The organism is Trinickia sp., from assembly GCF_051961175.1.
Taxonomy (GTDB): Bacteria; Pseudomonadota; Gammaproteobacteria; order Burkholderiales; family Burkholderiaceae; genus Trinickia.
The window spans coordinates 1-48,335 of sequence record NZ_JBQCDN010000185.1 but is presented as its reverse complement, the minus strand read 5'-3'; the positions used below and the strand labels follow the sequence as shown (position 1 = coordinate 48,335).

The window sequence follows — 48,335 nt, the reverse complement described above, 5'->3', positions numbered from 1 at the left end:
GTCACGCCGCCCGAGACAGCCACGGCTCCCGATAATTCGATCGGGGAATTTGACAACTTCGACTTCAAGCGCTTCGGCGTGCGGGTGCCGGCTCTTTTGATATCGCCGCGCATCGCGGCGGGCACCGTGTACCGCGCATCGAGCGGTACCATCGATCACACCAGCGTGCTCAAAACCATCGAGGAACGTTGGAACATTCCTCCGTTGACGCGGCGCGATGCCGCCGCGCCGAGCCTCGGCGATGCGCTCTCCCTGAGCCAGCCGCGCACGGACGATCCACTCGCCGGTGTGCTCGCCCCTCAATCCATGGCGAACCAGCCCAACCGAGCGACGCCGAGCACGCTGGAGCGTCTGCATGCATGGCGCGTGTCGAAGCTGCCGATCCCGGATGAGAACGGTCGATTCGACCATGTTCAGCCGCAATTGAATTCCAGTGCGGAGATCGGGGAGTACATCCGTGATCGCATGGCTGCGTGGGATAGCCACTTGCGTAAGCTTAGGGGTTGACGGCAGTCATTCGGGCGAAGCTGACCAGGCAACGCACGGCGCCCTCAGCGCCGGCGTTCGTCGACGTAGCTCCGCGCCGCCTCGACCGCATCCCCCGCCGCCGCGCTGTTGTGGCGGCCGCGATGCAGCAGCGTGAGCGGCGCGCGAATCGCATCGAGCTGCGCAGAGCAGATAGTCGACCTGCCCCGCCAGCACGCTGCGCTCTTCCGCCACCGTCACGAAATAGCGCAACAGGCGAAGGTCGACGATCTCGCTCATATTCAACCGATACGGAAAAACAATAATCCATATGTTTTACATACGGCTTCGAAGCGCGTTAAATGGCGCGATCGAATCGACGGGAGGGAGACCATGAACGACGCTCGGCGCAATCTGATCGGCGCGGCGCTGGCGGGCGGACTGGCCGCGCTAGTGCCCACCGCGCGGGCGGAGGATGCCGGACCCGGCGCGCGGTGGGCAGCGCCGCCATCCGGTTCGGCCGACGAGACGATCGACCTGTGGCCGGCGGCCCCGCCCGATCCGTCGCCTGACGGCGGGCCGGAGGTCGAGCGGCCCGGCAAGCACGGCAGCGTGTCGCGCGTGATGCGGCCGCGGCTCAACGTCTACCGGCCCGAACGGCCGAACGGCAGCGCGGCGCTCGTGATCGCGGGCGGCGGCTACGACCATATCGAGCTGGGCAACGAGAGCACGCCGGCGTGCAGGTGGCTGAAATCGCTCGGCGTCACCGCGTTCGAACTGGTGTATCGGCTGCCCGAACAGGGCTGGTCGCGGCTCGCACCACTGCAGGACGGCCAGCGCGCGATGCGGGTGATCCGTGCGCGGGCCCACCGCGAGCGGCTCGATGCCGCGCGGATTGCCGTGCTCGGTTTTTCCGCGGGCGGGCATCTCGCAGGCATGACTGCCGTCGCGCCGGACGCGGCGCGCTACGCGCCCGTCGACGCCGACGACCGCGAATCCGCCCGCCCCGACCTGGCGGGCCTGATCTATCCGGTGCTGACGCTGATGCCCCCGTTCGACCACACGCGCACGCGGCTGCACATCGTCGGCGCGCATGCGACCGAAGCGGACAGCGCCGCGATGTCGGTCAACCTGCAAGTCGATACGAGCACGCCGCCCGTGTTTCTCGCGCAGGCGCTCGACGATCCGGTCTCGCCCATCGACAACAGCCTGCTGATGCTGAACGCGATGCGCGGCGCACGGGTGCCGGCGGAACTGCATGTATTCCAGAGCGGCGGACACGGCTGGGGGCTCGGCGCAACGGACAGCGAAGTGCGAGCGTGGCCGGACCTGTTCGCGACCTGGGCGCGGCTGAACCGGTGGTTCGCGTAGGCAGGCCCCGACATGCGCGGGCTACGGCCGGAACAGGGAAGACAAGGACCGGCGGCCGATATGCACGAAGGCCGCTCGGCTCGTCGCTGTGATCAAAGCGCGCACTTTTTCGGCTTGTCGAACACCACGCCGAGCGGCGTCTTTCTCGCGAGAATGTAGCTTCGGATAGTCGCTTGTCTACCGGCAGCGCCGTCGGGCATATTAGGCATTGGATGCTCACGCCGGTCCAAGGATAAAGAGGCGCCGCGGCAGCCACGGGGCCGAGGACCATTCCAGAGCATGCTCATTCCGGACAGATCCACTCATTTTTGCTTGGATCTCTATAGTTAGTAATAATTTCGTGAAGCGGTTGCTTATATATAGCCGAAAATCTCTCCCCCACGATCCGGAGCTTGTCCACCTCTTTCATGGCTCCGCTTTGCTCCGTTGCAATGCCGTGGACATATAACCATACAACATCATGTATCTTGGGATTGGCCACGATTTCCGGATTGCATATATCGACACATGGGCTGCGCTCCGAAAACAGCATGCCGGGCCCGGCATTACTGATTCCGACTCGTCCAGTAACAACAAACTCCGCATGCTCTTCGTTCGGGTCGTTGAAGCCTACAGTCAGTAGGCCACCATCAGGAAGAAATGCACCGAGGTTGCGTTTATAATCCTTGATCGCTTCACGCGCGGCATTACCGCCGTTATACCATTGATCGCATAGCCACTCGCTTATCCCTTGGCCGATGCCGGGAATCGAAGATATCCCCCCTCGGTGGTGTCGACGATTTGCCAGCCCCATCGGATCGACCCATCCGGTAGCGTTAGCCGCATAGGCATACAAGTTCATGCCGCCCAGCAATCGTATCGGATCTTCACTGATGAACTGTCCCAGCGCGGAGTCATAATACCTATGACGGCTGTAATACAGCCCCGTCTCTTCGTCCTCGTATTGCCCCTGCAATCGAAGCGGTTGAGCGAAGTTCAGGTGCGCAGGCGCGGGCTTTGCCTTCCCCCATGCCGAATAGGTGGCCCGCCATATCGACCGCCCTTGCGTATCCGTCACGTCGCACGGCGCGCCATTGATGTCGTTGTGAAAGAAGAAAAGATCGCTTATCCAGTTGAACGGCGCGGATTCTTGCGGAGTCCGGCAGCGCATCGCCAACGGACGAAACGTATTCGGATGGTAGACAAATGTACGTCCGACCATCGCGTCTCTGCGCTCCGAAGAACCGGCGCGGCGTTCACCGGGAGACGATGACGTTACGTGCCATTCTGCGGCTAGCGTGTTGCCGTCCCAGAAGAAACGGGTACGCGCCGGCTGAGACAAGTCACAAACATTGATGCTTTCGGTGGTTGTACAGCCATCACTCAATCGTTCGGAGATCTTCCCTACTCGCCGGCGAAACGCGTCATACGTGTAGCGAGTCCGAATGCTTGCCATATCGGGCGATTGCCCTTTGGCTCCAGCCGTATGGCGTAAGGTCAGCGTCTCAATCAGCTGTCCGTCGCCGTCCCACCGCAACATCAGGTCTTGTCGTGCATCGAGCCTGCGCACCAGATTGCCGGCGCGGTCGAATCCGCAGTAGTGGCCATCATATTCGCCCTCCCGGATCCACGTTTCAGTCGTCGCGCCCTGCCCGGACATACCCGTCTTGCTGCCCTGGCGAATGCGTGTCTTTAGCAGGTCGCCCGCGGGGTCGTACGGGAAGCGATGCAGCTTCCCGGCCGGGTCGAGGTGCTCAGTCAGCCTGCCCACAGGATCGTATCGGTAGCGCTCGTCGCCAAATCGCGAATCGCGCTTTTCCGTCAGTTCGCCATTGCTGTCGTATGCGTATTCGCTTGTGAAGAGGCTGCCTGTACCGGAAAACAATGCTTGCTTCGCCAATAACCCCTCGGGCGTGTATGCCAATTCTCGTCGCAGCTCGGTGCCGAGATGTTCTATGCGGATCTGGCCCAGCGCGTTACGCTCGAATATGACGGGCTCAGCATCGTCAATCTGGACCGTGCTCAGCACGTTAAGCGCGTCATAGCCGTAACGAACGGTATGCGTCGCGCTGTCGCCATCCAAAAAGAGTTCGGTACGGCGCTCGATTCGATTGCCCTCCGCGTCATAGGCGTGCATGATCACGAAATCGTCGTCCTGCCTTTCCTCTACGAGGCGACCGACTGCGTCGTACCTCATCACCACCCGGCTATCCGGATTCTCGGCGATCGTCAGGTCGCCATTTCGATCGTACGTGAAGGTTTCGATGCGGATCCCGTCGGGCTGCCGCGGATCGGGCACACGCCTGAGCACCACGCGGCCGAGCTTATCCGTTTCGTAACCGATCGCCTGACCCAGCGGATCAACGCTGCGAAGCAACTGGCCCGTCGCACCGTACTCGTAACGGCGTGACTGCCCCCAGTAATCGATTTCTTCGACAACCCGGCCTAACCCGTCGCGCTTGAGTTCATAGCATTCGCGCCGTTCGTTCACCACACCGACGAGTTGGCCTTCGGTGTCGTAGCGGTATTCGATGACGTTTCCGTCCGCGGATTGCCGCCTGCTGACTTGCCCGAGGCCCGAATATTCAAGTTCCGTGACCTTGCCATCCGGATCGCGATAGCGCACCAGGTTGCCGCTGGCGTCATAGCTGCAAAAGATCTGCCGCCCGCCGGGCTCGATCGCCCGCACCAGGTTACCGTTACCGTCGTATTCGTAACGGCTCACCTGCCCGGATGCGTCAACGATCTGAATAAGGTTTGCCCGTGCATCGTATGTGTACCGAGTGCAACGGCCAAGCACATCTGTGATGCTTTCAAGATTTCCGTCGCGATCATAGTCAAAGCATGTCACCGCGCCGCGGGGTCCCGTATGGCTTACCAATTTCCCATGCCGGTCGTACTGATAGCGCACCGTGGTCTGCGTGGGTGTGATTTGCTCAAGCAGATTGCCGAACTCATCCCATACATACTTCCAGCACTTGTCACCCGGTGCACTCGCCCTTACCGGCCTATGATTTTCATCGTAATCGCCACGCGCAACGCTACCGTCCGGCAGCGTTTGAGCCAGCAGGTTCCCATATACGTCGTACGCCCAGGTGGTGGTGAGCCCGGCAGGACCGATCTCGGCGCTCGTGCGCCCCTGCTCGTCGTAGCGGTAACTCGTCACGCACCCTAGCGGATCGGTTCGCGCCACTGGCATTCCACGTTCGTTTGCCTGAAGAAGTGTCGTGTGCCCCAGGGAATTTGTGCTCCGCGTCTCGCGATGTTCGAGATCGTAGAAAAAGCGGTAATCGAGCACGCCCTCATCTCCCCACGCGTGATCGACACGCCACTCACCGTCGTCATGGCGAAGGTAACTGTAATAGAAAGACATCCCGCGAGCACTCGTGTGGCGCACCATCCTATGCCCATCGTCATACACAAAATAGTGCGGCTGGTTCATCGCATCCAGCGCGGCAACGAGACGCCCATTCCGGTCATGTTCATATCCGACGAGTGGATGGGCACGACCGCACGAATCGATCAGCTTTAGCGCAGTGACCTGAGTCGCATGGCCTTCTGCCTGGTCGCCCGTGCGCGCCACACACTCAATCATGCGGCCGGTCATCTCCTCGTGCTTCCACTCGATCAGGCGCGCCAGATTACCGTCGGATCCGCGCTCGAACACCCACGCGTTGCCGTTGAGATCGGCCATCCGTCCGACGAACAGCGTCAACGTGGCGTCGTCGGCAAGCCGCTCCAGCGCGTACTGCCAGCGTGCGGGCAACGCAAATTCATATTCGGTTCCTGCACGCGTGCGCAGGACCAAACGCTCGTCCCGCCGATAAAGCGCATATCCGTGCTGCCAGTCGTATACGCGCGCCGGCCACGCGTCGGCGTGCGGTATGGTATCGAACGCCGTCGCGTGATCCGGGAAGTACGCAGCCACACCCACTCCACCCTCGTGCCGCATCACCTCCAGCCGGATATCAGCCGGCGTCTGCCAGCCCACGCCAACCGCTCCCAGCCGCGTATCGCGACTGGAGTAATGCCGATTCCACACGAGCGGCAGCCGCCCCGACACCGTAAAGTCGTGCTGCTGCATCACGACTTCACCGGTGATCATATTGACCGGATCGGCTCCCAGCACGGTGCAGCGCAAGAAGCCCGGTTTGAGATTCAGCTTGTCGGCCAGCGCCCTCGCCCACTTGCTTCCGCGAAAGGCCTTGAACAGCGACGAAGCCAGTGCGGCCATATTCATAACCGGCGGTCCGCCCACCAGCACCGGCCGCCCCACCGGAATCGGCAGCATCACCGAAGTCGGCATCGACAATGCGGTTCTCGCCGTGTGCGCGCCGTTATGCGGCGGCGGCTCCAGCCCCACCGACCAACAACTCGCCGCCGGTAGCGCCATGAACGACAGCGGATCATTGTTGGCCAGGACCGTCCGGCTGCCCATGTAGGACTCGGCGTCATTCGACGGCAGTTCGGCCGCCGGCGGCGGGGCGAACGACTCGCCCAATGGAAAGTGCAGGCCCGGTACATGAAACGAATGGGTACCCGCCGTTGCCCGCAAAAAACCATTCACGAAGATGGGGCGGCCCGCGATGCTTCCCATGCCGATACCGGCGCCGGCAGCGTCGGCGAGTTCACCTGCCAGACCGGCGACACCGCCGACAACCGACGCCGCCATCTTGCCGACTCCAACGCCCCCGGCAACCAGCGGATCGCTCATCAATTTCGCGCTCGCCTGCTGCAGGTCTGTCGCCGCGGATTCGAGCGCATGGTCCAGATCGTTTGCGACGTCGGGGTTGGCGTTAAAGTAATCGATCACCTCTTCGTCGACGAACGTGAACGCGATGCTGCCGATCACCCCGAGCGCGGCGTCGACGTATTCGCGCAGGTCCAGTACGAAGCCGACATAGGGATGTGGCAAATAGACAGGCGCCGGCGCCGGCGCCACGCTCACGGCGGGGGCGGCCACGCCGACCACCGGGTCAAAATGCTTTACCGCAGCAAGTGCCATCGTCCTTTTCCCATTCAACGCCCGCTGCGCAGCGCGGCGACCTTGTCGCTGAGCTCGCCTCGGCGTTTGTCGAATGCGCCTACTTGTTTAACCATCCACTCGACGACGAACTGCAGATTGCTGTGCAGCCTCATCGATTCGTCGATCAGCAGTCCCGCATCCAGCGCGTTGAACCCGGCTTCCAGCGCATGCTCGCGCTCTCCCGCCCTCTCCCAGCACACCGCGCTCATGCGCCACGCCTCGACAGTCAGCAGTGCGTCCGCCGCGGCTGCGGTGGATGCCGCCGCGCGTTCATAGCAGTACGCCGCGTGCGCGAAGTCCTTTTGAGTCAGGTGTACGCTCGCTTCGCCGAACAGACCGTTCGCAATGAGCTTGTGTCCGGCCGGATGTCCCGCCTCGACCGCGCGCGCACCGTTCTCGGCGGCGCTTCGATACGCACCGAGCGCTCGCTCCCGATCACGCCACTTCAGGTACGCCGAGCCCGCGATCAGATGCACGACGACACATTGATCGAACCACTGCTCGCGCTCCGCCACCGTCAGCGCCGCCGCACGCAATGGCTCGAGCCGCATCGCGCTCCCACCCTCGATCGTTTCGTTCAAGGCGACGAACAATCGCCGAAACTCACCGCTGGCCCCCCGCTCGCCGGATTCCGCCAGTAATTCACGCGGCAAGCTCGCCATCGAATATCGTCCATGCACGAGGCGCACCGCTTGTTGATGGCGTTGCGACAGCGATGCCAACGACGAGACATCCGTACGCGGCACTACGAAGCGCACGCGTTCGCCGAAGTTTGGCGATGCGGCAACGATCGCCAGCAACGCCTCCAGCCATCGACACCAGGCCGTCTCGTCTCGCACATGCGCCGGCTCCAGTACAAAAACCATGGCGGGAAAGATGTCCGGGTGGTGCCGCATCAGGCTGTCGGCGACCGTCAGCAGACGCAGCATCGAATTCGACGTTCCGGTCAGCGGCGCTTGCCAGTCGGCGCGCAAACCTCGGGCATTCGATACCTCGCGTCGGCTGTCGTAGAACGCGACGAGTTCGTCGATCAACGCCTGCGCGTAACGTGCCTCGTCCACGAACGCCGCCCGCATTGTCCGCACCGCGCATGATGTCTCGTCCTGCACCTGGAAATAGAGCTGCACGAGCTGCGCGTCCCTCTCGTCGGTCTGCCAGATCATCAATCGCGCAGCACGATCCTTCGCAAAGCGCATCCAGTCCATATGCGCATTCATGAACCTGCGCACCACGGGATTCGTCGGTTGCCAGTTCTGCATGCGTTCGCCCCGTCACGGATTGAGCTTAAGCACGGCCCCTTCGACCGTATGCTCGCCCGCCGCCGACGACGTCACCTTCGTGCCGCGCACGCTATGGCTATCGGTACCGATCGATTCAACGTTGACGCCTTGAATCTGGATCGTGCCGTCGCTCTTCATCACGATGCTCGATAGCCCGCAGACGAGCGAAATCTGATCGCCGGCATTGACGATGACTTGATGTTGCACACTTGTCGTATGGCTCGCGCCGACACTGACTGTGTGTTCACCGCCAACCGTGAGCGTGTGCGCGTGGGCAATCGTCGACGTACGCGCGCCGATCTCTTCGATATGCGACGACGCAACCAGTGTCTTCATGTCCTGCGACGTCGTGTGATAAAGCTGCCCAACGCTCAGCGTTTTGCCTTCCACGATCGTTTCGGTCTTGCTTTGTGCGACCGTTTCTCTGTGATTGCCGCCGATCGTCGCGTCACGGTGCGCAGCAATCGTCACGGTTTCGTTCTGCCCGACCGTTCGCGTCCGGTTGCCGATCACCCCATGGGTCTCGTTCCCGCCAATCTGCGCCACGCGATGCTGCCCGATGTTCACCGTCTCGTTCTGCCCGACACTGCGTTGCCGATTGTTCTGTACGTGCATCGTCTCGTCGTTGCCGACCGTATGCGTATGGTCGTTACCGATCGACAGCGAGTGATCGCGTTCCGTCTCTCCATCGAAATTGCGTTCCGCATGCAGCCACAATTGCTCGGCGCCTTTGCGATCCTCGAATCGCAGCGCATTCGCGTGCGCCGTCGTGCCGCCCGGTGAGGAGCGCGACAAAATTCCGCTCTGTGTCGCCGTGGCGGGCAACCCCCACGGCGGCATCCGCTCGCCGTTGTACACCCGTCCTGTCACGATCGGATAATCGGGATCGCCATTCACAAAATCGACGACTACTTCGTCGCCCACGCGCGGAATCTGTACCCCGCCGAAACCGCTGCCCGCCCACGGGCTCGACACGCGCACCCAGCAGGACGCGTTCTCATCGGCGCGTCCATATCGGTCCCAGCGGAACTGCAGCTTGACGCGTCCGTACTGGTCGGTCCAGATTTCCTCGCCGGGAGGCCCGACAACCGTCGCCGTCTGCGGCCCGTGCGTCCGCGGCCGAGGCGTGTCGCGGGCAGAGCGGTACGGCAAGCTCGACGGCTGCAGCACCGCGTTTGTGTCAAACAGCACGTCGTCATCGCCATTGCTGCTGGCGTAGGGATTTTCTTGAAACCGGTACTGGCAGCGCACGATCAGATATTCGCGGTTCTGGTCCGCGCGCGGGCAGTTCGTCAGCGTGAACAAGTAGCCCGGCGCCATTGCGCGCACGTCGGTACTGGCGTCCGCCCGCTCATGCTGCGCCTGAAGTTCTTCGAGCCGCACGCGACTGTAATGCGCGCCCGGCGCATCGTCGCGATAGCCGCCCGGCCACTCGAATGCCGCATAACCGTCGTGATCGTGACCGCGCGGGTCAACCCGCTGCGAGAGCAAATCCGCGCCAGGTTTCGTGTAGTCGTAATCGTTCGACTGGTGGGTGCCGACACTCACTTCCTGCGCAGGCTGCCATGATGCGATGTGTTCTTCGTCGGCGATCGTCACCCTGTCGGGTGCGATGAACGGAATGCTCGCGTAACCCGGCAGCGTGTCATGCGAGGCCATTGCATCGCACAGCACGAGCGTGTGGCTCGCTTCGCCATGCTTGAAGTAGTAATAGATACCTTCCGTTTCCATCAGCCGCGAGACGAATGCCGCATCGGTCTCGTTGTACTGCACACAGTATTCGCGCGGCGTATAGGTTTCGGTGAGCCGGTTTTCAAGCGGACAGCCGTACGGCGCAAGTACCTGCCGGATGATCTCCGGGACGGTCCGGTTTTGGAAAATCCGGCAGTCCGCGCGACGCGTGGCGAGCCACAACCACGGCCGCACGACGAGCCTATAGCCGTAGTGGCGCGATGCGCGCCGGCCCGAAAGCTGTGCACGCGCGACGAGCCCGTTCAGGTAGCGAAAGGCGTTGCCCTGCTGTTCGATGCGAATAGTCAACGGCTTGCCGAGCAGATCGGTGAGGGACAGGCTGTGGCTGTCGCCAAGTGCATCGATGCGATATTCGAAGCATCGGCCGAGCATCTCCTCGCCTTCAAGGCGATGAAATTTCAATGCGTCGCCCAATGGGCCTTCGAGTGTAAAAATTCGGGGCATGTAGCGTTTCTCTGTCGGTGACTGCTCTCTTGCCGCTGGGTTGCCGCTGGGTTGCCGCGTCGAAAGCATCGCGATTCGAATCAGACTTGTGGTTCCGCGGTTGGCACGTAGTGCGCCCATGCAACAGCCCACAGCGTTTGCTGCCCGTTCAATACCGTCGTATTCTGGTTCTGTGCATCCCACGGAGGAAGGCACGGCCGGCAACCGTGATGCGTCGTATGCCAGAACTGAACGCGCTCCGCCACCTCGGGCCGCCTGCGGTTACGGTAGAGCCAACGCAGCTCCGAATGCGTGATGGTGCGCTCCTTGTCACTGATCAGCACAAGGCTGACCGGAGGCGGTGCTTTTCCCTGTGGGCGGTCACGGGCGAGAATTTCCGCGGGGTTCTGTGGATTCGTGAACATGTGCGTCTTCGTGACCACCGCCGCCATGTCGATCTGGTCGAGCAAAAAATGAATATGACCGCGACGATTGTCGATGGTCCAGCTCATGCCGAACTTGGATTTCGCACGCCAGACCGAGTTCGTCTGCACGTCGCTACTGCGGCTCGCGAACTTTTCCTCGTCGTTGTCGTGAGCACGTATCGCCTGCGCGAAGCGGTTGTATTTCTTGTCGGTCTCGTTCTTTTGGATAAAGTTCTTGAATGCTTCCGGCTCGGCCATTCCCTTCTTGTATTGATCCACGGTAACGGGTCCCGTTGCCGACGAATTGGCAGCAAAGTGCAGCGCCAGCGTCCTGCGCATAGGCGCCAGGCCGTATATCAGATCGCCGTCGGTAAAATCGAATTTGAATGGCTGGGTAAAAGGCATCGAAAAATCTCCCGTTCAATTGGCAACATGACAAGACGGCTGCGATTCAGGGTCGTCGGTCCCTTTCTCTTCGAACCGGTACACGAATTCACCGTCTTCCGCGCTCACGTCGATAGCGGCGAGTGCGCGGCCTTCGAGCGTCGCGGTCAGCACTTCGCGGCTGATGCGAGTCAGCAGCGTGTGGTTCAGGATTGCGTCGACCATCCGCCCTCCGGACTCGACTGTGCGGCAGCGGTCGACGACGAGCGCAACCGCCGACTCGGCGCAGCGCAGTGCGATCCGGTGGTGGTCTTCGATGCGGCGCGCGATGCGGCGCAACTGCATCGCGACGATGCGGGCAAGCATCGCGTCGGTCAGCGGGTAGTACGGCACGACCGACAATCTGCCGAGCAGCGCCGCCGGAAACACATCGAGAAGCGGGCCGCGTAGTGCGTCGGCAAGGGTCGCGGCATCAGGCAGGTGCTCGGGGTCGCGGCACAACTGCATCACGCGCTCCGTGCCGACGTTCGACGTGAGGATGAGGATCGTGTTGCGAAAGTCGATCAAGCGCCCTTCGCCGTCTTCCATCCAGCCTTTGTCGAACACCTGGAAGAAGATTTCGTGCACGTCGCGGTGCGCTTTCTCGATTTCGTCCAGCAACACCACGCTGTACGGGCGCCGCCGCACCGCCTCGGTCAGGACTCCGCCCTGACCATAGCCGACGTATCCCGGCGGCGCACCCTTCAACGTCGATACGGTATGCGCCTCCTGAAACTCGCTCATGTTGATCGTGACGACGTTGTGCTCGCCGCCGTATAGCGTCTCGGCAAGCGCAAGCGCTGTCTCCGTCTTGCCGACGCCGGAAGGCCCGCACAGCAGGAATACCCCGTGCGGTTTGACCGGATCGTCAAGCCGCGCACGCGCGATGTGGATGCGCTCAGCGATGGTCTCCACCGCGTGGCGCTGTCCGATCACCCGTTCGCCGAGCGTATCGGCGAGACGCAGCACGGCCTGCATTTCGTTGCGGACCATCCGGCCAAGCGGGATGCCGGTCCAATCCGCGACGACAGCGGCGACCGCATGGGTATCGACGGCAGGCAGCACGAGCGGCGTTTCGCCTTGCAACGAGGCCAAATCGCGTAATTCGGCGTCGAGTTTGGCTTGGATCGCGCTGTGGGATAAATCGTGTTCGTGCGGCTCGTTCGACACCGCGTCGCCAAGCAATTGGCCGCGCCACGCGACGATGCGCGCCAGGGCTTCGCGTTCAGCCTGCCAGCGTCCCTCCAGCGTAACGAGACCGGCCGATTCGCGTTCGATCGACGCATCGATCGCGGCGAGCCGGGACTCATCGCTCAGCCCCAGCGTGCGTTCGCGCTCCACCAGCGCACGCTCGACTCGCAGGCTATCGATCCTGCGCCGCACATCCTCTACCGCCGCCGGCACGCTGTGTTGGCTCACGGCAACGCGCGCGCAAGCAGTGTCGAGCAGGCTGATCGCCTTATCGGGTAACTGCCGCGCCGGGATATAACGGCGCGACAGCGTCACCGCGGCCTGCAGTGCCTCGTCGAGCACAAGCACGCGATGGTGCTGCTCCAGCTTCGCGGCGAGCCCGCGCAGCATCGCCAGTGCGGGCGCTTCCTCCGGCTCTTCAACCTGAACCGCCTGGAAGCGCCGCGTCAGCGCCGGGTCTTTCTCTATGTACTGCTTGTACTCCGACCATGTGGTCGCGCCGATCGTGCGCAGATGCCCACGCGCCAGCGCAGGCTTCAGCAGGTTCGCAGCATCGCCGGTGCCGGCGGTACCGCCCGCCCCGACGAGCGTATGCACTTCGTCGACGAATAGAATGACGCTGCGCTCGCTGGACGTCGCTTCGTCGATCACATCGCGCAGCCGGCTTTCGAACTCGCCCTTCACGCTCGCGCCAGCCTGCAGCAGCCCGATATCGAGCAAATGGAGTTCGACGTCGCGCAACGGCGGCGGCACATCGCCGGCCGCGATGCGCAACGCGAACCCTTCGGCGACGGCTGTCTTGCCGACGCCCGCCTCGCCCACCAACAGTGGATTGTTCTGCCTGCGTCGCAGCAGGATGTCGATGATCTGGCGGATTTCACCTTCGCGGCCGACGACCGGGTCGATCTCACCGGCCCGCGCTTTAGCGGTCAGGTCGATGCCGTAGCGCGCAAGCGCGGTCTCGTCGCCACGGGGCGTGGGAGGCTGGCCAGCGGACCCTGCGCGTGCGGAGGCCTCGGGCGAACCGTCCACGATCGACTCAAGTTCGTCGGCCAACACGTCGGGCACAATTCGCTCGAATTCGCGCGCGATGGCATACAACACGTTGCGCAACTGGGGCGTCTTCACCATGCCGAGCAGCAATACCGCGCTGCGAATACTTGCCGCGTCGTACTTCAGCGTCGCATAGACCCAGGCGCGCTCGACGGCGTCGTCAATATGCGCGGACAGATCCGACACCGACCCGGCGCCGCGTGGCAGACGTTCAAGTACGGCCGTCATGCCGCGCTCGACAACCGCTACGTCGATGTCGAAGCGGCGCAGCACACGATGCAAGTCGCTGTCCTGTTGCTGGAGAATCTGATGGAGCCAGTGCGCAAGCTCCACGTAGGGATTGCCGCGCAGCCGGCACGCCCCGGTCGCCTGCTCGAGCGTTCGATACAAAAAGGGATTCAATTTCCCGAACAGGGCCACGCGGCCAATCTCGGACATAGGGTTTCCGTTCAAGCAGATCAAGCGGGTTGAGAGGGGGACGTGCGGCGCTCACGCACCGCATAGTCGAGCACGAGGTCGCACGCGGGTTCGGGGTTCAGCCGCTGCCCTATCCACATGCTCAGGCCGAGTCGTTCGCGATTGCCGAGCGCCAGCGCAGGCACTTCGCCGGGTGCGAGTTCCAGCTGCACGTCCCAGTCGAATTCAATGCCCACGTATTCGCGCACCCATTGGGCAAGCGCGAGCGCCGCGGCGCCGCCCGGCAGGAAGCGCCGGTAGTCCGCACAGGTGAGCGGACCGAGCACGATCTTGATGCGCGACTGCGCGTCCCTCACTGCGCAGCCGAGCGCGGCGCTGCCAAGCGGCGTCGTCCCGCGCCGGCCATCACCGAGGGCACAACGCTGCGAGCGGCCGAGAGGCAGCCATTGCCCGACATGCTCGACAATGCGCACCGGCACGCCGAAATAGCCCCGTAGAATCTGTGCGAGCCCTTCGGGGTTGCGCGTGTGCCGCACGAGATGACCGGCGTGGAAATACTGCGCATGGGGGGCAATGTCATGACGTGGGCGGCAGGCGGTTTTCGGCTTGGCCGGGGCTTGCGTTTCCGCTGGCGGTTGCGGCTTCGTCTGTCGTCCGATCAAACTCGCCAGATAGCGATCGAAACGCGCGCGCCCCGGACGGTCAAGGCTGACCACGGGCTGCGCATCGGCCCAGGCTCGGTAGAACAACAGGATCAACCGGTGATGGAACAAGTCGGCGAACGCGGCGAAGGTCGGATCGTCGCACTGCGTGGCGCGTTCGTGCGCGTATTCGGTCAGATGCAACGGCAGCGGCCCGTTCGGGCCGAACAGGCCGAATCCGCGGATCGCCAGATGCGGACGGGTACCGCCTTCGCGCACGCGGGACAGCATCGCCGGGGCGAACGCAAGCGACGGTTCCTCGCCAAGCCGCACCGGTTCCTCGTTCGGGCGCGCAGCATGACCGAGTGGCGCGGTATCACGCGACAGCGCGTCCAGCCAGCGCAGCGCATCGAACAGATCGTGCTCGTGCGGCGCACCGCGCAGACGCAGCCACCATGCTTCGAGCCGAACCGTATCGACATGAACATCGACATCGACATCCGCAGCGGCAGAATCGCGCGTACTCATATCGCGGGCCGCCTGCCGATGCGCGCGGGCCAGCGTGCGAGCGTGCCGCGCTGCACGCTCCCAAGCACACATTCGGCGAACGAATTGATCGACACGTGCCGTGCGAAAAACTGTTCGAGCACGGCCCCGAGAAGATAGGGACTATCGCCGGAAAACGCATGATCGTCGACGGTCAGTTCGACCTCGATACCACGCCCGAACATCACGGGCCCCGCCCCAGGCAGGCGGCGGACCACTGGCCTGAACGCGACGCGCCGCAAGCCGTCGATCTGCCGACGCGTTGCCGCATCCGCCGGATCCGCGTGCAGTTCGAGCAAATCGCGCAGCCGTTCGCCGCCTTCCTCATCGTCGACATCGGTCAACGTTTGCCGCGCGAGGCCCAGGTGGCTGATCAAACGCCAATCGCTTTGTTCGTCACCGATCGGTGCGCGCGGGCGCGACGGCCCGCGCAGCACGACAATCCGCTCGACTGGCGCGGAAACCCGCAACGTGAATGCAGCGCCTGAAGGCAACATCAACGGCAAATCCCGATTGGTGCAGAGCGTGTCGACAGCGAGGAAGCGCGTCGCTTCGTCGAACGGTGCGCACTGTGTGTCCACGAGCGATACATACATTTCACTGCCGGCATAGCCGGTGCGCGTACCATGCGAACGCGCATGCGCCGAGATCAGCCGTGGCTCGCGTCGCGTCGTGAAGTAAGCCGGGAAGTTGCCATCATCGCCACCGAACGTCGCATGGAACGGACGAAACTCCCGGCCCTGGCTCTGCTCGCGTCCCTCTTGATCCTGGTTGTAATCTGTATTGCGGCGCTCGCCAGTGAGCCGCTCGACCGCGTAGACCTCGTAATCGAGCGGACGAGTTCGGTCCACCACCACATGGTGTTCGCGCGCGCCCGCCATCACCGGAATCCGGTCGCCGCGGCGGGCGAACAGGTTGATCGCCGGCGTGCAATAAAGCGCGAGATGGCGAGTGTCGACTACCGTTTCCAGCGTGGCATCGGGCTGGTCCAGCAGGATCGTCAGATCGAATTCGCCGCCGCGTGCGTGCGCAAGTGCCGGCCGCAACCCGTCGATGCTGAAGAACAGAAAGCGCGCCGGGAAAGCGAAATACTCGCGCAGCAACCGATAGCCATGAAAACTGCGGCCGTCATCGGGCAGCAGCGCTTCATCGGCCGCGAAGCCGCGCTGCGTTAGCGCATCGGCGGCCAACGCATGCTGCCAACGCGGTGGGCTGGAAGTGTCGTGGCAAATCACCCCGAGCGTATGGTTGGCGACCAGCTCGAGTAGCCGCAATGCATCGCGCTCGGGGCCAGCCAAATGGAATGTCAACCGGTCGAGCGGCAAGCCTGCGAGATCGACGCCGCCATGCGCCTTCAGCCGGATCCGCAGCGCCCCCCGCACCGCGCCGCGCACGGCGGCGCTCATGCTTGCGCCCGCAAGCGGCAGGTCGGTTGGCGCCCCCGTCAGGCTCACTCGCGCAAGTTCGAGCGGCCACAGCATCACTTCGTGCGCCGTGCGAAATTCGCATGCGGTCTGCTCGCCGTCGGCGAGCTTCGCGTGTAGCGCTGTGCCGGCCGGCAGGCGGTAGCCCTGGGCAAGACTGCCCTCGTTCATGCGCGGCGTGACGTGCACGATGGCCATCGACGGCAGCGGCGCCGTATAGCCGGGGTACACGGCATCGAGCAGCCCTTGCGTAAAGCGCGGAAACTCGGCGTCGAGCTTCATCTGCACCCGCGCGGTAAGAAAACTGAAGCCTTCGAGCAGGCGCTCGACGTAGGGATCGGGCGGTCCCGCGTCGTCCATTTTCAGACGAGCCGCCACCTTGGGAAATTGCGTGGCGAACTCGGCCCCCAGCTCGCGCAGATAGGCGAGCTCGCGATTGTAGTAATCGAGCAGACGGGTATCCATATCCTCAGCCGCCCGTGAGCGCGTGCAGCGAAACCGCGCCGGTCTCGAGATCCACGTCCGACCGCAGCACGAGTTCGACCGGATACGGCGAGCGCCACAGCATTCCCTTGATTTCGAACGCGAGCACGTTTTGGCGCTGCGCATCGGCCCCACGACGCGTAGCCGGCTCCGACAGGTTCCGGACTTCGACGCTGTCAGCCAGGATGCGTGGCTCGAAACGCAGGATTGCATCGCGGATCGAAGACTCGATCTCCGTGCGCTCGAGCCCTGCCATCTGCCGCCCCGCGAGCGGCCGCATCCCATAGTTGACGACCGACGCACGCGCCGCTTCAAACGCGGACCAATCGACGTGCCCGTCCTCCGCGTTCGCGGTATTGAGCAGCCACGCGAGATCGCGCAGCACCGCCGCGCGCAGGCGCTCGCCGTCGATCGCCTGCGCGTCGGGCGCCTCCGCGCGTTGGTGCGGAGCGGAGTCGGTCAGGCGGTCGAGCAACGCCGGCTGCAGACGATCGCGAGCGTGGCCGGTGCCGCCTGGCACGCGCCCGGTACGTAGCGAAGGGGACGCGGGCGAGGATGATGCGGGGCGCCCCGCGCCGCGCGGCAGTATCTTGTGTTCCATCGATCGGCTCCGCCGTGCTTACATCTCGGTGTTTTCCTTGATGTTCCAGCCAACCGACACTTCGGCGCCCTTGCCGCCGTTGTCGTTCTGCTGCCAGTACTGCTTCTTGACTTTGGCCGCCTGGAAGTTGTAGTTCATCAGCAACCGGTCCGCCGCATCGCCCGGATCGACGCCGGTAATCTGCGCCGACGTCACGAGCACTTCCTGTAGCGTGATGCTCATGAACTCGATCTGAGTGCCGCCCGTCTTGCATGCCGAGACCTGGACCGAGGGCAGATGTTTGCCGGTCACGCAGTTCTTGAGGATGGCCGCCGTCCCCTTGTCCATATAGGCGACCACGGCGAGATCGTTGAAGCTCGCGCGCCCGGCGTTGCCGCCGCTGCCGCTCGCCATCGCGCCCGCCTGGCTCGCGCCCCACGAGATCGATTGGATATCGGTCCAACCCTTATGCTGTGCGTCTTCCGATTCGCCAGTGACGCCGTCCACCTTCATAAACATTGCTACGCCCATTGCCTGCTCCGTGATGAGTGAATCGATCAGAATGACTTCAGATTCAAAGTCATGCGCTTCTAGTGCTTATGCATTGGCCGACTTCGCCGATGGCAGCTTCGACACGAGCCGCAGCGAGACGGTGAGCCCTTCGAGTTGATAGTGCGGGCGCAGGAAGAACTTCGATGCGTAGTAGCCCGGGTTATCCTCGATCTCCTCGACAACCACGTTCGCCGCCGCGAGCGGCTTGCGGGCCTTGGTTTCCTGCGACGAGTTGAGCGGGTCGCCGTCGACGTAATGCATGATCCAGTCGTTCAGCCAGCGCTCCATGTCGGCACGCTCCTGGAACGAGCCGATCTTGTCGCGCACGATGCACTTGAGGTAGTGCGCGAAGCGGCAGCAAGCGAACAAGTACGGCAGGCGGCCGGACAGGCGCGCGTTGGCCGTCGCATCGGGGTCGTGGTATTCGACCGATTGCAGTAGCGACTGCGCACCGATGAACGCGGCAAAGTCAGAATTCTTGCGGTGCACGAGCGGCATAAAGCCGTTCTTTGCGAGTTCGGCCTCACGCCGGTCGCTGATGGCGATCTCAGTCGGGCACTTCTGATCGACCCCTCCGTCATCCGTCGGGAACGTATGGCAGGGCAACCCTTCCACCGCCCCGCCCGATTCCACGCCGCGGATCGACGAGCACCAGCCATACTGCTTGAACGAGCGGTTAATGTTGGCTGCCATCGCGTACGCGGAGTTGGCCCACGTATACCGGTCGTGGCTCGCGGAGTCGGTCTGCTCTTCGAAATCGAACTCGTCGACCGGATTCGTGCGCGCACCATAGGGCAGCCGTGCCAGAAAGCGAGGGAGCGCGAGGCCGAGGTAACGCGAATCGTCAGACTGGCGCAAGCTGCGCCATGCAGCGTATTCGGTGTTCTGAAAGATCTTCGTGAGATCGCGCGGATTGGCGAGTTCCTGCCACGAATCCATCTGCATCAATTCGGGCGAAGCTCCGCCGATAAACGGCGCATGCGCAGCTGCCGCGATCTTCGACAGTTCACCCAGCATCTCGACGTCGGGCGGACTGTGATTGAAGTGGAAATCGCCGACGAGGCAGCCGAACGGCTCGCCGCCGAACTGGCCGTATTCCTCTTCGTAGACTTTCCGGAACAGCGGGCTCTGATCCCACGCCACCCCCTTGTACCGCTTGAGCGTGCGTGCCAGTTCATTGCGCGCGATGGGCAGCACCTTGATTTTCAGCAGTTCGTCCGTTTCCGTGTTGTTCACGAGATAGTGCAGTCCGCGCCACGCGCCTTCCAACGTCTGGAACGATTCGTGATGGAGGATCTCGTTGATCTGCTCGGTCAGTTTGCGATCGATCTCGGCAATGATCTGCTTGACCGTGCCATACGCATCGGTCGTTACGCCGACCGTGTTTTCAAGCGCCTGCTGTGCGAGGGTGCGCACAGCATGCTCGACCGACTCGCGCGCCTGCTCGGTCTTCGGCTTGAACTCCTTTTGCAGCAGCGCGGCGAATTCCGCCTGCGCGGCTTGCTGCGCGACGGCGGGGGCCGTACCCGTACTGCTGCGCGCCGCACTGGACGACAGGGGCTCAGTCATGGCGACCCTCCGGCTGTGGCTCGACGCGCGACATCGCAGTGGCGCCTTCGGTTTCGCCCTTCCCGTCCATGCCGTCATGGGTGGCATGCCGCGCGAGCGACTTCAAAAGCGCCGGGTCGTTGATCGCGTTTTCGATCAGTTGCTCCGCGCCGTGCTTGCCGTCCATGTACGACAGCAGATTCGACAGTTCGGTGCGAGCTTCCAGCAGGCGCCGCAACGCGTCGACGTTGCGCGCGATCGCCGCCGGCGAAAAGTCGTCCATGCGCTCGAATGTCATATCGACATTCATGAGGCCCTCGCCGGTCAACGTATTCGGCACCTGGAACGCGACGCGCGGTGCAATCGACTTCATGCGTTCGTCGAAGTTATCGACGTCGATTTCGAGAAACTTGCGCTCCGCGAGGTCCGGCAGCGGCTCGGCGCGCTTGCCTGCGAGGTCTGCCAGTACGCCCATCACGAACGGCAACTGCACGCTGCGTTCGGAGCCGTACGCCTCGACGTCGTACTCGATCTGCACGCGGGGCGCGCGGTTGCGGGCGATGAACTTCTGCCCGCTCGATGTCGCTGTCCTCTGTTTGTCCGTCTTCATAAGCTCCTCTATCTGGCTTGCGCCGTTGAATGCCGCTGAAAATGCCGCCGGTGCCGAGCCGGGCGTGGGGCCGTCACTCGCTGCGCTGGCCGCTCAGCACGTCGATACGCGGCAGGCTTTCCGGTGCGAGATCGCGGATAATTTCGTAGAAATCGAGCGTCAGCAGCCGCTGCGTGCGACGCAGCAGGATCGGCGCCGGATGGCTCGGCTCGTGAACTTCGAAGTAACGGCAGATTTTTTCGAGACCGATCCGCACGTCGTCGCGGTTCGTCACCTCCGCGGCGTGCCATAGACGGCCGGAATCGACGGTGCCGATCGCGCTGCCGTCCGCTGTGCCGGTCATGCCGTCCGGGCCCGCGGCTGCAGCGAGGCCAGCGGAAGTTGCATCCGGCTGTTCCGCGACAGGGGGCAACACCTCGTTCCGGATACGGCACAACGTCTTCTCGAAGTCGCTGATGTCGAGCCGCCCTGCATCGCCAAGCCGCGCCGACACCGATGCGCGAATCGCCTCGATGGCGTCGAGCGCGGCGAGGCCGGCCAGGAGCGCGGGGTGTCCTGCGGCGCGCGCTCGCAGCAGATCGGCCTCGAACCGTCCGCGCCCGCCCGGATAATGTTCGAGTTCCGCGCCTTGGCCGTCGAGCACGCGCGCGGCATCGCGCACGCTCAGTCCGTCGATCAAGGCCTGCGCGCGAGCCGCCTGCGCACAGCGATGCGCGCCTGCCACCTCGGCGAGTGCGTTCATCCGTTGGGTCGAATCGAGCTCGCCGTCCATATCGAGCCGCGGATACACCTCATCCCACCATTGCTCGACGAGCCCGGCTACGACGTGCAGGCCATCCGCATAGCCGGCAAGTCCGCGCAGCGCGATCCAGCTGCGCGTCAAGAGCCCGGCGACACGCAGGTCCTTCGTTCGAGTGAGGAGGCGTAGCGCAAGGCGCTCGACGGCGGCCCAGTCGGGCTCTTCAGCCGGAATGACGGTGTCGCCGTATTGCTGCTCAGGCTTGCCCACCGCGTTCTGTTCGAGCGCGATGTAATCCGCGTCGTACTCGAGATTCGGGCCGCACAGCGCGTCAGGCTCGACACCGGTGAGTAACGCTTCGATCTGTTCTGCTCTGTCCATGGTTTGCACGTCGTGTCATTCGAATACGTAGTCAATGGTGATCGGCCTGCTGCCCACATCGATCGCCAGCATGCGGCGCAGCGGAGGCAGCGCGCCGTTACGAATTTCAATCTGATAGACGCCAGGGGTGAGCGGCAGCGAGCGGAGCGGCGGGCTCGCGCCGCGTCTGACGCCATTCACATAGATGTCGCCCCACGGCAGCACATGGAAGCGCACGAGCACGGTGCCGGCAGGCTTGGGTTCCTGTTGCGGTCGAGCTTCCTGGCGTGGCTGCGGCTCAGCCGCTGCGGGTGCGGATGCGGCGCTCGCAGACAGGGAGACGGCGGGCGCGGGCTCGGATGCTGCCGTCACGGGCGCGGATTCTGCGGTCACGGGGGTGGATTCCGCGGCCACGGGCGCGGACCCTCCGGTAACGGGCGTCGATCCTGCGGTCGCGGACGCGGATACGGCGGGCACGGTCGCGGTCACATGCGCATCCGGAACGGATGGCGTCTCGGCGACGACCGCTTCCGATGCATCGAGGCTTGCCGCCGGGGCGTCGCGATTCACGCCGGGCTGTGCTTGCGGTACGGACGTGCTGTTCGAGTTCGCAGCGATGCTCGGCGCGGATTGCATGTGCGATTTCGCGGATGAATGCGCGACTGCCAGTACCGCCGTCGGCTCCGGCGTCGTCTTCCCCGATCGGAAAAAGTGCACGGCGGTCATGCCACCGATGAGCACGACAAGCAGTGCTGCCCCGCCATAAAGCATCGTCGGACGCAACAATATCGACGGCATCGACAGACGGCTTTCGCGGCCCGGAACCCGTGTCGCCCGCGCCGGATGTTCGGACCGCGTTGCCTGAGTTGCCTGAGTTGCCTGAGTTGCCTGAGTTGCCGTTGTTGACTGTGTTGACCGTGATGACTGTTCCGCCTGCGTAATTTGCGTCTGTTCACGCTCAATCGGGCCCGCATCGCCGGGCTGGCGCGTCACTTCCCGGAGCGCGTCCGGCTCATTTTTCTCCGGCATTGACTCGGGTGTCTGCTGTGACACCCCCCCTGCTATCACCGCGGACTTCGCCTCATTGGCCGGCGCCCGAGCTTCCGCCTCGAACCCCTGCACCCCCAGCTCCGCTGCGAATTGCGCGACGGACTCCGGCCGTTCGGCGATACGCAACTGCAACGCATGATCGATCGCGGCGAGAAACGGCTGGCTGTAGCGATCCCGCTCCGTCAACCTTCGCGACGCGAGCGGCTGGTAGCTGTCCTGAATGCTGCGCACCACGGCCGCAGGCGGTAACTCGCCAGACACCATCGCATGCATCACCGCGCCCAGCGCGTATAGATCGGTCCAAGGCCCCTGACTGAATGCAGGGTCATCGGTGTATTGCTCGATCGGCGCGTAGCCCGGCTTCAGCATCATCGCGCTGTCGTCGACGAGATCGCCGATCTGCTTGCGTGCGGCACCAAAGTCGAGCAGGACAGGCTTGCCATCCGGGCGGATCAGGATATTGTCGAGCGAGATGTCACGGTGAAAGCACTGCGCGCGATGCAGCGTTTCGAGCGCACCGAGCAATGCGGCCGTGATCTCGCGCAACTGTGCCTCGCTCATTTGCATGCCGCTTTCGAGCAGTTGCTTGAGCGTGCTTCCCTCGTAGAACGGCGTCACCATGTAGGCGGTGCCATGACTCGAACCGAAGTGCAGCACCTTGACCAGGCCCGGGTGGTCGAATTGCGCGAGCAACCGCGCTTCGTTCAAAAATGCGCTTCTGCCCGCGTCGAATGCCTGCGCGAAGCGCTCCGAGCGCAGCGAGACGGTCTGGTCGCCATGACGCACCGCCAGCATCGACGGCATATACTCCTTGATCGCCACCACGCGCTGCAACGCGATATCGAACGCACGGTAGACGATGCCGAAGCCACCGCCGCCCAGCATCGCCTCGATTTGTAATTCGCCGATCCGATGGCCGACCGGCAATGGCCGCACCGGCTGGCCAGCCACTGTGGCCACGCCCGCGCCGGCATCCTGCTCGCTTTCTCTCGATAGTTGTTCCGTCATCTGCAACCTCTAGCTACGCTCGTCCCTGGTCCGCATCCGAAGCATCCATCCAGCGGTGCAGGCCCTTGCATGACATCCATCCCACGCGTGTCGTACCGCTGTCGCGGGCTCGTCAACTGCTCTGCGGCGCACCGAACAGCCGGACGAACAGCCGCGCGTCGGGCGTGCCGGTGTGTGCGTGAGTCCGCAGCGGTGATCCGTCGATGCGATTGGTCCACCAAAAGCTCGTCGCCCCGTAGGGGTCGAAATACTGCGAAAGCCCCGGCCACGCCGCCATCGGAGCCGCGTCTTGCCGATGCGACCGCGGCGGCTCGTGTGACCGGCCCGAACCGCCGGCAGCCGCGACTGCGCACCCCGGCAACAGTCGCGCATGCGCGAGCGCCTGTTCGAGGTGTCCGGGCGACTGCGCGTACCGGATCGCATTGAGCAGCGCGCTGCCGATCAGCCGGTAGAACGGATCGGCGGCATCGGGCAGTCCGCTCCAGTAATCCACTGCCCGAATCGGCTGCGTGACGACCAGCGGGTAATAGCGCCCGACGCGATCGCAACTCGGGGCGAGACACCCGGCCTGCACGCACGCCGCGCCCGCACCGGCCGGAATCAGGAAGTTCCACACCGGCGCGACCGTGTAGTAGCGCTCGATGTCGTCGGCGCCGTGCTGCCGCATCGTGCTCATCCCCTGCTGCACCCAACGCTCCCACCAGCGGGCCAGCTCGTGCGGTAACCGCCGGTTGACGAAGTCACCCGCGCCGGGAATCTTTCCGTACCATGCCGGCGACGTGCCTTCGCCCGTGCACTCATCCGATAGCGACACCGCGCTCATGACTTCGCCGGACACGTGAACGACTCCATCTGCGGCAGGCGGAACGGATTACGGATGCTGCCCGTTGTCACTTGGAACGACAGTGGCTTACCGTCGACCGTGAAGCGCGCGACCATCTGCCCGGACTCGCCCCCTGCCGATACCGCCGCACGATCGAACAGCCGATGCATCGCCCACGGCCCTTCGGTGACGAAGCCGCTGGCCGCACCGTTTTGCCCGAATACCTGCAGGCGCACCTGGTTGCTGCCGCCCGGCCCCGGCCACTGCACCGTCGCGGGCACCTGCGGCCCGTGCGCATAGCGGATGACCTGGCCGTCGACGTCGAGCACCATTTCCGTGATCGACGGGTCCATGTCGAGCGGCTTGATCTCGACCTTCAGTTGCGCGTCGTGGCTGCCCGGTGCGAAATAGGTGTCGCGGATGGCGGTTGCTTTCTGAAACGGCGCGAGCAGCGTCGCGTCCGTGCCGTTGGTGCCGGCCGGATGGTTGTTGAAGCGCCACGGGTCCGACGATGTATTCACGAGCGATTGCAAGTGCTTCTGGAAGAAGTCGTCCATCAGCCCTCCCGGCGCGAACATCTGCGCGAAGTCCGCCGGCGCGACGTTGCGTGCCGAGCCGCGCGCGAATGGATAGCGCCCCGCGATCGCCTGCCGGCAAAAATCACCGACGCTGGCGCCGGCGCTCAACGCGACATTCTGTTGTTCGACCGACGCGACGTTGCCGTTCGCTGCATTCGAGAGGTCGTCGAGCATTTCGCGCACGGGCGTCGGTAAGCGGCCGGCCTGTGCGCGCACCTGATCGGGCACGCCGGAAGGCGGCGCAGTGGAGCCGCTGCGCAACGCATCGTCGGTCGCGACCAAATAGGTATAGAGCGCGTCGATCTGCTTGAGCGTCGGATCGAGCGGCCCGGCGCCCGCGTCGCGCTTGCTGCCCGATGACGGCGCCAACGCGCGCAAGCCGGCAAAATGGCTGTCGACGATGTCCTCCGGCTGGGCCGGCGATGGGGCTGCGCCCGCGTCGCCCGAGGACGGCCCGGTGAAAATTTGCGCAAGCGAACTGCGCGCTTCGTCGACCTTGCTCTCCGCCTGCGCCGTGAGCGCGTGCCGGCCGCCCCCTTCGCCGAGCGCCGTCTCATGCGCCAGCGCGCCGACCAGCCGCACGAGCGGCGAATCCTGCGCCGACAGCGTGCGTGCGATCTGGATGCTTTGCGTGAGCGTCGCACCGTGCCGCACCGCGAGATCGGCCAGATAGTCGTCCCAGGTCTTGATGTAGTCGTTCAGATAAAGCTGCCGCACATTGCGCGCCCACGTCGCCGCGTTGCTCCCATTCAGCACCTCGGATGCCGCCAGATTCAATACCCACACTTCCTCGCGGCCAGCAGCGTCGATCTCGCCGGCCAGCCGTTGGTCGAACACACGCCAGTAGCCGCTCGGCGTATAAAGACCCTGCACGCCATCGGCGAGCCCCTTGCCGCTGCGCCGCCGAAAGACCAGCGACGCATCCGGGCCCACGGCCTGTTCGACGCTGAAGTCCCAGGACGCCGTGCTCGCACGCAAGGTGTGCCTCAATTGGCCATAGAGCCGTTGCGCAAATGGAATCTGCCGCAGACGGTCCCGCACATCGGCAACCAGGCGCTCGTTCATCGGAAACGGCGAAACCGCGATCCGGTCGCCGAATAGCGCGGCCAGATGCGCCCGCAGCGACACGCGTTGCGCAGACGGGAAGTCAGCCGGCAGCGAGCGCTCCATTTCGAGATCCACCACGGCCTGCACATACGACGGGTCGAAATGAGTGCGGTCGTACAGCATCAGATAGGCTTTGAGCGCCGCATAGGCGTATTCGTCATCACCGTTGCGGGCGTCGAGCAGCGACGCTTCCATCCGCCGCGCCGCAATCGGCAGGAGCACGTTGTCGAGCGCGCGGCGATAGATCACAGCCGCCGCCTCGTCGATCTTCTCGCCCTGGAACAAGCCCCAGCGATACGCCAGTGGCGGGTTTCGCAGATCGAACCGCGCGGATGCCGGCAGCGCGCGCAACGCGTCGAGTGCAGGCAACAAGCGGGCGATGTCGTCGGAGTCGGTCAGTTTCGCGTGACTCACCTGAGCATCGACCACCGGTACACGCGCGGCCACCTCGTCCAGATAGGCAAGATTGCGCGCGTAGCTGCGCAGCCACATGCCGAGCGCCACGCAGAGCAACAGGGCAAGCGCAGCGTAGCTCGCGATCCGCAGCGCGTGCCGTCGCCGATGCCAGCGCATGTTGCTGCCGGCCAGCGCCGCCTCTCGAAAAATGTGCTCCTGCAGCAGGTTCTTCAGAAAAAAGCTGCGCCCCGTAGAGCCCACCTGTGTCGCCAGCGGCGCACCTTCGATCTTCAGATAGCGCTTGATGCCGCCCATCACGCGATCGAACGCCGTGCCCTCCTGCGTGCCGCTGGTGAAATAGAGGCCGCGCAGCGTCGGCATGGGTCCGAGCGTCGATGCCGAGAATACTTCGGCGACAAACTGGTTCAGCACGTCCTGCAGATCGGCAAACTGCTGCGGCAGCAGATAGGCCATCTCGCGATGACGCGCATCGCTTTGCGCTGCCAGCAACTCGGGCAGTGCATCGTTAAGCCGTTGATGCAGCAACTGATACTCGCGGTCGAACGCAGTGCGCAACTCGAAACCGGGCGCGCTGCTTTCGCGCAGTGCGAACGTGAACCCCCAAACCTGCGCGCGTTCGTTCCTCCCGAGCGCACCGAAATATTCGGTGAAGCCAGCCAGAAGATCGGCCTTCGTCACGAGCAGGTAGACGGGAAACTGGATGCCCAACTGCGTGCGCAACTCTTGTAAGCGGCGACGCAAAACCATCGCGTGCTGGGTACGTTCCGCCTCCGACGCGCCGAGCAGATCGGCCACGCTGATCGTCAGCATGGCCCCATTGAGCGGCTGGCGCGTACGGTACTTTTTCAGCAGTTCTACGAAGCCGTTCCACTCGCTCTCATCGAGCGCGCGGTTACTTTCATGCGTCGTGTAGCGGCCGGCTGTGTCGATTAACACCGCGTCGTTCGTGAACCACCAATCGCAGTGGCGCGTGCCGCCCACGCCGCGAATCGCTGCCCGGCCGAACTGCTCCGCGAGCGGAAAGCTAAGCCCCGAATTCACGAGCGCCGTCGTTTTGCCTGACCCCGGTGCACCGATGAAGACATACCACGGCAACTGATACAGATACTGGCGCGACATGCGCCCGAACCAGTGCGCGAACGCATTGCCCGCACCCTGGCCGTCGCGCGCGCGCGCGGCGGCCCCGAAGCTGACCCGCTTGAGCAGCGTGGCGGCTTCGTCGAAACGGTTGCGCAACGCTTCGAGATGCGGTTGCGTCGTCTCCTGTTGCGAGGGACGCGATGGTGCACCCGCGCGCAACTGATTCAACATTTGTGCGTTCAGTTGTGCCGCGCGCCAGCGATGCCATGCGATCCGCCCTGCCCAAATCGCGATCAGCGCGACGATGAGAAGCAGACGCGCCCACGCGCTATCGAGCGGTCGATAGTCTGCGAATGCGAGCAGCGGGCCTGCAACCCATATCAGCCCCGCAAGTACGACAAGGCCCGCGAAGGTCATCACTTCGCGACGCCGCAGCGGTCGTGCGATGCGCTCAAAAACGGCGTTCATGCTCAGTGCGTCTCCATGACTTTCGGGCCCGAGGCCGGGGCTGAGAGCGGACCCGGCAGGGTGCCGGCTGGGGCGTTGCCCGCCGAGCCGCCCGACGTCGGCGCGAGCATCAGCGTGATCTCGACTCGCCGGTTGCGCGCGCGGTCGGCCGGGTTGTCGTTCGGTACGATCGGATCGAGCGAGCCCCGCCCTTCCGCCGCGAGGCGACGCGGCTCGTTGAGCCGAGCCGCAAGCAAGCTGCGCACGGCCTCGGCGCGCTCCCGCGACAGGTCCCAATTCGATGCGAAGCGCACCGTATGCACGGGCACATCGTCGGTATAGCCCGTCACGCGCACATTGCCGTGCACGCCGTTAAGCGCGTCGGCGACGCGCATCAATACGGGCACATAGCGGTCGATGACATCGACCGAACCCGATGCGAACAGACCATCGCCACGCAGGACCACGACACTGCGATCGGCCTCATCGCGCACGGTGACGAGGCCAGCCTGGATTTCGGGTTGGAGGAAGCGGGCGAGCCGCGGTGACGGGGCCGGAGCCGGCGGGCCTTGAGCCGGCTGCAGTTGCGGCAGATGCAGCGCATCGATCGATGCGAACAACTGATCCGAATGATTCGCGAGCATGATTCGCAACGTGACGAACACGCCGACGCCGACGAGCAGCGCGAGCACGGCGTAGACCCACAGGGGCGCCACGGGACGCTTTACCGCATCGTTTGTCTGCACGTCGCGCCAATGCGGCGACAGCGCTGCGTCGTATTCGCCGCGCATCGAGCGAATGGTTTGCGCAAGCTGCTGGCGTAGCGCTTCGAGCTGCGAGCGACCGTTGTCGAGCACGCGATAGCGGCCCTCGAACCCGAGCGCGAGACAAAAGTAGAGCAGCTCCAGCAGATCCAGATGCTGACGCGGATGCTGCGACAGGCGCTCCAGCACTTGGAAGAATTTCTCGCCGCCCCATGTCTCGTTGTGGAACTGCACGAGCAAACTGTGCGCGGACCAGACACCCGCACCCCACGGCGTCAGCGCCGCTGCCTCGTCAAGCGCCGTGCACAGGCAGTAGCGTGCGCCGATGATGGCTTCGGGAGCGACGCCCGCCTGCTGCGCGCGCGTCTCGAACTGGCGGATTTCGGCGGCCAGATGCTCCCGCAACCACGCAGGGTTGGGGTGGTGCACGGCCGAGCGAATCTGCGGCACAAGGTTCAACAGCGGATTGGCAGCCGCGACGAGCGGGTTGGTGCCGCTCGCCGCCCAGTGACCGGGCGCCGGTTCGGCCGCCCCCGCCGCCGCAGCGGACGACGGCGCAACGCCTGCGCCGCCGGTACCACCGGGATTGGGCGGAACAAAGCCGCCGACACCGGCGGCAAATGAATCGGAAGGAGAGTTCATCTGGAATGCCCTGGTTCAGCGCCTAGCCTCGAATCGCCCAAAACGCCATCGACAGCGAAGGAAAATCACCGGCGATATGGAAGCCGAGCCCGCCTGAGCGCTCCAACTGACGCCATAGCTCACTGCCCTTGTCGATTTCGAAATAGGTGTGGCCGGCGTGGTACGGAATCTGCCGCGGCGCGACAGGCAACTGCCGCATGCCGATGCCAGGCAGTTGCAGATGGACGAGGTCGTGAATGCGTTCGACGGGCCCAAGCTTCGCCTGCGCCGGAAAACGCGTGCGGAGCGCGTCCGCAGGCACATCGGCATGGACGGCCAGCACAAAACCGGCTTGCTCCCGCAACGCCGGATCGGCGATCACCGCAACCCGCACGCCGTTTCCTGCATCGGCCAGTTCGATCTCGATCGCATTCTGTTCGAGCACCGCGGAAAGGGCCCGGCGCAGCTCCGTCATCAACGCACCGAAAGTCGTGCGCAGATCGTCGTGGTAATAGATCGGCAATGTCTGCGGACGCCGCCCCGCCGCCGTAAAGGTGCAGAGGTCGCACGAGAGCTTGAGCCAGTCGCAAAATAGCGTTTCGGGATGCACGACCACGTTCTGCTGCGCGTGCCACGTCACCGCCAGATAGCGGTTAACCAGTTGCAGCAACAAAAAATCGGCAACCTCGGACACCCCGCCGCGTCCCGGCTGCGCAAGCCGCTCGCCCAGCGCGTCGCCGCGTTGCGCAAGCAACCCGTGCAGCTCCCGCGTATAACGCACCAGCAACGGATCACGCCCCGCGACGAGCCGCGGCGGAATGTAACTCTCGTCGATCACGAGATGCCCATCGGCCGCTCGCTCGACGACATGCAACACGCCAAGTGCCTGCCAGTCGCCCGTCAGCTCGGCTTCGTGCATCAGCCGCGCATTCAGACGCCCGGTCTGCAACAATGCCGGCCCAAGCGCGACCGTGTTCGCGTCCGCTACTTCATGCTCGCACACCGTATAGCGGGCGTGGTCCGTATGGGCTTCGCCGCCGAACGATACTTCTTCGCCACCTGCTCGCCACAGGGGCAAGGCCAACACCACGAGCACATTCTTTGCGTCCGCGGGTAGGTCGAATGGCTCGGGACGATCATCCGGGTGCGAAAGGTCAAAGGGCGTACCGTCGCGCATCACGCCCGATGCGGACAACAGCGCGATCTTGCCCAGCGCGAGCAGATCGCGGTCGATCTCGAGTTCGTCGAAGCCCCAGAAGAACCCCTGCAATGCGCCGCAACGCACACGAACGTAACGTTCCCAATGGCGCTCAAGCTGCTGGAAGTGCTGCGGACGCAGAAACATCCCTTCGGTCCAGACCACACGCTGGCGCAATGCCGCGACCGACGTTGAAGACAAGATCGGCTCGGTCATTGGTATTCCTGGAGGTTGTTGCCGGCAAGCTGCGGGCGCACGAGGTTGTCCAACGCGGCCTGGTTGCCCAGCGCAACGCCACCGTTCTTCACCGCGACCGTCACCTTCATCTCGGCGGGCGAGGTCTGCCAGAAACGGTAGAAATTGAGGTGCTTCGGCGGCGGCAGGGGGATCGTCAGCTTCCAGCGGCTCTGCTCGATCTGCCGGTACTCCGCGACCACGCCGATGGCGTGCGCGTCGACGCTGCCCGAGTAGTGCAGCGTGCGGGACTCGCCCGGACGCAGGATGACGCGGTCGACACCGATCAATTCGCTGCCGAGCACACCCTCCGGCTTGCTCTGCAATGAAAAGAAGTCAGCGCTGTCGAACGCCGAAGACGCCTTCAATTGGAACACCTTCAACACGATCGGCGTCGGTCTGCGGCTGGCATCCGGATTCACGTCGCCCGCAACGTTGAACGTAACCGAGTACGGCGCCGCGGCGGCATGCTCTGTGGAAGCGCACCCCGGGACCAATAGTAGACATGCCGATACCAGACAACTGGCGGGCCATTGCAATTGCCTCATTCCGTTTTTCAACCCTAGATAAAAGTCATCGAATCTTTGCCGACAATATGGCAAATGGCTATCTGAATTCCAGGCAAATTTATATTTGCAATAACACGAAAATCTCACCGCTTACGCGAAAAAATAATCGACAAAAAATTCTTCCTCAAGCGCCACCCGCCATCATTCCATTTCAGGAAAAACGGCTGAGCCCGCTCATTGAAACTGGGCGGTGAAATCGCATAAACGCTACTGTGTACCCCTTACGGCGCGGCGCGCGAAGGCAAGGCGCCCGCAGCCGGATGGTTGACCGGGCCGATATCGCCAAAAGAGAAGTAGCCGGGCTCAAATGTGGCTGAACTATAGCGCCGATTTTTTTACGACTCAAGCCACAGATTTTCACGTCTATGCAAAATGAGTAGAAATTCACCCACCAAATTGCAACAGAAAGTAACGGATATGTCGTAAGCCGTTATTAGCAGGACTAAAATCACAGCCAGCCACGCTTCAACCGCTCAGCCGCTTTTATTCCAACGTTCGTTTCTTTCAGAATGAAATGTTCGCCATTCAGTAGTGCCGTGCTGTTTTGCAGCGCGCTCATGCTCGGCCTCAGCGCGTGCAGTACGCCCGCTTCCCGTGCGCAGTCGGCCTCGCGTGCGACGCTCGACAGCGCACATGCCGCGTATGACAAAGGCGACTACGAGCGCACGCTCTATGTGCTCGGCCACTCGCACGATCTCGATAGCGCGTCCCCCGATATGGAGGTCGAGGCGCACAAGCTGATGGCATTCAGCTACTGCTTGACGAACCGCATCACGCTTTGTCGAGCGGAGTTCACGAAGATCCTCAATATCGCGCCTCAATTCGAACTGTCCCCCGCCGAGAAGGGACACCCGATTTGGGGGCCGGCATTCGAAGCAGCGCGCCGCAAGCATGCGGCGTCGTCGTAAGCGCGTCAGCCTCACGCGCACTCCCCCATCCGAACACGTATCGACCCATGCAACTGATCGTTATCGAGCACGCAGGCCAACCGGTTAGCCAGGACCGGCGAACCACCGTCGTGTTCCACCCGCCCGGTGGCACCATCGGCCGGGACCATGACAACCACTTGGTACTGCGCGACGACACGCGGCAGATTTCGCGGCTGCAAGCGCTGTTGCAGATAAACGGCGACACCTGTTCGCTGAAGAACTTGAGCAGCGTCGCAACCATCGAGGTCAACCATGCCCCGGTTGCGTATGCGCAGAGCCAGAACCTGCATACCGGCGACCTGATCCGTATCGGTTCGTACGTGCTGCGCGCAGAGGCGCCAGCCTCGGTTCATGTGACGGCAGACGGCCAGGGAGACGCCGAAGCGGATGTCGCGATGGCGCAGCACGCCGCCGTGAGCGAGGCCGCACCGGACCGACAGGCGGCGAGTTTGCCCGACCCGCGATGGCCCTCCTCCCAGCCCCGTTTTGACAGCAAGGCCGCAACCGGCAAGCCACCGTCGCAACCGGACAACGCAACCCCTGTTGCTGCCGGCGCCCATGCACCGGTCCGTGGCGAGCTTCGACAGCTTTCCACCGATCCGCTCGATCTGTTCGGCGTCCCATCCGCCTCGGCCGGCATCGATCCCTTGTCTTCAGTCGGCGCATCTGCCGTCACGCAATCGGATCACCATCCCGACTGGACAAGCCACGTCCGCCTGCAAGGCGTCGCAACGACATCGAAGCCAGAACCCGCGGAGACGCACACCGCCGCAGGCGACCCGATCGTAGCCAAGCCCCCACCTCCCCCCTCGGAAGACGCGACTGCGCGCACAAGCCAACCGGCATCGGCCGACGCGCTGCTGCGCGCGTTCCTCGAAGGCACCGGTCTTGATCCGTCGACGCACCGTCAGTTGTCGCCGGAACAAATGCTCGTTGCGGGACAATTGCTGACATTGTTTGCGAACGGCACAGTCGAACTGCTGTCGTCGCGCAGCATCCTGAAGCGCGAGGTCAAGGCGGATATGACGATGCTGCTCGATCGAGAGAACAATCCGCTCAAGCTGCTGCCTGACGGAGGCTCCGTATTACGGCAGATGTTCGGCCTCCCGTTTCCGGGATTCATGTCGCCGCAAAGCGCTGTGCGAGACGCATTTCAGGACCTGCACGCACACCAGATCGGCATGGTTGCCGGCATGCGGGCAGCACTGATGGATCTGCTCGCGCGCTTTTCCCCGCAGCGCCTGCGCGAACGCGATATCGCGCCGCGCTGGTATGAACGCTATGTGCCAACGCTCTACAAGGCTCGCATGTGGGACCGCTACGTCACCACCCATCGCGATGCCATGTTCGCGATCGAAGACGACTTCGCGTCCGTATTCGGGAAATCGTTCCTCGCCGCCTACGACGCGGAAGTCGAAGGCTACCGCGGCCACGCCCGCACCTGAACGCGCGACCGAATGAAGATTTCGCACGCGCAGTTTTCGCACTCGGGAAGCAGAACGACCAACCAGGACGCGATCGGTCATGTCGCCTACGACGCACGCGAATGCTTCGTCATCAGCGACGGAGTCGCGGGTGCACCTGGCGGAGAAGTCGCCTCGAAACTGGCTGTCGCAACGGTGCTCGCGCAGTGCGCCGACCGCACGCACCCGGACAACAACGAACAGGGCGACGCGCTGCATACGGCCATCGCCGCCGCCAATCAGGCGATCCTGGCGGAACAGCAACGCACGCCGGCGCAACGCAGAATGGCCGCCACCGTTGCGGCGCTGCTGATCGACCAGCGGCAATGCACTGCGCAATGGGCGCATCTTGGCGACAGCCGTTTGTACTTGTTTCGTCGCGGCGTCCTGATTGCGCGAACGCGCGATCATAGCCTCGTCCAGCAGCTTGCCGATGCGGGCCTACCCTGCGACGGCATCAGCCCCCGGCTGCTGCATCTCGCGCTCGGCGTCCGCGCGGATGCAGGACCGAGCGTCGCCAGGGCAATCCCGATCCACGATGGCGATGCGTTCCTGCTTTGCACGGACGGCTTGTGGCAGCAGTTGCCTGACGACGCAATCGAGCACAGCCTGCGCATCGTGCATACCGTCGACGACTGGTTGGCCGTGTTGGTCGAAGCCGCCAGAACGCACGCCGGTCCCGACGGCCAGACCGACAATTATTCGGCGCTCGCAGTATGGATCGGCCACCCCGAACGCGTCACGCTTGCCTCGATCCGATAACGGCAGGCGACGTGCCTCGGTCCCGTTCCCAAGGCGGGATCTGATGCGCGACGCAAGGCGCCGCGCATCGTCCGCCGAACGCGCTTATCGGTTGGCGACGCCTACCGGCACAGCCGAATTCGAGCGCCGCTTCATTGCATGGCCGAGCCACATGACCACGAGCCAAACCGGCACGAGCCAGACGGAAACGGACAGGCCCGGCGTGAACGCGAGGATCCCGAGGACCATCGCCATGAACGCGAGGCAAATCCAATTGGCGACCGGATAGGCGAACGATTTGAAGACGAGTGGCTGGCCCGCTGCGACCATCGCTTTACGCGCCTTCAAATGGGTGAGACTGATCAAGGCCCAGTTGATGACGAGCGCCGCGACGACGAGCGCCATCAGGATGTCGAGGGCGCGCGCCGGAATCAGATAGTCGACGATGACACACGCGAACGTCGCAACCGCGGACAATCCGATGGCGACATACGGCACGCCGCGGCGATCGACCTTGAGCAGTGCGCGCGGCGCATTGCCTTGCTCGGCCAGGCCGTAGAGCATGCGGCTGTTCGCATAGACAGCACTGTTGTAAACGGAGAGCGCCGCCGTCAGCACGACGACGTTCAACACATTGGCCATCAGCCCGGCGCCGAGCTGCGAGAAGATCATCACGAACGGGCTTCCGCCTTGCGCGACTTCGTTCCACGGATGCAGGGCGAGCAGCACGACGAGCGAGCCGATGTAGAAAATCAAAATGCGGTAGAGCACTTGATTGACGGCTTTCGGAATCGTGCGTGCCGGATCGTCGGCTTCGGCCGCCGTGATACCGATCAGTTCAAGCCCGCCGAACGAGAACATGATGACGGCGAGGGTCATGAACAACCCGTTGAACCCGTGGGGAAAGAACCCGCCATAGCGCCACAGGTTCGAAAACGACGCCTGCGGCCCGCCCCGCCCGCTTTCGAGCAAATAAGCGCCAAAGACGATCATGCCGACAACGGCCACGACCTTGATGATCGCAAACCAGAATTCGGTTTCTCCGTACGCTTTGACGTTGGCGAGGTTGACGGCGTTGATGACGACGAAACACACGAGTGCCGAAACCCACGTGGGCACGCCGGGCCACCAATAATGGATATAGGTGCCGACGGCCGTGAGTTCGGCCATACTGACGAGTACGTAGAGCACCCAGTAATTCCAACCGGAAAGAAAGCCGGCAAAGTCGCCCCAATACTTATAGGCGAAGTGACTGAATGAACCGGCTACCGGTTCTTGCGCCACCATCTCGCCAAGCTGGCGCATGATCATGAACGCGATCAGGCCGCCGATCGCATAGCCGAGGATCATCGAAGGGCCGGCCGCCTTCAGAACGCTGGCCGATCCGAGAAACAACCCGGTGCCGATCGCGCCGCCGAGCGCGATCAATTGAATGTGGCGATTTTTCAGCCCGCGCTGTAAGCCGCTGTGCTCCGTGGGACGCGTCAAGACAAACCTCCTCTCCTGGTGGGAACGATGCATCGCTCAAGTGCCCGGCCGACTCATGATCGATCGGGCAAAGCCCATTATCATAGCGAGCCGCATCTCTCTCACCCATTGCGGTCAACCCGCACTCGGCGCGTGCGGGCCGCGGGCGCCGCCTTCGAACGAGCCCCATCGGACGGCCGTCAATGATGACGCCAGCGCAATGCGGCTCAATTCACGAGTGGGCAGGCTCCGTCGTGGATGTGCCAAGGATCCGTTCGGACAAACCGGTGTCGTAGCTGGAATGCACGTGCACGCGTTTCTTGTCGGGGAAGGCATAGGAATACGCTTTGCGCAGCGCGAGCGATGCTTCGTGGAAGCCCGACAAGATCAGCTTTTGCTTGTTTGGGTAAGTTGCGATATCCCCCACCGCGAAAATACCCGGCACGGATGTTTCGTAGTACGAAGTATCGACGTTGACGCGGCCCACCCGCACATCGAGGCCCCACTCGGCGATCGGCCCTAAATCCGCCACCAGCCCATAGAGCGCGATTAAATGATCCGCTGGGAGGGTGGCGTCCGCGCTGAGCGTTTTGACGTCGATCGACTGCAATACACCGTCGGGGGCATTGAGCCTGGCGATCGTGCCGACCACGAGCTCCATTTGGCCGGCGGCGACGGCTCGCTTCATCTCTTGCACGGTGGCATCGGCTGAGCGAAATGCATTGCGCCGATGCACGAGCGTGATGTGCCTGGCGTGCCCCCGCAATGCGAGCGCCCAATCGAGCGCCGAATCGCCGCCGCCCGCGACGACCACGCGCTGGCCCTCGAACATCGCCCGCTTGCGCACGGCATAGTGAACGGAGCGTCCTTCGAGCGCTTGCGCTTCAGGCAGCCCTACCCGCTGAGGCACGAACGCGCCATTGCCGGCCGAGAGCAGCACGGCGGCGGTATCGAACACCAGGCCGCGGTCGGTCGTGACGCGCCAGCGCGGGGTGTCGGCCACGCGCTCGACACGCATGACACGGTGCCCCAGATGAATCGGCGGCGCAAACGGCTTGCATTGCTCCATGAGGCGATCGATCAGCTGATGGGCCGTACAGACCGGTACTGCGGGAATGTCGAAAATGGGCTTGTCGGGATACAGCTCGATACATTGACCGCCGACTTGCTCAAGCGCATCGACGATATGACAGGACAAGCCGATGACGCCCGCCTCGAACGCTGCGAAAAGCCCTACCGGTCCCGCGCCGATGATGACGACGTCGGTGTGAAGCACCGATTCGTCGCTCGGTGCCGCTGCTTCACTCATGATCGCTACCTCGTTGATGTCGATGATGTCGATGGCCTTGCCAATGATCTTGCTTGATCAAGGCCGATGCATCGAACGTGCACGGAAGGGTTCGCCAGACGCATGCACGACTAGAGCCAGTATAGGGAGAACCCCGATGCGACACGGCCGTGGCCCGCCGGCGAGTAGGGAAAAGCATGCAACCGCGCGCTCGAGCGTCGAGCGCACAAAGCAAAAAACCCCACGTTCCGGAAAACGTGGGGTTCGTCGGCAATGAAAGGGACCGCGCGCGCGGCGCCTTTCGTGCGACTAGACCGATACAGCCGGCTTAGAAGCGGTGACGCAGGCCAACCGTAGCAACCTTTTGGTTGTCCGACGACGACAGACCACCGAAGGTGGGGTTGTAGATCGATGCGCCAGCCGTGCTTGCGTGTTGGTAAACGACTTGAGCGTAGACGTCCGTGCGCTTCGACAGCGAGTAGTCAGCTTGCGCGCCGACTTGGTGGAAGCGTGCACCCGAGGTGTTCAGCGCGCCCGAACCTTGCTGATCGGTGAACGTGTATGCCACGCCCAGGCCCAAAGCCGGCGTCAGGTTGTACTTGGCGTTGACTTCGTAGTTGTCTTGACGAAGCGAAGCGGCAACCAGGAAGTTGTCCAGACGCGTTTGCGTCCACACTGCGCCGACTTGCGCCGGGCCGAACGCGTAAGATGCGCCCACGCCGTACGTACGGTCACGGAAGTTGCCGTTCGCGACAGTCGCTGCATTGTCGGTCGCGCCCGGGGTGTTAGCCAGCGGGTTGTTCAGTTGAGCGTACGACGCTGCAACGCGCAGACCTTGGTACTGATAAGCCGCACCGACGCTGTATTCGCGGTTGTTGTCGAACCGGCCAGCCTGGTTCGAGAAGCCGTACGTGCCGCCGAACGTGAAGCCTGCGTAGTTCGCGCTCGTGAACTTGATCGAGTTGTTGACCGCGTTGCCGCCGTTCGTGTTCAGGTTGTCGAGGTTGCCGACGTGAGCGAACGACGTGCCGCCCCAGCTGCCCGTTGCGCTCAACGGAGCCAGGAAGTCTTGTTCGGCGTCGTATTGCTTACCGAGCGTGACCGTGCCGAAGTTGCTCGACAGGCCAACGTACGATTGACGGTTGAACTCGCTGCCGCTGTTTGCGTAACGGCCGCTGTTCAGGTTGAAACCGCTTTCCAACGTGAAGATTGCCTTCAGGCCGTTGCCCAAATCTTCAGAACCGCGCAGGCCGAAACGGCTTTGATCGATGCCGCCCGACGTTTGTTGCCAGTTAGCGTGGCCGGTGACGTTGCTCGTGTAGGTGATGCCTGCATCGATCACGCCATAGAGCGTGACGCTGCTTTGTGCGTGGGCTGCGACTGCGAAAGAGGCGGAAACCGCTGCGACGACCAGGGTTTTTTTCATTTGGGAAGTCCCTTTTATAAAACTGGCTCACTGCCAGACTTCGGAATAGACGGCTTGACCCTCGACACCGCTATTGACGCGGCTACGTAGTCAAAACGATTGACCCGTCCGATGAGGGGCGAGTCTACGTGGTGACCCTAGCTAGGGTATACGTGCATCACGCAACACATTCTTGCTCAAAAAGAAACAATCAATCTGGGAAAACCCCTAGTTCATTGTTTTTGAACAGATTTGGTTTGTGATATGGGGGAGGAAGAAGTGGCCCGGCGCTCGGCGATTAAGCTACTACAGAGTTGCTAAATGGCAACGCTTTTAATATGACCGTCATCGGTCCGAAGAAACCGCGCGGATGGCATTTTGCGCATAGCCACTCTCTTTCCGCAAACGACTGGGTCTCGCCTGCCGCCCGTTCTGGCAGGCAGCGCGATGACGATAGCGGCAAAGGGCAAAAAAAGACGGCCCGCCGACGAAACGCCGAACGGGCCTAGGAGGGTTGGCCTCGAGATAGCCAAGGCCGACTATACCTAATCGAAATTCGCTCCGGGGGATTTCGTAACGAACGGTAAGAACTTTTTCGACGCGATCAGGGCAGGGGCGCGACTCACCGCCTAAAAACACTGTCCTCGGGCTGGACGGTCTTCTTCTCGACGGCTTGCAGGCGCCATACGCCGTCCGTCGGTCCGACCGTACCCGACGCCCATTGGGCGCCGCCTTGCGCCGCCGTCGGGCATTCACGGTCCACATGCAGGCCGCGCAATGTGCAGAGCGGCTGGTCGGCCGTCGGTGCGCAAAGCTGGGTCACACCCCCTTCATCACGTAGTTCCCCCCAGGGCGGGAGGTCGATCCCGTCATGCGATTCTCTGGACCATACCCGCTCATCGGTGTCGAGCCAGAGCACAGCGTAATCATGATTGACGGTGGGATCCGAACCGTTAATCAAAATAGTCAGACGCATCTCCTATCCCCCAAACGATGTTCGCCGAGACATAAAGTCTATGTCGTGACCACTCGATTGCAAGAGGAGGAAATCACAGCCCAGGTCAATCGCGATCGGGAACAAAGGGGGAGCAGATTTGCATACAAGTTGCTATTGCACACCGTACCCGCGGGCTTGCATACAGTCCCCGTATGCTTGCCAGTAGCTCGTCATGGGCGGCGGCGGTGGCGGCAACGGAGGCAGGCCGGCGGTGCCGGAGACGGAAGGCGAAGTGGAAGCCGGCATCGAGCCGGAAGCACTGGATGCTGGCGCGGCCCCCTGTGCAGCACGCCCGTTCGCCGCCGCGGTCTTGGACTGCGCCCCCAGCCCAGGCACATCGCTGGCCGCGGGCGCCCCGCTCGCTTCAGTCCCTGTTGCCCCAACCTTCGGCGTATGCGAAACGCTGCTCGATGCGCCGAGTGGAGCGGGCAACGGCGGCTCGCTGGCCCCCCGGCCCGCATCGGCGCCAAAGCGAATCGCGTGCGTCGCTTCGGGACGCTGCGACTGACGGGCCATATTGACGCCCGTCTGGCGCTTCGCCTGCCAATAACAATAGGCACTGTCGACGCCCTGCTGCGCCGCGCTCTGGCTGCGCAGCGGGTACACGGCCGGCTGCTGCGCGAGCGCTGTCGTCGCCTTTGCGACCAGGAGCGCGCTGGCGATCCACAAAATCTTCATCTTTATCTTCATCGGCTCTCGTTTCTTCCACGTCCGTATTCAATCGACTCCGTGCCGCACATGCCAGCCACAACGGTAGCCGTGCTGGGTCGGCGCGGCCGACGAACGCCTGTTTGCCCTATCGCCAGCATAGAGGCCTTGCGAGCCTTCGAGACGAGAGAGTATCGGCAGGATCGGCCATATCCTCTGCAATAAGGGACGGACTTATCGTCTTAGTAAACTTTATGCGCATAAATTTCTTATTCGTTTTTTAGCGCAAACGCAGCGATGCGTCGAAACGTGATGTTTCGGGAAGCCGAACAAAAGCCGAATCGACGGACAGCCCCATCGCAGAAGCCGAATCGCCAACGGTCACCGTGCGGCCCCATCGCGGGGCGCTACGTAGCGAAAGGTCAAGTTGATTCGCTCTCCGCGCAAACCGGGCACCTTTGCCACGCGATGCCGCCAATCGCGCTGAGTTCGTCCGCGCATGACGAGCAGGCTGCCGTTCGTCAGCTCATAGGCTCGCAGTTGCCCCGTCGCGTTGTGCCGAAGATCGAACCGCCGCGCGACGCCCAGGCTCACCGAAGCAATCACCGGCTCGGCGCCGAGTTCCGCTTCGCGATCGGCGTGCCAGCCCATGCTGTCGTCTCCGCTGCGATATCGATTCAACAAGACGCTGTTGAAGCGCGTCTTGCACGTCGTTTCAGCGAGCGAACGCAGGGCCTGGACTGTCGGCGTCCAGGCAAGCGGCTCGTTGCGAATACCGGAGTACACGTAGACGGTACCCGGATCCCCCTGCCAGGCGGTGAGGCGCGGCAACGGCTTGATGCCGCCGGGCGTACCGATCAGATCCTGCTTCCACTGCACTTCGTCCAGCAATGCGGACAGCGCGACAGACGCCTCGTCGGGCGACAACCAATGCGGGTACCAGTCGACATCGACTTGCGGCGCCCCGCCGAACATGTCATCGATCATTCAATCAACACCTTCAAAACCTATGTGCGATTCGGCTCGACTCGCCTGAAAACGAAAACCGTCATCTCCCCGCCCATTCCTATTCCTATTCCGATTCCTAGTTGCTGCATGGTTATCGCACGACGAACGCATCATGCCATCCGATATCTTGCTGATACGCCGAGCGCCGCCCCGATGTATCTACTGCGACGCCTGCAAGGAAACGCGTCCATCGCTATCATTGAGCCCTTTCAAACTCCGGGCTTATGCCATCACCGTCGATCATGCCACTTTCCGACGATGCTCTCGACCAGCTGTTCCGCGAAGCACGCACCCATAGCGCCTGGCTGCCCAAACCGGTCGACGATGCCCTGCTTCGACAACTGTTCTCGTTGGCCGCCATGGGCCCCACGTCGGCAAACTCGAGCCCGGGCCGCTTCGTCTTCGTCAAATCGGCCGAAGCCAAGGCGCAATTGAAGCCTGCGCTTTCGCCCGGCAACGTCGAGAAGACGATGGCGGCCCCCGTCACGGTCATCGTCGGGATGGATATGGCGTTCTACGACTATCTGCCGAAATTGTTTCCGCATACGGATGCGCGCAGCTGGTTCGTCGGCAACGACGATTTGATCCGCGCCACGGCGCAGCGCAACTCGTCGCTGCAAGGGGCTTACCTGATTATGGCGGCACGGTCTCTGGGACTGGACGCCGGCCCGATGTCGGGCTTCGACGCTGCTAAGGTAGACGAAACGTTTTTCGCCGGCACGACGATCAAGTCGAATTTCCTGATCAACCTCGGCTACGGCGATCACGCCAAGCTGCATGCGCGCAACCCGCGCCTCTCGTTCGATGAGGCGGCTCGCATTGCGTGAGCCCGTGGGCCCCATGACCCGCTCGCGTCCGAGTGACACCTTGCCAGCGATAGGCCGGCAAGGTGTGCGCGACTGCGGGATCTTGTCGTGCGCCGTCGATTACGTCAGCAACGCAATATAGAAAACCGTGGCACCGATCAGTGCGCCGACGAAGCAAAAGCCTTCGTCCTTTCCGTCGCCGTCCGAGCGCAGCCATGCGCCCGCTACCCCGAACAGCCCGGCGATGCCCAGCGCGACGAATACCATCACGACGTCGAATAACGCGCTACGGCCGAGCTCCAGCCAGTCGAGGCGACGCACGATGTAATAGACCGCCAGCGCCATCAACGAAAGGCCCACGAGCGGCAGCATGACGTGACTGCCCTCGTAGCTGAGATGATGCGCGCGGTGCGGCCGGTGGTGTCCCCATTTGACGGTTTTCATTATTCGCCTCCTCCCTCGCGAACGCCGAACCACGCGAATCGAATCGTGCAACGAATCGATTCGTGCCTATTCGTAGCTTAGAACCATTTCACAACGTGGGAAAGCAGGGTGAGTCGCGACACCGGCAGGCACCGGGCAGCATCCGGCAGGGTTCGTGACCCATCGGTACAATGCTTCACGCTGCCGCTCCGCGCGGCATGAACTGCCGCCATGCGGCACCCTTACGCGGCATCCTTCCTCATTCGCTATGCGTCGCTCCTCTTTCTTTACCCGCGCGATTCTGATCGGCGTGTTGACGCACCTGTACGTTGGGTTGCGCATTATTCCCGAGTTGCCGGTCGGCTGGCCGGTCAAACTGCTTGCGGCTTTCGCGCTGGTGTTGTCGTGTTGCTTGATCCCGCTCGGGATGCTGGCTCGAACGTTCGAGCGCCAGCCTCAAGCCGATCGCATTGCGTGGGTCGGCCTGATCGCAATGGGGCTCTTCTCGTCGCTGCTCGTGTTCACGTTCCTGCGGGACATCGTGCTCGCGTCGGCGCTGACGATCGATGCACTCTCGGGTCACGCGCTTGCGCTCGACCGCTGGCGAATCGATACGGCCGTGAGCGTCCCCGTGCTCGCGCTGCTATCGACGGCGATCGGTTTCATCAATGCGCGGCGGCGTGCCAAAGTCGTATCGGTCGATGTCCCCATCGACGGGCTACCCGCCTCCCTCGACGGACTGACGATCGTCCAGATCAGCGATATCCACGTTGGGCCGACGATCAAAGCGCGCTATGTCGAGGCCATCGTCGACGCCGTCAACCGTCTGCAACCGGATTTGATCGCCGTAACGGGCGACATCGTCGATGGGAGCGTCGCACAGTTGGCCAGCCACACGCAGCCGCTCGGGCGCCTCACGGCCCATTACGGTACCTATGTCGTCACGGGAAATCACGAGTACTACTCCGGCGCGGCTCAGTGGATCGCGGAATTCGAGCGCCTCGGATTGCGCGTGCTGTTGAATGAGCACGTCGTGCTCGAACATCGGGGCACGCCTTTTATCGTAGCGGGCGTCACCGATTATTCGGCGGGCCACTTCGACGAAGCGCATCGCAGCGATCCTGCCGCAGCGTTGGCCAATGCGCCCGACGACATCGACATCAAGGTGCTGCTGGCCCACCAGCCGCGGACAGCCCATGCCGCTGCGAATGCGGGCTATACGCTGCAGTTGTCGGGGCATACCCACGGCGGGCAGTTTTTCCCGTGGAATTTTTTCGTCCGCCTGCAGCAGCCGTTCACCGCGGGGCTCGCGAAGCTCGATGCGTTGTGGATCTACACGAGCCGCGGAACGGGCTATTGGGGCCCGCCCAAGCGGCTCGGTGCCCCCTCGGAAATCACGCGCCTGCGGCTGGTTGCCGGCCAGCAGATCTGAAATCCGGAGCCGCCGATTCCGGCCGATGAACCACTGCGCCGCTATGGCCTGGGCACGGAGCGGATATCGCCGATCTCGCTGCCGGCGGCGCCTGCGTTGTCGCCGTAGGTCGGAGGCACGCCACCCGCATCGCAGGGATGCACCTTCCGGTCGCGAACCGCATGCGGTCCGACGGGAGGCGCCTCGACGGAATCGCCAAAGCGGGCGCGCACGAATGCGCGTAACAGCGCGATGCGCGGATGATCGCCGTCGGCCTCGCAGGGATCGCTTGCACGGAATCGCACCCAACAATGCGTGCCTTGCTCGCCGCGCAGCCACCGCAGCTCTTCCGCGCGCTCCAGAACTTCGACGGCGTCTGCCCATTCACCCGATGGCGAAAACGGCTGGGCCAGCTTGCGCAGCGTACCGTGCGTCAACGTAATGACAACGCACGGTTCGACTTCGGTGAACACGATTTCCTCTGCATCGTCGACCAATGCGCGCGCGCACCAATAATCGAGTGCGCGGCCCTCGAGTTCGCTCGTTTTCATAGCACCTGTCCTCCCAGTGACTCTTTGTGCGGCAGATGGGGCGGATGCACCGGCATTCGAATGCGCGCGACGAGCGGATAGTGATCGGACGCGCGCCGCGCGAGCACGCTGCGGTGGACGGTGACGTCGACCAGATAGTCGCCCGGGTGCATCCATATTCGGTCGAGCGCAAAAACCGGGCAGAACGTTGGAAACGTACGAGGCGCGGGTGCCCGCCGAAAATGCGAAACGAGCGCGCGCAGTGCTCGCCCGCGTACGAACCACTCGTTGATGTCTCCCGCCAGAATGACCGGCAGTTCGCTATTGTCGAAGGCTGCAAGCAGGGTGCGCACCTGCGTGCTCCGTTCGGTGGCGGACAGCCCCAGATGGGTCGCCACGACGCGGATCAGGCGCCCGGCACATTCGATATCGGCATCGAGCGCCCCGCGCGGCTCGCGCCCGTGGAACGACAAATCGACGGTCCGCGCCATGCGCACGGGCAATCTGGACAACACGGCGTTGCCGTAACGGCGCTTCGGCGTATCGAGTGTCGGTCCTTCGACAGCGGACATCCCGGTTGCCTCGCGAAGCTGGGATAGCACATCGGGCGCGTCCGAGCCGCCGAGCGGCACCTCCTGCAATGCAACAATATCGGCGTCGAGTTCGTCGATGACCTGCGCGATGCGCGCGATCATCTGCCGCTTCGCGTGCGCGGTCCATGCGGGCAGGCCGCCGTGAATGTTGTAGGTCGCGATCTTCAGTTCGCAGACTCGCCCCCGGACGGCGTCCGCACGGCCCTGGAACTCGGCGGTATCGGTTGCCAAATCCAGCGAAGCCTCCTCGTGTTCGTTCAAGTTCATATTCACTTGCGCCGCCCCAGCCAGCGATGTAGTAGCACCGAGATACCCACGAGCACCGAGCCTATCGCCAACATGGCAAGTACCGAGCCGAAATCAGGATGGCGAATGGCATTGACCAACTGATGAGCGAAGGTGACAGTCAGCAAGATGCCCGGGACCATCCCGAGCACGGACCCAATCATGAAATCGCGCAGACGGATGTGCGAGGCGCCGGCAACGAGGTTGACAATGGTAAAAGGCGCGATCGGCAACAGCCGCAGGATGATGACGGTGACGATACCGCGTTCCCCGAGGCGCTCGCTCAACCGATTCGCGCGTGTCCCGGCCAACCGGCGTACCGCATCGCGCCCTAACACCACACCGAGACCGTAGGTGGCGAGCGCGGACAGCATCGTTCCCACCAGCGCGTATCCGATTCCGGGCCATGCGCCGAAGACCAGCCCCATCGCGGCAATGAGCAGCGTGATCGGCACGGACACGATCGCCGCGGCCACATATCCGCTCAGGACGATCAATGGCGCCAATGGCAATGCATCGATTCGTCTGATGAGTATGGCGAGCTCGGCCAGATTGAGATGGTGCCCGATCGGCGTAAACTGCCAAACCGCGGCCAGGATCGCCACGGTGAGGACCAAGCCCCCGAGCACAAAAAAACGCGTCGTCAATGAACGATGCCGGCTCTGGGGGATGAACTCGTTGACGAGTTGGTCCGGTGCGATCGGCTGCTCCGGATCCAGCCACGCGTTGAGCGGCACGAGCGCATCGAGATCGGCCGTCACGACGGGGGTGAACGGTCGCAACGTTCTTCCCCGGGGATGCGCCAACGTACCGATAGCCGCGTTCAAGCGAGGCTCGCGCGCCAACGCGCCTGCGACATCGGACTGCGCAACATCGAGATGCTCGGCCAGCAGTTGGTTGCGCCAGCGCCCGATCGCCTCACGCACGCGTGCATCGCCGTTGGCATCGAGCGTCACATTGCATTCCGTGTCGAGCACCATCGACCGATTATTCAAGTTCGCACTGCCCACTGTCATCAACGTATCGTCAATGATCATGACTTTGCTGTGGACGTTGACGCACCCCTCGCCCAGACCGTCGACATGGGGGCAATACATGCGAAAGCGCCCTTGCGCGTCCGCATCGAGGAGGGCTCGATGCAGGCGCGCCCGCAACACGCCCATTGTGGCCTCTTGCAGCCATCCGCTCTGCACGCGCGGCACGACCACCGCCACATCGGGCCCCTCGTCTTCCGCGAGGCGACGGCTTAGGGCCTCTCGGACAACAGCAGCGGTGAAGTATTGGTTCTCGATATAGATATTGACGCGCGCCGACCCGATCGAATCGGAGATCAGGGTGCGGACTTGCTGAACCGGTTCGCGTGACCTGTATGGCGGCTCCGTGAGCGAAATGCCGAGCATGACGTTGCGCAGTTCTACCGGTGCGTCGGGCGGCCAGGGGTCCGCCTCGCGATCGACGGCCCGATGCGCGCGCAACGCGATGCGTTTGCCACATGAACGATGCCAGCGCTCGCGAGCGAGCGCGCCGATCGCCGCGGCCGCATCGCCATCGAACATGGCCTGAACGTCATGAAACGGGCCATACTGCTGCCCGCTGGCGTCGCGACGCCGAGCGTCGTTCGCCAAATGCGCCGGTGTATCCCAACGCGAGCGCGTCAGATCGAGCCCGCCGACAAATGCGAGTCGATCGTCGATCGCCACGATCTTTTGATGGTGGGAGGCGCCGCGCGGGTGGGTCCCGTCCTGACGAAATACGATCCCGCGCCGCGAACGCCAGCCCGTTTGATAAACGGGCATCCATTCGCGTTCGAACGCATAGATCATGGCGAAGTCCCACGCGAGGATGTAGATCCGCAAACGTCGACGTATCGTGGCCAGGGCTTGCAGGAACTCACCCAATGGCGCAGGGAGGCCATCGTTTGCGCCTTCTGGAACGAGCTGCATGCGGCTGTCGATGTCCCAGCCCACGATAAAGATCGTGCGCTCGGCCCGGGCAAGCGCCTCCCGCAGGGCGGAAAAGTATGCGCTGCCGTCGATCAGCAGTGCGAATCGGTCTGCATGGACAATCGATTCGCAGTTGCGCCCGACCTCCAGCAGCCCATGCCGACGCGGGAACGTGCCCAACTCGTCGGCCGGCTCGTTCGTACTGATTTCAACGTTTACGTCTGCGGTACCCGTCATCGTCGAATAGGCAACGGTCAAATGATCGGCACCCCGCCCGTGACTGCTACGGTTGCACCCGACACGTAGCTGGCGTCGTCGCTTGCGAGCAAGACGTAGACAGGCGCGAGTTCTGCCGGTTGACCCGGGCGTTTCATCGGCGTCTGTTTGCCGAATTCCTTGACGTTGTCGGGCGGAAGCGTTGCTGGAATCAGCGGTGTCCAGATGGGCCCCGGGGCGACGCAGTTGGCGCGAATCCCGCGTTCCGCCAACAACTGTGCCAAGCCGCCGGTGAAGTTTTGAATCGCCCCTTTTGTGGTCGCGTACGGCAGCAGCGTAGGCCGCGGTTTATCGGCGTTGACCGACGTCGTGTTGACGATCGCGCTGCCCGTCTTCATATGCGGCAGCGCCGCTTTCACCAATCGAAACATCGCTCCGATGTTGACATCGAAGGTGCGGTCCCACTCGTCATCGGAAATATCCTCGACCTTCTCGAAGTTCATTTGATGCGCCGCATTGTTCACGAGGATGTCGATGCGGCCGAACGCATCCACCGCGCGATCTACGATTTCACGCGCCTGCGCACGTTGCGCCAGGTCGCCAGCGACAAGCACGGCACGCCTGCCCGCTTGCTCCACCCAGCGAGCTGTTTCGCGGGCGTCATCGTGTTCGTTGAAATAGGCGATCACGACGTCGGCGCCTTCGCGCGCAAACGCGATGGCGACGGCACGGCCGATGCCGCTATCGCCCCCGGTAATGACCGCGGCCTTACCCGTCAGGCGCCCGCTCCCCTTATAGCTGTGTTCGCCGTGATCGGGCTGCGGAGACATCGGTGCGGTCTTGCCCGGGACTTGCTCCTGCTGCTGCTCCGGCATGGGGGGTGTCGGTCTGCTCGTCATTGTCGGCTCCTCGATAGCAAGCGCCGCAAACGCGGCGCCAATGACCAACGGCGAGCAACGCGCATGCCCCGGTATGCCCGATAGCGGCGACCGGAGGCA

General features: G+C 63.3%; 37 protein-coding genes. 8 read left to right on the top strand and 29 right to left on the bottom strand.

What is annotated here, in order from left to right; all coding sequences use genetic code 11:
• Both ACTHL0_RS10590 and ACTHL0_RS10585 read left to right on the top strand, forming a co-directional pair.
• The coding region (locus ACTHL0_RS10590) for an alkaline phosphatase family protein (RefSeq protein ID WP_440566680.1) at positions 1-507 on the top strand (507 nt) is incomplete at its 5' end.
• Positions 508-858: 351 nt separating this feature from the next.
• Positions 859-1,836 (top strand): alpha/beta hydrolase, encoded by a 978-nt coding sequence (locus ACTHL0_RS10585; RefSeq protein ID WP_440566679.1) that lies wholly within the window; start codon positions 859-861, stop codon positions 1,834-1,836.
• A 283-nt stretch (positions 1,837-2,119) separates the two neighbouring features.
• Here ACTHL0_RS10585 and ACTHL0_RS10580 read toward each other — a convergent pair whose 3' ends face one another.
• From ACTHL0_RS10580 to tssJ, 18 genes are all read right to left on the bottom strand, one after another.
• The gene (locus ACTHL0_RS10580; protein ID WP_440566678.1) at positions 2,120-6,820 is read right to left on the bottom strand and encodes an RHS repeat-associated core domain-containing protein; all 4,701 of its coding nucleotides are present in this window, start codon (positions 6,818-6,820) and stop codon (positions 2,120-2,122) included.
• Positions 6,821-6,834: 14 nt separating this feature from the next.
• Complete coding sequence (locus ACTHL0_RS10575) at positions 6,835-8,100, bottom strand: hypothetical protein (RefSeq protein WP_440566677.1); 1,266 nt, start codon at positions 8,098-8,100, stop codon at positions 6,835-6,837.
• Between the two features lie 12 nt (positions 8,101-8,112).
• Positions 8,113-10,317: a type VI secretion system Vgr family protein gene (locus tag ACTHL0_RS10570; RefSeq protein ID WP_440566676.1), complete on the bottom strand. Its 2,205-nt coding sequence runs from the start codon at positions 10,315-10,317 to the stop codon at positions 8,113-8,115.
• A gap of 80 nt (positions 10,318-10,397) precedes the next feature.
• Complete coding sequence (locus ACTHL0_RS10565) at positions 10,398-11,126, bottom strand: hypothetical protein (RefSeq protein WP_440566675.1); 729 nt, start codon at positions 11,124-11,126, stop codon at positions 10,398-10,400.
• A gap of 15 nt (positions 11,127-11,141) precedes the next feature.
• Positions 11,142-13,826, bottom strand: a complete 2,685-nt coding sequence (gene tssH / locus ACTHL0_RS10560) for a type VI secretion system ATPase TssH (protein WP_440566674.1) — start codon at positions 13,824-13,826, stop codon at positions 11,142-11,144.
• Between the two features lie 20 nt (positions 13,827-13,846).
• The gene (gene tssG, locus ACTHL0_RS10555) at positions 13,847-14,974 is read right to left on the bottom strand and encodes a type VI secretion system baseplate subunit TssG (protein ID WP_440566673.1); all 1,128 of its coding nucleotides are present in this window, start codon (positions 14,972-14,974) and stop codon (positions 13,847-13,849) included.
• Positions 14,971-16,881 (bottom strand): type VI secretion system baseplate subunit TssF, encoded by a 1,911-nt coding sequence (gene tssF / locus ACTHL0_RS10550; protein WP_440566672.1) that lies wholly within the window; start codon positions 16,879-16,881, stop codon positions 14,971-14,973. Before tssF ends, tssG begins: the two co-directional genes overlap by 4 nt.
• Before the next feature lie 4 nt (positions 16,882-16,885).
• Positions 16,886-17,500 (bottom strand): type VI secretion system baseplate subunit TssE, encoded by a 615-nt coding sequence (gene tssE, locus ACTHL0_RS10545; protein WP_440566671.1) that lies wholly within the window; start codon positions 17,498-17,500, stop codon positions 16,886-16,888.
• Positions 17,501-17,518: 18 nt separating this feature from the next.
• The gene (locus ACTHL0_RS10540) at positions 17,519-18,010 is read right to left on the bottom strand and encodes an Hcp family type VI secretion system effector (RefSeq protein WP_440566670.1); all 492 of its coding nucleotides are present in this window, start codon (positions 18,008-18,010) and stop codon (positions 17,519-17,521) included.
• A 66-nt stretch (positions 18,011-18,076) separates the two neighbouring features.
• Positions 18,077-19,600, bottom strand: a complete 1,524-nt coding sequence (tssC, locus tag ACTHL0_RS10535; protein WP_440566669.1) for a type VI secretion system contractile sheath large subunit — start codon at positions 19,598-19,600, stop codon at positions 18,077-18,079.
• Positions 19,593-20,189, bottom strand: coding sequence for a type VI secretion system contractile sheath small subunit (gene tssB / locus ACTHL0_RS10530; protein ID WP_440566668.1), 597 nt, complete (start codon positions 20,187-20,189; stop codon positions 19,593-19,595). The genes tssC and tssB overlap by 8 nt, the downstream gene beginning before the upstream one ends.
• Before the next feature lie 73 nt (positions 20,190-20,262).
• Positions 20,263-21,309 carry a type VI secretion system protein TssA gene (gene tssA / locus ACTHL0_RS10525; RefSeq protein WP_440566667.1) on the bottom strand — a complete coding sequence of 349 codons (1,047 nt, stop codon included), beginning with the start codon at positions 21,307-21,309 and terminating at the stop codon, positions 20,263-20,265.
• A 15-nt stretch (positions 21,310-21,324) separates the two neighbouring features.
• Entirely contained in the window at positions 21,325-23,346 is a 2,022-nt protein-coding gene (locus ACTHL0_RS10520; protein ID WP_440566666.1) for a protein kinase domain-containing protein, read from the bottom strand.
• A gap of 112 nt (positions 23,347-23,458) precedes the next feature.
• Positions 23,459-24,169, bottom strand: a complete 711-nt coding sequence (gene tagF / locus ACTHL0_RS10515; RefSeq protein WP_440566682.1) for a type VI secretion system-associated protein TagF — start codon at positions 24,167-24,169, stop codon at positions 23,459-23,461.
• Positions 24,166-27,819 carry a type VI secretion system membrane subunit TssM gene (tssM, locus tag ACTHL0_RS10510; RefSeq protein WP_440566665.1) on the bottom strand — a complete coding sequence of 1,218 codons (3,654 nt, stop codon included), beginning with the start codon at positions 27,817-27,819 and terminating at the stop codon, positions 24,166-24,168. Before tssM ends, tagF begins: the two co-directional genes overlap by 4 nt.
• A 2-nt stretch (positions 27,820-27,821) precedes the next feature.
• Positions 27,822-29,204 carry a DotU family type VI secretion system protein gene (locus ACTHL0_RS10505; RefSeq protein ID WP_440566664.1) on the bottom strand — a complete coding sequence of 461 codons (1,383 nt, stop codon included), beginning with the start codon at positions 29,202-29,204 and terminating at the stop codon, positions 27,822-27,824.
• A gap of 22 nt (positions 29,205-29,226) precedes the next feature.
• The gene (gene tssK, locus ACTHL0_RS10500; protein ID WP_440566663.1) at positions 29,227-30,597 is read right to left on the bottom strand and encodes a type VI secretion system baseplate subunit TssK; all 1,371 of its coding nucleotides are present in this window, start codon (positions 30,595-30,597) and stop codon (positions 29,227-29,229) included.
• Complete coding sequence (gene tssJ, locus ACTHL0_RS10495; protein WP_440566662.1) at positions 30,594-31,163, bottom strand: type VI secretion system lipoprotein TssJ; 570 nt, start codon at positions 31,161-31,163, stop codon at positions 30,594-30,596. Before tssJ ends, tssK begins: the two co-directional genes overlap by 4 nt.
• On the opposite strand from tssJ, the gene ACTHL0_RS10490 reads away from it, so the two are divergent.
• From ACTHL0_RS10490 to ACTHL0_RS10475, 4 genes are all read left to right on the top strand, one after another.
• Positions 31,121-31,378 (top strand): hypothetical protein, encoded by a 258-nt coding sequence (locus tag ACTHL0_RS10490; RefSeq protein WP_440566683.1) that lies wholly within the window; start codon positions 31,121-31,123, stop codon positions 31,376-31,378. The two genes, tssJ and ACTHL0_RS10490, sit on opposite strands and share 43 nt — an antisense overlap.
• A 363-nt stretch (positions 31,379-31,741) precedes the next feature.
• The gene (locus ACTHL0_RS10485) at positions 31,742-32,092 is read left to right on the top strand and encodes a TssQ family T6SS-associated lipoprotein (RefSeq protein WP_440566661.1); all 351 of its coding nucleotides are present in this window, start codon (positions 31,742-31,744) and stop codon (positions 32,090-32,092) included.
• Positions 32,093-32,139: 47 nt separating this feature from the next.
• Positions 32,140-33,558: a type VI secretion system-associated FHA domain protein TagH gene (tagH, locus tag ACTHL0_RS10480; protein ID WP_440566660.1), complete on the top strand. Its 1,419-nt coding sequence runs from the start codon at positions 32,140-32,142 to the stop codon at positions 33,556-33,558.
• A gap of 12 nt (positions 33,559-33,570) precedes the next feature.
• Positions 33,571-34,338, top strand: a complete 768-nt coding sequence (locus ACTHL0_RS10475; RefSeq protein ID WP_440566659.1) for a PP2C family protein-serine/threonine phosphatase — start codon at positions 33,571-33,573, stop codon at positions 34,336-34,338.
• 84 nt (positions 34,339-34,422) lie between these two features.
• Here the strand turns inward: ACTHL0_RS10475 and ACTHL0_RS10470 are convergent, their stop codons facing one another.
• The 6 genes from ACTHL0_RS10470 to ACTHL0_RS10445 all read right to left on the bottom strand — a co-directional run bounded on the left by ACTHL0_RS10470 (position 34,423) and on the right by ACTHL0_RS10445 (position 41,109).
• Positions 34,423-35,805 carry an amino acid permease gene (locus ACTHL0_RS10470; protein ID WP_440566658.1) on the bottom strand — a complete coding sequence of 461 codons (1,383 nt, stop codon included), beginning with the start codon at positions 35,803-35,805 and terminating at the stop codon, positions 34,423-34,425.
• Positions 35,806-36,016: 211 nt separating this feature from the next.
• Positions 36,017-37,093, bottom strand: coding sequence for an NAD(P)/FAD-dependent oxidoreductase (locus ACTHL0_RS10465; RefSeq protein WP_440566657.1), 1,077 nt, complete (start codon positions 37,091-37,093; stop codon positions 36,017-36,019).
• Between the two features lie 307 nt (positions 37,094-37,400).
• Positions 37,401-38,498, bottom strand: coding sequence for a porin (locus ACTHL0_RS10460; protein WP_440566656.1), 1,098 nt, complete (start codon positions 38,496-38,498; stop codon positions 37,401-37,403).
• A 601-nt stretch (positions 38,499-39,099) separates the two neighbouring features.
• Positions 39,100-39,453, bottom strand: a complete 354-nt coding sequence (locus tag ACTHL0_RS10455; protein WP_440566655.1) for a DUF3564 domain-containing protein — start codon at positions 39,451-39,453, stop codon at positions 39,100-39,102.
• A gap of 132 nt (positions 39,454-39,585) precedes the next feature.
• Positions 39,586-40,152, bottom strand: coding sequence for a hypothetical protein (locus ACTHL0_RS10450; protein WP_440566654.1), 567 nt, complete (start codon positions 40,150-40,152; stop codon positions 39,586-39,588).
• A gap of 351 nt (positions 40,153-40,503) precedes the next feature.
• On the bottom strand, positions 40,504-41,109 hold the full coding sequence (locus ACTHL0_RS10445) for an alpha-ketoglutarate-dependent dioxygenase AlkB family protein (protein ID WP_440566653.1): 606 nt from the start codon (positions 41,107-41,109) through the stop codon (positions 40,504-40,506).
• 263 nt (positions 41,110-41,372) lie between these two features.
• Here ACTHL0_RS10445 and ACTHL0_RS10440 point away from each other — a divergent pair, with 263 nt between their 5' ends.
• Positions 41,373-41,957, top strand: a complete 585-nt coding sequence (locus ACTHL0_RS10440) for a malonic semialdehyde reductase (protein WP_440566652.1) — start codon at positions 41,373-41,375, stop codon at positions 41,955-41,957.
• A gap of 99 nt (positions 41,958-42,056) precedes the next feature.
• Here ACTHL0_RS10440 and ACTHL0_RS10435 read toward each other — a convergent pair whose 3' ends face one another.
• Entirely contained in the window at positions 42,057-42,380 is a 324-nt protein-coding gene (locus ACTHL0_RS10435; protein ID WP_440566651.1) for a hypothetical protein, read from the bottom strand.
• Positions 42,381-42,627: 247 nt separating this feature from the next.
• Between ACTHL0_RS10435 and ACTHL0_RS10430 the strand changes: the two genes are divergently transcribed.
• Positions 42,628-43,791, top strand: coding sequence for a metallophosphoesterase (locus ACTHL0_RS10430; protein ID WP_440566649.1), 1,164 nt, complete (start codon positions 42,628-42,630; stop codon positions 43,789-43,791).
• 41 nt (positions 43,792-43,832) lie between these two features.
• Here ACTHL0_RS10430 and ACTHL0_RS10425 read toward each other — a convergent pair whose 3' ends face one another.
• From ACTHL0_RS10425 to ACTHL0_RS10410, 4 genes are read right to left on the bottom strand one after another with little or no spacing between them, the layout of a single operon-like run.
• On the bottom strand, positions 43,833-44,321 hold the full coding sequence (locus ACTHL0_RS10425) for a phage protein NinX family protein (protein ID WP_440566648.1): 489 nt from the start codon (positions 44,319-44,321) through the stop codon (positions 43,833-43,835).
• Complete coding sequence (locus ACTHL0_RS10420; RefSeq protein WP_440566647.1) at positions 44,318-45,160, bottom strand: endonuclease/exonuclease/phosphatase family protein; 843 nt, start codon at positions 45,158-45,160, stop codon at positions 44,318-44,320. The genes ACTHL0_RS10425 and ACTHL0_RS10420 overlap by 4 nt, the downstream gene beginning before the upstream one ends.
• Positions 45,161-45,162: 2 nt before the next feature.
• Positions 45,163-47,358 (bottom strand): VTT domain-containing protein, encoded by a 2,196-nt coding sequence (locus ACTHL0_RS10415; RefSeq protein WP_440566681.1) that lies wholly within the window; start codon positions 47,356-47,358, stop codon positions 45,163-45,165.
• Between the two features lie 17 nt (positions 47,359-47,375).
• Positions 47,376-48,236, bottom strand: coding sequence for an SDR family oxidoreductase (locus tag ACTHL0_RS10410; protein WP_440566646.1), 861 nt, complete (start codon positions 48,234-48,236; stop codon positions 47,376-47,378).
• Between the last annotated feature and the right edge of the window lie 99 nt (positions 48,237-48,335).

Coding starts and splice junctions, on each gene's coding strand:
- ACTHL0_RS10580 (WP_440566678.1), bottom strand. CDS start 6,820: ATGGCACTTGCTGCGGTAAAGCATTTTGACCCGGTGGTCGGCGTGGCC.
- tssC (WP_440566669.1), bottom strand. CDS start 19,600: ATGACTGAGCCCCTGTCGTCCAGTGCGGCGCGCAGCAGTACGGGTACG.
- tagF (WP_440566682.1), bottom strand. CDS start 24,169: ATGAGCGCGGTGTCGCTATCGGATGAGTGCACGGGCGAAGGCACGTCG.
- ACTHL0_RS10455 (WP_440566655.1), bottom strand. CDS start 39,453: ATGCGTCTGACTATTTTGATTAACGGTTCGGATCCCACCGTCAATCAT.
- ACTHL0_RS10475 (WP_440566659.1), top strand. CDS start 33,571: ATGAAGATTTCGCACGCGCAGTTTTCGCACTCGGGAAGCAGAACGACC.
- ACTHL0_RS10505 (WP_440566664.1), bottom strand. CDS start 29,204: ATGAACTCTCCTTCCGATTCATTTGCCGCCGGTGTCGGCGGCTTTGTT.
- ACTHL0_RS10410 (WP_440566646.1), bottom strand. CDS start 48,236: ATGACGAGCAGACCGACACCCCCCATGCCGGAGCAGCAGCAGGAGCAA.
- ACTHL0_RS10430 (WP_440566649.1), top strand. CDS start 42,628: ATGCGTCGCTCCTCTTTCTTTACCCGCGCGATTCTGATCGGCGTGTTG.
- ACTHL0_RS10490 (WP_440566683.1), top strand. CDS start 31,121: ATGCCGATACCAGACAACTGGCGGGCCATTGCAATTGCCTCATTCCGT.
- tssM (WP_440566665.1), bottom strand. CDS start 27,819: ATGAACGCCGTTTTTGAGCGCATCGCACGACCGCTGCGGCGTCGCGAA.
- ACTHL0_RS10520 (WP_440566666.1), bottom strand. CDS start 23,346: ATGACGGAACAACTATCGAGAGAAAGCGAGCAGGATGCCGGCGCGGGC.
- ACTHL0_RS10415 (WP_440566681.1), bottom strand. CDS start 47,358: ATGACGGGTACCGCAGACGTAAACGTTGAAATCAGTACGAACGAGCCG.
- ACTHL0_RS10420 (WP_440566647.1), bottom strand. CDS start 45,160: ATGAACTTGAACGAACACGAGGAGGCTTCGCTGGATTTGGCAACCGAT.
- ACTHL0_RS10565 (WP_440566675.1), bottom strand. CDS start 11,126: ATGCCTTTTACCCAGCCATTCAAATTCGATTTTACCGACGGCGATCTG.
- tssF (WP_440566672.1), bottom strand. CDS start 16,881: ATGGATACCCGTCTGCTCGATTACTACAATCGCGAGCTCGCCTATCTG.
- ACTHL0_RS10435 (WP_440566651.1), bottom strand. CDS start 42,380: ATGAAAACCGTCAAATGGGGACACCACCGGCCGCACCGCGCGCATCAT.
- tssG (WP_440566673.1), bottom strand. CDS start 14,974: ATGAGTACGCGCGATTCTGCCGCTGCGGATGTCGATGTCGATGTTCAT.
- tssH (WP_440566674.1), bottom strand. CDS start 13,826: ATGTCCGAGATTGGCCGCGTGGCCCTGTTCGGGAAATTGAATCCCTTT.
- ACTHL0_RS10460 (WP_440566656.1), bottom strand. CDS start 38,498: ATGAAAAAAACCCTGGTCGTCGCAGCGGTTTCCGCCTCTTTCGCAGTC.
- ACTHL0_RS10585 (WP_440566679.1), top strand. CDS start 859: ATGAACGACGCTCGGCGCAATCTGATCGGCGCGGCGCTGGCGGGCGGA.
- ACTHL0_RS10485 (WP_440566661.1), top strand. CDS start 31,742: ATGCTCGGCCTCAGCGCGTGCAGTACGCCCGCTTCCCGTGCGCAGTCG.
- ACTHL0_RS10425 (WP_440566648.1), bottom strand. CDS start 44,321: ATGAAAACGAGCGAACTCGAGGGCCGCGCACTCGATTATTGGTGCGCG.
- ACTHL0_RS10540 (WP_440566670.1), bottom strand. CDS start 18,010: ATGGGCGTAGCAATGTTTATGAAGGTGGACGGCGTCACTGGCGAATCG.
- tssE (WP_440566671.1), bottom strand. CDS start 17,500: ATGGAACACAAGATACTGCCGCGCGGCGCGGGGCGCCCCGCATCATCC.
- ACTHL0_RS10570 (WP_440566676.1), bottom strand. CDS start 10,317: ATGCCCCGAATTTTTACACTCGAAGGCCCATTGGGCGACGCATTGAAA.
- ACTHL0_RS10450 (WP_440566654.1), bottom strand. CDS start 40,152: ATGAAGATTTTGTGGATCGCCAGCGCGCTCCTGGTCGCAAAGGCGACG.
- tssJ (WP_440566662.1), bottom strand. CDS start 31,163: ATGAGGCAATTGCAATGGCCCGCCAGTTGTCTGGTATCGGCATGTCTA.
- ACTHL0_RS10440 (WP_440566652.1), top strand. CDS start 41,373: ATGCCACTTTCCGACGATGCTCTCGACCAGCTGTTCCGCGAAGCACGC.
- tagH (WP_440566660.1), top strand. CDS start 32,140: ATGCAACTGATCGTTATCGAGCACGCAGGCCAACCGGTTAGCCAGGAC.
- ACTHL0_RS10575 (WP_440566677.1), bottom strand. CDS start 8,100: ATGCAGAACTGGCAACCGACGAATCCCGTGGTGCGCAGGTTCATGAAT.
- tssB (WP_440566668.1), bottom strand. CDS start 20,189: ATGAAGACGGACAAACAGAGGACAGCGACATCGAGCGGGCAGAAGTTC.
- tssA (WP_440566667.1), bottom strand. CDS start 21,309: ATGGACAGAGCAGAACAGATCGAAGCGTTACTCACCGGTGTCGAGCCT.
- ACTHL0_RS10445 (WP_440566653.1), bottom strand. CDS start 41,109: ATGATCGATGACATGTTCGGCGGGGCGCCGCAAGTCGATGTCGACTGG.
- ACTHL0_RS10465 (WP_440566657.1), bottom strand. CDS start 37,093: ATGAGTGAAGCAGCGGCACCGAGCGACGAATCGGTGCTTCACACCGAC.
- tssK (WP_440566663.1), bottom strand. CDS start 30,597: ATGACCGAGCCGATCTTGTCTTCAACGTCGGTCGCGGCATTGCGCCAG.